The organism is Sphingomonas sp. 2R-10 (genome assembly GCF_030062225.1).
Classification (GTDB): Bacteria; Pseudomonadota; Alphaproteobacteria; order Sphingomonadales; family Sphingomonadaceae; genus Sphingomonas.
Genome location: NZ_JASCXF010000028.1, coordinates 1 through 55,732, shown reverse-complemented (window position 1 = coordinate 55,732; position 55,732 = coordinate 1). Strand labels below are relative to the sequence as shown.

Annotated in this window: 55 protein-coding genes, 1 tRNA gene and 1 riboswitch (1 of these 57 cut by a window edge); of the genes, 29 read left to right on the top strand and 27 right to left on the bottom strand. The window is 69.6% G+C overall.

Annotated elements, in window-relative coordinates; genetic code table 11:
• The 6 genes from QLH51_RS13795 to mdh all read right to left on the bottom strand — a co-directional run.
• On the bottom strand, positions 1–4 hold the start of the coding sequence (locus QLH51_RS13795) for a DUF1877 family protein (protein WP_164516195.1). Its footprint begins 488 nt before the window's first position; 4 of the gene's 492 nt are visible here — the first part of the coding sequence; it begins with the start codon at positions 2–4; the stop codon falls past the left edge of the window.
• A gap of 23 nt (positions 5–27) precedes the next feature.
• Positions 28–1,281, bottom strand: a complete 1,254-nt coding sequence (gene odhB / locus QLH51_RS13790) for a 2-oxoglutarate dehydrogenase complex dihydrolipoyllysine-residue succinyltransferase (protein WP_125660186.1) — start codon at positions 1,279–1,281, stop codon at positions 28–30.
• Positions 1,282–1,323: 42 nt separating this feature from the next.
• Positions 1,324–4,281 (bottom strand): 2-oxoglutarate dehydrogenase E1 component, encoded by a 2,958-nt coding sequence (locus QLH51_RS13785; RefSeq protein WP_125660189.1) that lies wholly within the window; start codon positions 4,279–4,281, stop codon positions 1,324–1,326.
• A 76-nt stretch (positions 4,282–4,357) separates the two neighbouring features.
• On the bottom strand, positions 4,358–5,242 hold the full coding sequence (gene sucD / locus QLH51_RS13780) for a succinate--CoA ligase subunit alpha (RefSeq protein WP_125660192.1): 885 nt from the start codon (positions 5,240–5,242) through the stop codon (positions 4,358–4,360).
• Positions 5,243–5,280: 38 nt separating this feature from the next.
• Positions 5,281–5,568 carry a GIY-YIG nuclease family protein gene (locus QLH51_RS13775; protein ID WP_125660195.1) on the bottom strand — a complete coding sequence of 96 codons (288 nt, stop codon included), beginning with the start codon at positions 5,566–5,568 and terminating at the stop codon, positions 5,281–5,283.
• A gap of 102 nt (positions 5,569–5,670) precedes the next feature.
• A complete protein-coding gene (gene mdh, locus QLH51_RS13770; RefSeq protein ID WP_125660198.1) occupies positions 5,671–6,633 on the bottom strand; it encodes a malate dehydrogenase in 963 nt (320 codons plus the stop codon).
• Positions 6,634–6,934: 301 nt separating this feature from the next.
• Between mdh and QLH51_RS13765 the strand changes: the two genes are divergently transcribed.
• Together QLH51_RS13765 and QLH51_RS13760 are read left to right on the top strand one after the other, a co-directional pair.
• The gene (locus QLH51_RS13765) at positions 6,935–7,216 is read left to right on the top strand and encodes an ETC complex I subunit (RefSeq protein WP_125660201.1); all 282 of its coding nucleotides are present in this window, start codon (positions 6,935–6,937) and stop codon (positions 7,214–7,216) included.
• Positions 7,213–7,623 (top strand): DUF2147 domain-containing protein, encoded by a 411-nt coding sequence (locus QLH51_RS13760; protein WP_125660204.1) that lies wholly within the window; start codon positions 7,213–7,215, stop codon positions 7,621–7,623. Before QLH51_RS13765 ends, QLH51_RS13760 begins: the two co-directional genes overlap by 4 nt.
• A gap of 5 nt (positions 7,624–7,628) precedes the next feature.
• Here the strand turns inward: QLH51_RS13760 and QLH51_RS13755 are convergent, their stop codons facing one another.
• The 4 genes from QLH51_RS13755 to QLH51_RS13740 all read right to left on the bottom strand — a co-directional run bounded on the left by QLH51_RS13755 (position 7,629) and on the right by QLH51_RS13740 (position 11,642).
• Positions 7,629–7,856 carry a hypothetical protein gene (locus tag QLH51_RS13755; protein ID WP_125660207.1) on the bottom strand — a complete coding sequence of 76 codons (228 nt, stop codon included), beginning with the start codon at positions 7,854–7,856 and terminating at the stop codon, positions 7,629–7,631.
• 249 nt (positions 7,857–8,105) lie between these two features.
• Positions 8,106–9,749, bottom strand: coding sequence for a chaperonin GroEL (groL, locus tag QLH51_RS13750; RefSeq protein ID WP_125660210.1), 1,644 nt, complete (start codon positions 9,747–9,749; stop codon positions 8,106–8,108).
• A gap of 79 nt (positions 9,750–9,828) precedes the next feature.
• On the bottom strand, positions 9,829–10,116 hold the full coding sequence (gene groES, locus QLH51_RS13745) for a co-chaperone GroES (RefSeq protein WP_055761206.1): 288 nt from the start codon (positions 10,114–10,116) through the stop codon (positions 9,829–9,831).
• 134 nt (positions 10,117–10,250) lie between these two features.
• Positions 10,251–11,642, bottom strand: coding sequence for an MATE family efflux transporter (locus tag QLH51_RS13740; RefSeq protein WP_125660213.1), 1,392 nt, complete (start codon positions 11,640–11,642; stop codon positions 10,251–10,253).
• Between the two features lie 278 nt (positions 11,643–11,920).
• On the opposite strand from QLH51_RS13740, the gene QLH51_RS13735 reads away from it, so the two are divergent.
• Complete coding sequence (locus QLH51_RS13735; protein ID WP_125660216.1) at positions 11,921–12,502, top strand: TetR/AcrR family transcriptional regulator; 582 nt, start codon at positions 11,921–11,923, stop codon at positions 12,500–12,502.
• Here the strand turns inward: QLH51_RS13735 and QLH51_RS13730 are convergent.
• The 6 genes from QLH51_RS13730 to QLH51_RS13705 form a co-directional block, all read right to left on the bottom strand.
• Entirely contained in the window at positions 12,444–13,907 is a 1,464-nt protein-coding gene (locus QLH51_RS13730; protein ID WP_125660219.1) for an efflux transporter outer membrane subunit, read from the bottom strand. The genes QLH51_RS13735 and QLH51_RS13730 overlap by 59 nt on opposite strands.
• Positions 13,907–15,460, bottom strand: coding sequence for an MDR family MFS transporter (locus QLH51_RS13725; protein ID WP_125660222.1), 1,554 nt, complete (start codon positions 15,458–15,460; stop codon positions 13,907–13,909). Before QLH51_RS13725 ends, QLH51_RS13730 begins: the two co-directional genes overlap by 1 nt.
• Before the next feature lies 1 nt (position 15,461).
• Positions 15,462–16,586: an HlyD family secretion protein gene (locus tag QLH51_RS13720; RefSeq protein ID WP_125660225.1), complete on the bottom strand. Its 1,125-nt coding sequence runs from the start codon at positions 16,584–16,586 to the stop codon at positions 15,462–15,464.
• A 229-nt stretch (positions 16,587–16,815) separates the two neighbouring features.
• On the bottom strand, positions 16,816–17,568 hold the full coding sequence (locus QLH51_RS13715) for an AcvB/VirJ family lysyl-phosphatidylglycerol hydrolase (RefSeq protein ID WP_125660228.1): 753 nt from the start codon (positions 17,566–17,568) through the stop codon (positions 16,816–16,818).
• Entirely contained in the window at positions 17,565–20,201 is a 2,637-nt protein-coding gene (gene mprF, locus QLH51_RS13710) for a bifunctional lysylphosphatidylglycerol flippase/synthetase MprF (RefSeq protein WP_206429168.1), read from the bottom strand. The genes QLH51_RS13715 and mprF overlap by 4 nt, the downstream gene beginning before the upstream one ends.
• Before the next feature lie 64 nt (positions 20,202–20,265).
• Positions 20,266–20,628 carry a hypothetical protein gene (locus QLH51_RS13705; RefSeq protein WP_125660231.1) on the bottom strand — a complete coding sequence of 121 codons (363 nt, stop codon included), beginning with the start codon at positions 20,626–20,628 and terminating at the stop codon, positions 20,266–20,268.
• 233 nt (positions 20,629–20,861) lie between these two features.
• Between QLH51_RS13705 and QLH51_RS13700 the strand changes: the two genes are divergently transcribed.
• Complete coding sequence (locus QLH51_RS13700) at positions 20,862–22,469, top strand: inorganic phosphate transporter (RefSeq protein WP_125660235.1); 1,608 nt, start codon at positions 20,862–20,864, stop codon at positions 22,467–22,469.
• Positions 22,470–22,480: 11 nt separating this feature from the next.
• Positions 22,481–23,950: a hypothetical protein gene (locus QLH51_RS13695; RefSeq protein ID WP_443018839.1), complete on the top strand. Its 1,470-nt coding sequence runs from the start codon at positions 22,481–22,483 to the stop codon at positions 23,948–23,950.
• Between the two features lie 50 nt (positions 23,951–24,000).
• Here QLH51_RS13695 and QLH51_RS13690 read toward each other — a convergent pair whose 3' ends face one another.
• Positions 24,001–24,768 (bottom strand): hypothetical protein, encoded by a 768-nt coding sequence (locus QLH51_RS13690; protein WP_125660240.1) that lies wholly within the window; start codon positions 24,766–24,768, stop codon positions 24,001–24,003.
• 138 nt (positions 24,769–24,906) lie between these two features.
• Here QLH51_RS13690 and QLH51_RS13685 point away from each other — a divergent pair, with 138 nt between their 5' ends.
• Positions 24,907–26,007, top strand: coding sequence for a glycosyltransferase (locus QLH51_RS13685; RefSeq protein WP_125660243.1), 1,101 nt, complete (start codon positions 24,907–24,909; stop codon positions 26,005–26,007).
• Here the strand turns inward: QLH51_RS13685 and QLH51_RS13680 are convergent.
• The 3 genes from QLH51_RS13680 to QLH51_RS13670 all read right to left on the bottom strand — a co-directional run bounded on the left by QLH51_RS13680 (position 25,968) and on the right by QLH51_RS13670 (position 29,857).
• Positions 25,968–26,525, bottom strand: coding sequence for a hypothetical protein (locus tag QLH51_RS13680; protein ID WP_125660246.1), 558 nt, complete (start codon positions 26,523–26,525; stop codon positions 25,968–25,970). The genes QLH51_RS13685 and QLH51_RS13680 overlap by 40 nt on opposite strands.
• 432 nt (positions 26,526–26,957) lie before the next feature.
• Positions 26,958–27,791, bottom strand: a complete 834-nt coding sequence (locus QLH51_RS13675; RefSeq protein WP_206429169.1) for a glycosyltransferase family 2 protein — start codon at positions 27,789–27,791, stop codon at positions 26,958–26,960.
• Entirely contained in the window at positions 27,788–29,857 is a 2,070-nt protein-coding gene (locus QLH51_RS13670; RefSeq protein ID WP_125660252.1) for an HAD-IIB family hydrolase, read from the bottom strand. Before QLH51_RS13670 ends, QLH51_RS13675 begins: the two co-directional genes overlap by 4 nt.
• 54 nt (positions 29,858–29,911) lie before the next feature.
• Between QLH51_RS13670 and QLH51_RS13665 the strand changes: the two genes are divergently transcribed.
• Entirely contained in the window at positions 29,912–30,988 is a 1,077-nt protein-coding gene (locus QLH51_RS13665) for a glycosyltransferase family 4 protein (RefSeq protein WP_206429170.1), read from the top strand.
• Positions 30,985–32,205 carry a glycosyltransferase family 4 protein gene (locus QLH51_RS13660; RefSeq protein WP_125660255.1) on the top strand — a complete coding sequence of 407 codons (1,221 nt, stop codon included), beginning with the start codon at positions 30,985–30,987 and terminating at the stop codon, positions 32,203–32,205. Before QLH51_RS13665 ends, QLH51_RS13660 begins: the two co-directional genes overlap by 4 nt.
• Here QLH51_RS13660 and QLH51_RS13655 read toward each other — a convergent pair.
• Positions 32,127–32,999 carry a hypothetical protein gene (locus QLH51_RS13655; RefSeq protein WP_125660258.1) on the bottom strand — a complete coding sequence of 291 codons (873 nt, stop codon included), beginning with the start codon at positions 32,997–32,999 and terminating at the stop codon, positions 32,127–32,129. The genes QLH51_RS13660 and QLH51_RS13655 overlap by 79 nt on opposite strands.
• A gap of 83 nt (positions 33,000–33,082) precedes the next feature.
• Between QLH51_RS13655 and QLH51_RS13650 the strand changes: the two genes are divergently transcribed.
• Positions 33,083–33,964 (top strand): NmrA family NAD(P)-binding protein, encoded by an 882-nt coding sequence (locus tag QLH51_RS13650; RefSeq protein WP_125660261.1) that lies wholly within the window; start codon positions 33,083–33,085, stop codon positions 33,962–33,964.
• An 86-nt stretch (positions 33,965–34,050) separates the two neighbouring features.
• Here QLH51_RS13650 and cobU read toward each other — a convergent pair whose 3' ends face one another.
• Positions 34,051–34,566 (bottom strand): bifunctional adenosylcobinamide kinase/adenosylcobinamide-phosphate guanylyltransferase, encoded by a 516-nt coding sequence (gene cobU / locus QLH51_RS13645; protein ID WP_125660264.1) that lies wholly within the window; start codon positions 34,564–34,566, stop codon positions 34,051–34,053.
• Positions 34,567–34,591: 25 nt separating this feature from the next.
• Positions 34,592–34,793, top strand: a riboswitch (cobalamin riboswitch).
• A 138-nt stretch (positions 34,794–34,931) separates the two neighbouring features.
• Between cobU and QLH51_RS13640 the strand changes: the two genes are divergently transcribed.
• From QLH51_RS13640 to QLH51_RS13590, 11 genes are read left to right on the top strand one after another with little or no spacing between them, the layout of a single operon-like run.
• Positions 34,932–36,860, top strand: coding sequence for a TonB-dependent receptor plug domain-containing protein (locus tag QLH51_RS13640; RefSeq protein WP_125660267.1), 1,929 nt, complete (start codon positions 34,932–34,934; stop codon positions 36,858–36,860).
• A complete protein-coding gene (locus tag QLH51_RS13635; RefSeq protein WP_125660270.1) occupies positions 36,860–37,819 on the top strand; it encodes an aminotransferase class I/II-fold pyridoxal phosphate-dependent enzyme in 960 nt (319 codons plus the stop codon). Before QLH51_RS13640 ends, QLH51_RS13635 begins: the two co-directional genes overlap by 1 nt.
• Positions 37,816–38,427 (top strand): cob(I)yrinic acid a,c-diamide adenosyltransferase, encoded by a 612-nt coding sequence (gene cobO, locus QLH51_RS13630; protein ID WP_125660272.1) that lies wholly within the window; start codon positions 37,816–37,818, stop codon positions 38,425–38,427. Before QLH51_RS13635 ends, cobO begins: the two co-directional genes overlap by 4 nt.
• On the top strand, positions 38,424–39,230 hold the full coding sequence (locus QLH51_RS13625; RefSeq protein ID WP_125660275.1) for an ABC transporter substrate-binding protein: 807 nt from the start codon (positions 38,424–38,426) through the stop codon (positions 39,228–39,230). The genes cobO and QLH51_RS13625 overlap by 4 nt, the downstream gene beginning before the upstream one ends.
• The gene (locus QLH51_RS13620) at positions 39,227–40,189 is read left to right on the top strand and encodes a FecCD family ABC transporter permease (protein WP_125660279.1); all 963 of its coding nucleotides are present in this window, start codon (positions 39,227–39,229) and stop codon (positions 40,187–40,189) included. The genes QLH51_RS13625 and QLH51_RS13620 overlap by 4 nt, the downstream gene beginning before the upstream one ends.
• Positions 40,186–40,956 (top strand): ABC transporter ATP-binding protein, encoded by a 771-nt coding sequence (locus tag QLH51_RS13615; protein ID WP_125660282.1) that lies wholly within the window; start codon positions 40,186–40,188, stop codon positions 40,954–40,956. The genes QLH51_RS13620 and QLH51_RS13615 overlap by 4 nt, the downstream gene beginning before the upstream one ends.
• On the top strand, positions 40,956–41,825 hold the full coding sequence (gene cbiB / locus QLH51_RS13610; protein ID WP_125660338.1) for an adenosylcobinamide-phosphate synthase CbiB: 870 nt from the start codon (positions 40,956–40,958) through the stop codon (positions 41,823–41,825). The genes QLH51_RS13615 and cbiB overlap by 1 nt, the downstream gene beginning before the upstream one ends.
• Entirely contained in the window at positions 41,813–43,270 is a 1,458-nt protein-coding gene (locus QLH51_RS13605; RefSeq protein ID WP_125660284.1) for a cobyric acid synthase, read from the top strand. Before cbiB ends, QLH51_RS13605 begins: the two co-directional genes overlap by 13 nt.
• Positions 43,267–44,271 carry a nicotinate-nucleotide--dimethylbenzimidazole phosphoribosyltransferase gene (locus QLH51_RS13600; RefSeq protein ID WP_125660287.1) on the top strand — a complete coding sequence of 335 codons (1,005 nt, stop codon included), beginning with the start codon at positions 43,267–43,269 and terminating at the stop codon, positions 44,269–44,271. The genes QLH51_RS13605 and QLH51_RS13600 overlap by 4 nt, the downstream gene beginning before the upstream one ends.
• Complete coding sequence (gene cobS / locus QLH51_RS13595; protein ID WP_125660290.1) at positions 44,261–45,028, top strand: adenosylcobinamide-GDP ribazoletransferase; 768 nt, start codon at positions 44,261–44,263, stop codon at positions 45,026–45,028. The genes QLH51_RS13600 and cobS overlap by 11 nt, the downstream gene beginning before the upstream one ends.
• Positions 45,025–45,567, top strand: coding sequence for a histidine phosphatase family protein (locus QLH51_RS13590; protein ID WP_125660293.1), 543 nt, complete (start codon positions 45,025–45,027; stop codon positions 45,565–45,567). Before cobS ends, QLH51_RS13590 begins: the two co-directional genes overlap by 4 nt.
• Here the strand turns inward: QLH51_RS13590 and QLH51_RS13585 are convergent.
• Positions 45,552–46,391: a glycoside hydrolase family 16 protein gene (locus QLH51_RS13585; protein ID WP_283514622.1), complete on the bottom strand. Its 840-nt coding sequence runs from the start codon at positions 46,389–46,391 to the stop codon at positions 45,552–45,554. The two genes, QLH51_RS13590 and QLH51_RS13585, sit on opposite strands and share 16 nt — an antisense overlap.
• Positions 46,392–46,519: 128 nt before the next feature.
• On the opposite strand from QLH51_RS13585, the gene QLH51_RS13580 reads away from it, so the two are divergent.
• Both QLH51_RS13580 and msrB read left to right on the top strand, forming a co-directional pair.
• Positions 46,520–47,230, top strand: coding sequence for a dienelactone hydrolase family protein (locus QLH51_RS13580; protein WP_125660296.1), 711 nt, complete (start codon positions 46,520–46,522; stop codon positions 47,228–47,230).
• Between the two features lie 55 nt (positions 47,231–47,285).
• Positions 47,286–47,729 carry a peptide-methionine (R)-S-oxide reductase MsrB gene (gene msrB / locus QLH51_RS13575; protein WP_125660299.1) on the top strand — a complete coding sequence of 148 codons (444 nt, stop codon included), beginning with the start codon at positions 47,286–47,288 and terminating at the stop codon, positions 47,727–47,729.
• A gap of 31 nt (positions 47,730–47,760) precedes the next feature.
• On the opposite strand, the gene lldD is transcribed toward msrB, so the two are convergent.
• Positions 47,761–48,909 (bottom strand): FMN-dependent L-lactate dehydrogenase LldD, encoded by a 1,149-nt coding sequence (lldD, locus tag QLH51_RS13570; RefSeq protein ID WP_125660302.1) that lies wholly within the window; start codon positions 48,907–48,909, stop codon positions 47,761–47,763.
• 276 nt (positions 48,910–49,185) lie between these two features.
• Positions 49,186–49,260 (bottom strand) — tRNA-Thr (locus QLH51_RS13565).
• Between the two features lie 112 nt (positions 49,261–49,372).
• Between QLH51_RS13565 and QLH51_RS13560 the strand changes: the two genes are divergently transcribed.
• The 7 genes from QLH51_RS13560 (at position 49,373) to QLH51_RS13530 (ending at position 53,671) form a co-directional block, all read left to right on the top strand.
• On the top strand, positions 49,373–49,510 hold the full coding sequence (locus QLH51_RS13560) for a hypothetical protein (RefSeq protein WP_164516196.1): 138 nt from the start codon (positions 49,373–49,375) through the stop codon (positions 49,508–49,510).
• A gap of 73 nt (positions 49,511–49,583) precedes the next feature.
• Complete coding sequence (locus QLH51_RS13555) at positions 49,584–50,552, top strand: glycoside hydrolase family 5 protein (RefSeq protein WP_206429172.1); 969 nt, start codon at positions 49,584–49,586, stop codon at positions 50,550–50,552.
• A gap of 40 nt (positions 50,553–50,592) precedes the next feature.
• Positions 50,593–51,303, top strand: a complete 711-nt coding sequence (locus tag QLH51_RS13550; RefSeq protein ID WP_125660305.1) for an alpha/beta hydrolase — start codon at positions 50,593–50,595, stop codon at positions 51,301–51,303.
• Positions 51,303–52,055 (top strand): tetratricopeptide repeat protein, encoded by a 753-nt coding sequence (locus QLH51_RS13545; protein WP_125660308.1) that lies wholly within the window; start codon positions 51,303–51,305, stop codon positions 52,053–52,055. Before QLH51_RS13550 ends, QLH51_RS13545 begins: the two co-directional genes overlap by 1 nt.
• Positions 52,056–52,116: 61 nt before the next feature.
• Positions 52,117–52,536: a VOC family protein gene (locus QLH51_RS13540; protein ID WP_125660311.1), complete on the top strand. Its 420-nt coding sequence runs from the start codon at positions 52,117–52,119 to the stop codon at positions 52,534–52,536.
• Positions 52,536–53,255 (top strand): hydroxyacylglutathione hydrolase, encoded by a 720-nt coding sequence (gloB, locus tag QLH51_RS13535; RefSeq protein WP_164516197.1) that lies wholly within the window; start codon positions 52,536–52,538, stop codon positions 53,253–53,255. The genes QLH51_RS13540 and gloB overlap by 1 nt, the downstream gene beginning before the upstream one ends.
• A 20-nt stretch (positions 53,256–53,275) precedes the next feature.
• Complete coding sequence (locus tag QLH51_RS13530; RefSeq protein ID WP_125660317.1) at positions 53,276–53,671, top strand: hypothetical protein; 396 nt, start codon at positions 53,276–53,278, stop codon at positions 53,669–53,671.
• A gap of 145 nt (positions 53,672–53,816) precedes the next feature.
• On the opposite strand, the gene hslU is transcribed toward QLH51_RS13530, so the two are convergent.
• On the bottom strand, positions 53,817–55,115 hold the full coding sequence (gene hslU, locus QLH51_RS13525) for an ATP-dependent protease ATPase subunit HslU (RefSeq protein WP_125660320.1): 1,299 nt from the start codon (positions 55,113–55,115) through the stop codon (positions 53,817–53,819).
• 10 nt (positions 55,116–55,125) lie between these two features.
• Positions 55,126–55,677 carry an ATP-dependent protease subunit HslV gene (gene hslV / locus QLH51_RS13520; protein WP_125660323.1) on the bottom strand — a complete coding sequence of 184 codons (552 nt, stop codon included), beginning with the start codon at positions 55,675–55,677 and terminating at the stop codon, positions 55,126–55,128.
• Positions 55,678–55,732 lie beyond the last annotated feature (55 nt).

Below are 55,732 nucleotides of genomic sequence, written 5' to 3'. Positions count from 1 at the left end.
CCATGCCCATCGGTTGTCGTCCGTCCCTTACAGGTCGATCAGCAGGCGCGTCGGATCCTCGATCGCGTTCTTCAATGCGACGAGGAAGGTCACCGCCTCTCGACCGTCGATCAGGCGGTGGTCGTAGCTGAGCGCGAGGTACATCATCGGGCGCACCACGACCTGACCGTCGCGCACCACCGGCCGTTCCTCGATGCGGTGGAGGCCCAGCACCGCCGACTGCGGCGGGTTGATGATCGGGGTCGACATCAGCGATCCGAACACGCCGCCGTTCGAGATGGTGAAGGTGCCGCCCCTCATCTCGTCCATCTTGAGCGTGCCGTCCTTGGCGCGCTTGCCGAAGTCGCCGATCGTCTTTTCGACGCCCGCGACCGACAGCTTGTCGGCGTCGCGGATGACGGGGACGACGAGGCCGCCCGGCGCCGACACGGCGACCGAGATGTCGGCATAGTCGCGATAGACGATCTCGTCGCCCTCGATCGATGCGTTGACCGACGGGATGTCCTTCAGCGCCATCGTCGCGGCCTTCACGAAGAAGCCCATGAAGCCCAGCCGCACGCCGTGCTTCTTCTCGAACAGGTCCTTGTACTTCGCGCGCGCCTCGATCACTGCCGTCATGTCGACGTCGTTGAAGGTGGTGAGCAGCGCGGCGGTGTCCTGCGCTTCCTTCAGGCGGCGGGCGATCGTCTGGCGCAGGCGCGTCATCTTCACGCGCTCTTCGCCGCGCGTCGGGCCAGCAGCGGCGGCAGGTGCCGCGGCGGGGGTGGCGGCTGCGGCAGGCGCGGCGGCGGCCGGCTTGTCACCGGCGGCGGCGACCACGTCTTCCTTGGTGATGCGGCCGTCGCGGCCGGTGCCCTTGACCTTCGCCGGATCGACGCCGTGTTCGAGGATCGCACGGCGCACCGACGGCGACAGCGCGGCGGCGTCGACATTGGCGTCGCCGGCCGGGGCCTGCTGCGCGGCGGCCGGGGCAGGGGCGGCGGCGGGTGCCGGCGCGGCGTCCTGCTTGGGCGCTTCCGCCTTCGGAGCGGCGGCGGCGCCGTCGCCCGATTCGATCGTCGCGATCATCGCGCCGACCGACACGGTGTCGCCGGGCTGCACGGCGTGCTGGCCCATGACGCCCGCGACGGGCGAGGGAACCTCGACCGACACCTTGTCGGTTTCGAGGCTGGCGATCGGTTCGTCGGCGGCGACCGCCTCACCGGGCTTCTTCAACCATTCGCCCAGCGTCGCTTCGGTGATCGATTCGCCCAGCGTGGGGACCAGAACTTCGGTTGCCATCGGATCTTCCTCATCTCCCCCGTGTCGGGGGTAATAACACGGTTAGGATGCGGCCTTGCCGGTGGCGCGTTCGCCCTCGGCCTGACGGGTGCGGCGGATTTCGTCGCGGACATTGTGGCCGAGCGCATCGGCGACCAGCGCGCCCTGTTCGGCCTGGTGACGCTTCATCAGGCCGGTGGCGGGCGACGCCGCCGCCGAACGACCGGCATAGCGGGCACGCGGCACCGCCGCACCGGCCTCGGCCAGCGCCTCCTCGATCAGCGGTTCGACGAGGAACCACGAACCGTTGTTCTTCGGCTCTTCCTGTGCCCAGACCACGTCGGTCAGGTTCGGCAGCTTCTGCAGGCGGGCGACCAGCGCGTCCGACGGGAACGGATAGATCTGTTCCACGCGCACGATCTGCGTCGCGGTGTCGCCCGCCGCGTCGCGTGCCTCGATCAGGTCGAACGCGACCTTGCCCGAACACAGTACCAGCCGGGTGGTCGCCTCGTTCGCCGGGGCCGACGGATCGGACAGCAGCCGCTTGAAATGGGTGCCCGGCAGGAAGTCCTCGGTCTTCGACACCGCCATCTTGTGCCGCAGCAGCGACTTGGGCGTCATGATGATCAGGGGCTTGCGGAAATTGCGGTGCATCTGCCGCCGCAACAGGTGGAACAGGTTGGCCGGCGAGGTGACGTTGGCGACCTGCATATTGTCGCCAGCGCACAGTTGCAGGAACCGCTCCAGCCGTGCCGAGCTATGTTCCGGACCCTGACCTTCGTAACCGTGCGGCAGCATCAGCACGAGGCCGTTGGCGCGCAGCCACTTGGCCTCGCCCGCGGCGATGAACTGATCGATCATGATCTGCGCGCCGTTGGCGAAATCGCCGAACTGCGCTTCCCAGATGACCAGTGCCTTCGGATCGGCCAGCGCATAGCCGTACTCGAAGCCCAGCACGCCATATTCGGACAGCGGGCTGTCGAGCACCTCGAAGCTGCCATGTTCGATCGTCTGGAGCGGCACGAACTTGTGCTCGTCGCTCTGGTCGACCCATACCGCGTGCCGCTGCGAGAAGGTGCCGCGACCCGAATCCTGCCCCGACAGGCGGACGCCGAACCCTTCGGACAGCAGCGATCCGAACGCCAGCGCCTCGGCCGTCGCCCAGTCGAAGCCCTCGCCGCCGGTGAACATGCCGCGCTTGGCATCCAGCACGCGGGTCAGCGTCTTGTGGACCTGCAGGTCTTCGGGAACGGTCGTGAGCGTGCGGCCGAGCGAGTCGAACAGCTTCTGTTCGATGCCGGTATCGACCGAACGGCGCGAGCCTTCCGGGTCCATCGGCGCGTGCAGCCCCGACCAGCGACCGGCGAACCAGTCGGCACGGTTGGGCTTGTAGCTCTTGGCGTTCTCGAACTCGCCTTCCAGCAACTGGGTGAACTCGGCGGTCTTGGCGGCGACGAATTCGCCGTCGATCACGCCTTCTTCCGCCAGCCGCTTGCCATAGATTTCGCTGACGCCGGGATGGCCCTTGATCTTTGCGTACATCAGCGGCTGTGTGAAGGACGGCTCGTCGCCTTCGTTATGGCCGAAGCGGCGATAGCACCACATGTCGATCACGATGTCGCGCTTGAACTGCTGGCGGAACTCGATCGCCATCTTGGTGGCGAAGGTCACCGCCTCGGGATCGTCGCCGTTGACGTGGAAGATCGGCGCCTGCACGCCCTTCGCCACGTCCGACGGATAGGGCGACGAGCGCGCGAACTGCGGGCTGGTGGTGAAGCCGACCTGGTTGTTGATGATGAAGTGGACGCAGCCGCCGGTATTGTAGCCGCGGATGCCGGAGAAGCCGAGGCATTCCCACACGATCCCCTGGCCCGCGAACGCTGCGTCGCCGTGGATGAGCACCGGCAGCACCTGCTCGTGCTTCTCGATGTCGCCGCGGAAGGTCTGCTGCGCGCGCACCTTGCCCAGCACGACCGGGTTCACCGCTTCGAGATGGCTGGGGTTGGCGACCAGCGACATGTGCACCGACACGTCGTCGAAGCTGCGATCGGTCGACGTGCCGAGGTGATATTTCACGTCGCCCGAGCCGCCGATATCGTCGGGGTTGGCGCTGCCGCCGGCGAATTCATGGAACAGCACGCGGAACGGCTTGGCCATCACGTTGGTCAGCACGTTCAGGCGTCCCCGGTGCGCCATGCCGTACACGATCTCGCGCACGCCCAGCTGGCCGCCGTACTTGATGACCGCTTCCAGTGCGGGGATCATTGATTCACCGCCGTCGAGGCCGAAGCGCTTCGTGCCGACATACTTGCGGCCGAGGAACTTCTCCCACTGTTCCGCCTCGATGACCTTGGCGAGGATCGCCTTCTTGCCTTCGGGGGTGAACTGGATCGCCTTGTCGCGGCCTTCCATCCGGTCCTGCAGGAACTTGCGCTCCTCCACGTCCGCGATGTGCATGTATTCGAGGCCGACATTGCCGCAGTAATTGGCGCGCAGGATGTCGACGATCTCGCGCACGCTCGCCCATTCGAGGCCGAGCGAACCGCCCAGATACACCGGCGTGTCGATCTCGGCATCGGAAAAGCCGTAATATTCGGTGCGCAGGTCCTCGGGCAGCTCGCGGCGCGCCAGACCCAGCGGATCGAGATTGGCGGCAAGGTGCCCGCGCACGCGATAGGTGCGGATCAGCAGCTGGGCGCGGATCGCGTCACCGGCGGCCTTCGCCACATCGACCTTGGGTGCGGCGGGGGCGGCCGCCGCGGGCTTGCCGCCCTTGGCGGGCTTGGGCGCGGGCTCCATCTGCGTCGGGTCGAGCGCAGCGGTCAGCGCGTCGGTTTCGGTCAGCGGCCAGCGCTTGCTCTGCCAGCTGGGGTGCTGCGTCGCGCCCTCCAGCCCGTCGAACCACTGGCGCCAGCCGGCATCGACCGACGAGGGATCCTCGCGGTAGCGACCATAGAGCGTTTCCACGAATGCCGGGCTGACGCCGGCGGCGATGTCGAAATCCTGGCCTTCGTAGCCCATGGTCGTTTCCTGTCCGCTTGGTGCCCGGTCGAACCGGGCGATGCCCCGTGCGCGGTCACGCACGGGGCCTGTCACTTCAACCGTTCAGCACCTGCAGCAGCGTCGAACCCAGTTCGCTGGGGCTGGCCGCAACCTTGATCCCGGCCGCTTCCATCGCCGCGATCTTGCTTTCCGCATCGCCCTTGCCGCCCGACACGATCGCGCCGGCATGGCCCATGCGACGGCCCGGAGGCGCGGTGCGGCCGGCGATGAAGCCCGCCATCGGCTTCTTGCGGCCACGCTTTGCCTCGTCGATCAGGAACTGCGCGGCCTGTTCCTCCGCATCGCCGCCGATCTCGCCGATCATGATGATCGACTGGGTGGCGTCGTCGGCGAGGAACAGTTCGAGCACGTCGATGAAGTTCGTGCCGTTGACCGGATCGCCACCGATGCCGACGGCGGTCGTTTGGCCGAGGCCGGCGTTCGACGTCTGGAACACCGCTTCATAGGTCAGCGTGCCCGAGCGCGAGACGACGCCGACGCTGCCCTGCTTGAAGATCGAACCCGGCATGATGCCGATCTTGCACTCGCCCGGCGTCAGCACGCCCGGGCAGTTCGGGCCGATCAGCCGCGACTTCGAACCCGACAGCGCGCGCTTGACCTTGACCATGTCCAGCACCGGAATGCCTTCGGTGATCGCGACGATCAGCGGGATTTCGGCGTCGATCGCCTCGAGGATCGAATCGGCGGCGAAGGGCGGCGGCACGTAGATCACCGACGCATCGGCGCCGGTCTTCGACTTGGCTTCGGCGACGGTGTTGTAGACCGGGAGGCCGAGATGCTCGGTCCCGCCCTTGCCCGGCGTCACGCCGCCGACCATCTGCGTGCCGTACTCCAGCGCCGCCTTGGTATGGAAGCTGCCGGTTTCGCCGGTCATCCCCTGGGTGATGACCTTGGTGTTCTTGTTGACGAGGATGCTCATCTTCGTTTCCCTTGCGTGCTCCGTTGCCGGAGCGAAAATCAGATCAGCTGTCCGAACAGGTCGTGCCAGCCGGGATTATATTCTTCGATCAGCCGCAGCTTCCAGTCACGGTTCCATTTCTTGATCCGGCGTTCGCGTAATCGCGCTTCCTGCAGATCGTCGTGACATTCATACCAGACCAGAAGCGTGCAACTGTGTTCGCTGGTAAATCCCTCAACCGTCCCGTGGCGATGCTGATGAAGGCGCTGGATCAGGTTGCTGGTCGAACCGGTGTAGATCGTTCCGTTACGGCGGCTGGCAACGATGTAGACGAAACCTGCCTTCATCCTGCCGCCCCTTGGTATCCCCGCGCAGGCGGGGATCCAGAGCCAGGAACGTCACGCTCCATTACCCTGGACCCCCGCCTGCGCGGGGGTACGTCACTTGAGTTATGCGAGGCTCTCGTCGATCCCCTTGCAGGCGACGAGCAGTTCCTTCACCGCATCGACCGAGACAGTGAGGTTCGCCTTGGCTTCGTCGCCCAGCTTCACTTCGACGATCTTCTCGACGCCGCCGGCGCCGATCACCACGGGCACGCCGACATACAGGTCGTCGATGCCATACTCGCCCGACAGATAGGCGGCGCAGGGCAGAACCCGCTTCTGGTCGTAGAGATAGGCTTCGGCCATCGCGATGCCGCTGGTGGCGGGCGCGTAGAAGGCCGAGCCGGTCTTGAGCAGGCCGACGATTTCGCCGCCGCCGCCGCGGGTGCGCTTGACGATCGCGTCGACGCGCTCCCTGGTCGACATGCCCATCTCGATCAGATCGGTGACCGGGATGCCGCTGACGGTCGAATATTCGAGGACCGGGACCATCGTGTCGCCATGCCCGCCCAGCACGAAGCTGTTGACGTCCTTGACCGACACCTTGAATTCGTCCGCGAGGAAGTGGCTGAAGCGCGCGCTGTCGAGCACGCCGGCCATGCCGACGACCATGTTGTGCGGCAGGCCGCTGAATTCGCGCAGCGCCCACACCATCGCGTCGAGCGGGTTGGTGATGCAGATGACGAACGCGTCGGGGGCGTTGTTCCTGATGCCCTCGCCGACGGCCTTCATCACCTTCAGGTTGATGCCGAGCAGGTCGTCGCGGCTCATGCCGGGCTTGCGCGCGACACCGGCGGTGACGATGATGACGTCCGCGCCCGCGATGTCGGCATAGTCGTTGGTGCCGGTGATCGTCGCGTCGAACCCTTCGACCGGGCCGCACTGCGACAGGTCCAGCGCCTTGCCCTGCGGTACGCCGTCGACGACGTCGAACAGGACGATGTCGCCCAACCCCTTGAGGGCGGCGAGGTGGGCGAGGGTCCCGCCGATGTTACCAGCGCCGATCAGCGCGATCTTCTTGCGAGCCAAGACGTCTCTCTCCGTAGCAAGTCGGACGCGGTCCTGCCGCGACGGGCCGGCCTTTACGGCGTTTTCGCATGGGAGACAACCCTCAAACATCCATTAATGATACTGGATCGCAAAAGCAATAGCGGTCGCGATTGGCGGAAATGGTCGCGGGATGATGCCATTCGCGCGGAACCTTCGCCAACTTCTGCGCCGATCCGCGTCCCGATCACGATTCTCGTGCGGCGGCGGTGCGACTCTGCTGGCACGCCGCGCAGGCTTTGCTATGCAGGAAGGAACAACGACCGCTCACAAGGTTTCGTCCATGCCCAATGCCCGTATCTACCAGATTCCCAAGAACGCGATGCAGTCGGGTCGTGCCAAGACGCACACCTGGATGCTCGAGTTCGAACCGGCCGAGCCCAAACAGGCCGATCCGCTGACCGGGTGGGCCGGATCGGGCGACACGCGGGAACAGGTGAAACTGAAATTCCCGTCTCTCGACGCCGCGACCGACTATGCCGCGCGCGAAGGGATCGCGTTTCACGTCGTGCCCGCGCCGGAACGCAAGTTGAAGCTGCAGGCCTATGCGGACAATTTCAAATGATCCGCCCGCTGCTCACCATCGCGGCGTTGCTGGGCGCGGTGCCGGCGTCGGCCGCAACACCGATCGCCGGGCGCTACCTGACCGAGGACGGCGCGGGCGTCATCGAGGTCGGGCGCTGCGGCAACAGCGTGTGCGGCAAGCTGGTCCGCATCGTTAAGGCCAAGCCGGGCGCACCGACGACCGACGTCAACAACACCGACCCCGCGCTGCGCAATCGCCCGGTGCTGGGCATGCCGATCCTGTCGAACTTCGCCGACGCCGGCAGCGACTGGCGCGGGCGCATCTACGACCCGCGCAACGGCAAGAGCTACAAGTCGATCGTCAGCAAGAACGCCGACGGGTCGCTGAAGGTGCAGGGGTGTATCGCGGTCTTCTGCCAGACGCAGGTGTGGAAGCCGGCAGGGTAGGCCGTTCAGATCCCGCCCATCGCAATACCCGTGATCGAAATGACGATACAGGCGGTCAGCGGGAGAATGCCGGTCATGGCGAGTCGTGCGTAAGAACGATTGAGCGACAGGCCGATCACGATCGGAGGGCCGAACATCCATCCGGCGTTCCAGCTGCCTGGTCGCAGGCCCGATGACACCACGACGTATGTGGTCATGGCCATCAACGGCGCGACGACCATGATCTGCGTCATGTAACGACGGGGCATGGACGAGGTCGGGCCGCTCCGCATGGGCCGACCATATCGGCACCCGATCCAGTAGTCATCCGGTTTCCCGAATCCGTGATGCGCACAAAAAAGGCCGGGAAGGGGTGTCCCTTCCCGGCCTTCTTGTCGTCTGGAACCGGCGACGGCAAAGCCGCCGCCCGTCGGTCGCCCCGCACGGGGCGCCGGCCGTTCCGATTTTCTGTCCGGGGCAGGTTTCCCTGCCCCGGTCGAAAATCAGAAGTCCATGCCGCCCATGCCGCCCATGCCGCCGCCGGCCGGCATTGCCGGGCCCTTGTCGTCGGGCAGTTCCGAAACGGTCGCTTCGGTGGTGATGAGCAGGCCGGCGACCGAGGCCGCGTTCTGCAGCGCGGTGCGGACGACCTTGGTCGGGTCGATCACGCCGGCGGCGACCAGGTTCTCGTACACGTCGGTCGCGGCGTTGAAGCCGAACGAGGTGTCGTTCTGGTCGAGCAGCTTGCCCGAGACGACCGCACCGTCATGGCCGGCGTTCTGTGCGATCTGACGCACCAGCGCGGTCAGCGACTTGCGGACGATGTCGACGCCGCGCGTCTGGTCGTCGTTCGCGCCGGTGACGCCGTCGAGCGCCTTGGTCGCGTACAGCAGCGCCGTGCCGCCGCCGGGAACGATGCCTTCCTCGACGGCTGCGCGGGTCGCGTGCAGCGCGTCGTCGACGCGGTCCTTGCGCTCCTTGACCTCGACCTCGGTCGCACCGCCGACCTTGATGACCGCGACGCCACCGGCGAGCTTCGCCAGACGCTCCTGCAGCTTTTCACGGTCATAGTCCGACGAGGTGACTTCGATCTGCTGACGGATCGCGTCGGTGCGGCCCTTGATCGCATCGGCTTCGCCGGCACCATCGACGAGGATCGTGTTGTCCTTGTCGATCGTCACGCGCTTGGCGGTGCCGAGCATGCCCAGCGTCACGGTCTCGAGCTTGATGCCGAGGTCTTCCGAGATCACCTCGCCCTTGGTCAGGATCGCGATGTCTTCCAGCATCGCCTTGCGACGATCGCCGAAGCCCGGTGCCTTGACCGCTGCGACCTTCAGGCCGCCGCGCAGCTTGTTGACCACCAGCGTGGCGAGCGCCTCGCCTTCGATGTCCTCGGCGATGATGAGCAGCGGACGGCCCGACTGCACCACCGCTTCGAGGATCGGCAGCATCGCCTGCAGCGACGACAGCTTCTTCTCGTGGATCAGGATGTACGGGTCGCTGAGTTCGACCTGCATCTTTTCCGGGTTGGTGATGAAGTAGGGCGACAGGTAGCCGCGGTCGAACTGCATGCCTTCGACGACGTCCAGCTCGAATTCGAGACCCTTGGCCTCTTCGACCGTGATGACGCCTTCCTTGCCGACCTTTTCCATGGCTTCGGCGATCTTCTCACCGACTTCCACGTCGCCATTGGCCGAGATGATGCCGACCTGCGCGACTTCGGCCGAACCCGAAACGGGCTTCGAGCGCGACTTCACGTCCTCGACGACCTTGATGACGGCGATGTCGATGCCGCGCTTCAGGTCCATCGGGTTCATGCCGGCGGCGACCGACTTCATGCCTTCGCGCACGATCGCCTGTGCCAGCACAGTGGCGGTGGTGGTGCCGTCGCCCGCGATGTCGTTGGTCTTCGAGGCCACTTCGCGCACCATCTGCGCGCCCATGTTCTCGAACTTGTCCTTCAGTTCGATTTCCTTGGCGACCGACACACCGTCCTTGGTGATGCGGGGCGCGCCGAACGACTTGTCGATGACGACGTTGCGGCCCTTCGGCCCGAGCGTCACCTTCACCGCGTCGGCGAGGATGTCGACGCCGCGCAGGATGCGTTCGCGGGCGTCACGACCGAATTTTACGTCCTTGGCTGCCATGGTGGCTACCCTTTCCAAATGTCAAAAGTCACAAAAGTCACACTCGTCACGCAAGTGTGACCGGATCAGAACCGGTCGCTCAGCCAACGATGCCGAGGATGTCCGATTCCTTCATGATGAGCAGGTCTTCGCCGTTCACCTTCACCTCGGTGCCCGACCATTTGCCGAACAGGATGCGGTCGCCGGCCTTGACGTCGAGCGGCGTGATCGTACCGGCTTCGGTGCGGGCGCCGGTGCCGGCGGCGACGACTTCGCCTTCCTGCGGCTTTTCCTTGGCGGTGTCGGGGATGATGATCCCGCCGAGCGTCTTTTCCTCGGCCTCGACGCGGCGGACGAGCACGCGGTCGTGCAGCGGACGGAAGTTCATGCGCGGTTCCCTTTAGTATGTTGAACAGGTCTTGGCACTCACCGATCGGGAGTGCCAGCGCCCCGGATATGTGGAGCCGTGCACGGACCGTCAAGCGGGACCGGAACAATTTTGCGGGTGATACGTGGCCGTCGTCAGACAGGCCGAACCAGCCCGAGTTTCTCGCGCCGCCGCCAGCGGTCGACCAGCAGCAGCGCCACGACCAGCAACCCGAGCGCGAGCCCGATCCAGACCCCGATTCCGGCCAGCGGCGTCCAGAAGCCCAGCGCCACCGAGATGGTGAAGCCGACCGCCCAATAGCCGACCAGCGCGATCACCATCGGCACGCGGGTATCCTGCACGCCGCGCAGCACGCCCGCCGCCACCGCCTGCGCACCGTCGGCCAGCTGGAAGATCGCGGCGATGGCGAGATATTGCAGCGCCAGCGCGATCATCGCGGCGTTGGCCGGCGCGTCGACATCGACATAGACCGACAGGAACGCGCGCGGGAACAGCCACAGCAGCAGCGCGGTGAACCCCATGAAGCCGGTGCCGACCGCCAGCGCCGACCAGCCCGCCCGCGCGATCCACAGCCGGTCACGCGCGCCATAGGCGAGGCCGACGCGGATCGTCGCCGCCTGTGCGATGCCGAACGGCACCTGGAACAGGAAGGCGGCGATCTGAAGCGCGATGGCGTGCGCCGCAACCTCGGTCACGCCGATCCGCCCCATCAGGAAACCGGCGGCGGAGAACAGCGCGCCTTCGAACGTCATCGTCGCCGCGATCGGCAGGCCCAGCACGACGATCTGGCGCAGGCGCGACCATTCGCCGCGCCACCAGTTGCCGAACAGGCGGAAGCGCCGCAGCCGCCGGTCGACCACCAGCACCGCGGCATAGGCGAGCATCATCGCGGTGGCGGTGGTGAGGCTGGTGATCGCCGACCCCTCCAGTCCCAGGGCCGGCGCGCCCAGATTGCCGAACACCAGCAGCCAGTTGACGAAGACCGAGACACCGAGGCCCATGGCGGTGATCGCCATCGCCCAGCCGGGCCGGCCGAGCGCCGAGGCGGTGATCCGCATCACCGTGCCGGTCACCGCAGGGATCAGCGCCCACAGCAGGATGTCGAGGAACGCATCGGTGCGCGCGGCGACGCGGGCATCCTGTCCGGCGAGCAGCAACAGGCCTTGCCCATGCGCCATCAGCGCCATGAACGGGACGCTGCCCAGCACCGCGATCCACGCCGCCATGCGGAACGAGCGCCGCACTTCACGCACGGCATGGCGGCGCTGGCCGAGTTCGGCGGCGATGATCGGCGCGGCGGCCCCCACCAGCCCCGACAGGGCGAACAGGATGACGCCATAGACATAGACGCCCAGCGTCGCGGCGGCGAGTTCGACCTCCCCCAGCCGCGCGACGAACACCACGTCGACCGCATAGACCGCCATCTGCAACAGGTTCGCGCCGACCAGCGGCGCGGCGAGCCGCAGCGTCGCGGCCAGTTCGGCACGGGCGGTCGCGGGCGCGGCAGGGGCGGCGGCGTTGGTCATGGGCAGGGCGTGTAGTCGGTTGGCGGCGGGGGCGCCAGTTTCGGGGCGTGGGACATAGCGGGCAGGATTGGGCCTTCAACTATCACCGTTCGTCCTGAGTAGCCGCTGAGCTTGTCGAAGCGGCGTATCGAAGGACCGTCGAAGGTGCTTCGATACGGGCTTTCGACTTCGCTCAATCCCTACTCAGCACGAACGGTTCTGCTTTGTTTACGGCGGCTTTTTGCCGCGCCTGCTTCCCTACCCATGACGCCGCACATATTTGCCGGTAGGACACGGCGATGACCGAACCCGCCGCGCCCCGGCCGACCCGCGCGCCGCGCCGCGATGCCGCCCGGCGGCGCGAGGCGCTGATTACCGCTGCCGCCGCCCGTTTCGCCGAACAGGGCTATGGCGTGCCGCTGGAGGCGATCGCCGCCGCCGCCGGGGTGGGGCGGGCGACGCTGTACCGCAATTTCGAGGATCGCGAGGCGCTGGCGCTGGCGATCTTTTCCAGCGCGGTCGACCGGCTGGAAGCGATGCTCGACCCCGCGGCACCGATCGGGACGACGCTGGCGACGACGGTGCGCGCCGGGACCGGGGCGCTGTCGCTGTTCGCGCGGATCGCGGCCGACCTGCATCTCGACGATGCGAACCGGGCGGCGTTCCAGCAACTGGCGATGCGGTTGGAGACGGTCTTCGCGCCGGTCCTGCACGCGGCGCAACTGCGCGGCGAGGTGAGCGACGAGGTGACGTCGCGCGATCTGGTGTTGTCGGTGCGCATGGCCGGCAGTCTGGTGCTGCCGTTCATGGACGAGGACGAGGTCAGCGCGAAGATCGAGGCGGCGTTGCGGCTACTGCTGAAGGGCCTGCGTCCGCGCTGACCGGGGCGGTCCAGCCCAGCCCCAGCGCCTTGTTCACCGCGATATAGCTCTGCGTCAGCTGCGCGCGCGCCTGTACCACCGCGCTGGTCGCCGAAAGCTGCTGCCGTTCGACGTCGAGCTGGTCGATCAGCGTGGTGGTGCCTGCCGCCACCCGCTGGCGGTTGAGCGCCGCGGCACGGGCGGCGGTCGCCTCCGCCTGCACCAGTTGGCCCAGCTGGGTGCGGGTGTTGGCGAAGCGCGACAGCGCGGTCTCGGCATCCTGCAACGCGTCGAGCACCGCCTTGCGATAGGCGGCGTCGGCCTGATCGCGCTGCGCCTCACTGACGCGGGTGGCGGCGCGGTTCTTGCCGAAGTCGAGGAACGACCAGCTGAGCGAGGGCGCGGCGAGCGCGGTCAGGTTGCCGAGGTCGAAGACCGCGCCGGGCGAGGTGCCGCCGAGGCCGAGCAGCCCGAGGAAGCGGATGCCGGGCAGCTCGCGCGCCTTCGCCACGCCGATCGCGGCGGTGCCGGCGGCGAGCTGGCGCTCGGCGGCGCGGATGTCGGGGCGGCGGGCGATCAGCGATGCGGGATCGCCGACCGCGACCTGTGCAGGCGGCAGCGGCACGGGGGCGACGGCGCTGAGCGTCGCGTCGAGCGCGCCGGGGGTGCGGCCGGTCAGCACCGCCAGCTGGCCCAGATATTCGTCGCGCTGCGCGGCGAGCGGGATCGCCTGTGCTCGGGTGTTTTCCAGCTGGGTCTGGAGCCGTTCGATCGACAGTTGCGATGCGGTGCCGGCGGCGAGGCGCTGGCGGGTGAGCGCCAGCTGCTGCTGCTGCAGGCGGGTGGTCGCGGTGCTCAGGGCGATGCGCGCCTGAACGTCACGCAAGCCGACATAGGCCTGCGCGACGCCGGCCGACAGCGACACCTGTACGTCCGCCAGGTCGGCGATGCGGGCGTCGCCGGTGGCGCGCGCCTGTTCGGTCGCGCGCCGGCCGCCGCCGAACAGGTCGGGTTCCCAGCTGGCGTTGAGGCCGAGATTGTAGAACTGCACGCTGGTGGCGTCGCTGCCCGGCTGGATCGGGGGCAGTTCGGCGGCGAGCACCGTGCCGTTGGCGCTGGCGCCAGGTTTCAGCGAGGCGCGCTGCTGCGACAGCCGGGCCTGCGCCTCGCGGACGCGGGCGACGGCCTGATCGATGGTCCGGCTATGCGCCAGCGCATCGTCGACGAGGCGGGTGAGCAGCGGGTCGTTCAGCCCTCCCCACCAGCGGGCGAGACCGGGGGCGGGGGTGAAGGCGGCGTCGGTCGCGCGCACGAAATTGCCGCGCGTCACCGCGTCGGTCGCGGTGGCGGGCGGGCCGGCATAGTCCGGGCCGACGGTGCAGGCGCCGAGCAGCAGCACGGCGGACAGGGAAAGCGTTCGGGTCATCAATGCACCGTGGCCGGTTCGACCCCCTTGGGCAGGGGCCGGAGGAAGAAGACGAGTGGGAGGACGGCGAAGGCGCCCAGCCCCATGATCCAGAAGATGTCGTTGTAGGTCATCGTCAGCGCTTCCGCCGCGATCTGCTGCGACAGCAGGCGCAGCCCCGCCGACGGGTCGCCGGCCGCGCGGCCGAGCTGTGCGACGTAGCTCTGCACCGCCTCGCTGTTCGCGTTCAGGCTTTCCTCCATCCGGCGCGAATGGAAGTACATCCGCTGGTCCTGCAGGATCGAGATGCCCGCCAGCGCGAAGCTGCCGCCCAGATTGCGGAAGGCGTTGAACAGCCCCGACGCGTCGCCGGCATCCTCGGGCGGGACCGAGCGGACGCAGGCCTGGCTGAGGAACAGCATCGCGAGGATCTGCCCCACGCCGCGCAGCAGCTGCGACACGGTGAAGTCGGGACCGGACGACTGCGCGGTCAGGTTCGCGTCGAGCAGCGCCGACACGCCCATGATGAGGAGCCCCGACGCCACCGCGATGCGGATGTCGATGCGCTTCAACAGGATCGGGACCAGCGTCATCATGAGGAGGCTGGGGATGCCCGACAGCAGCACGACCTTGCCCGCCTGCAACGCGTTATAATCGGCCAGCGCCGCGAGGAACTGCGGGATCGCGTAGCTGGTGCCGTAGAGCACGACGCCCAGCACGATGCCCATCAGCGCGACCGATCCGAATTGCCGGTCGAGCAGCAGCTTCAGCTTGATGATCGGCCGCGGCGCGGTCGCCTGTCCCCAGAACAGCAGGACGAAGCCGATCACGCTGGTGAACGCCATCCAGCGGATCAGTCCGGAATCGAACCATTGTTCGCGCTGCCCGTCCTCGAGGAACACGGTGAGGCCGCCCAGTCCGAGCGCGAGGCCGGCGATGCCCAGCCAGTCGGCCTGTCTGAACAGGTGCAGCTTCGCCTTTTCATGTGGCAGCCCGACCAGCAGCAGCGTGATGAGGATCGCGCAGATCGGAATGTTGAGGAAGAAGGCATAGTGCCAGCTGATATTCTCGGTCAGCCAGCCGCCGACCAGCGGCCCCAGCACCGGCCCCAGGATCGCGGTCACGCCGAACACGGCGATGCCGATCGGCTGCTGCGCGCGCGGCAGGCGCTGGGCGATGATCGTCTGCGCGGTCGGGATCATCGCGCCGCCGGTGAACCCTTGGCCCACGCGGCCGACAATCATCATCGGCAGCGTGGTGGCGATGCCGCACAGCACCGAAAAGACGGTGAACAGCCCGGCGGCGACCAGCAGGAAGGTGCGCATCCCCAGCATCCGCTGCAACCAGCCGGCCATCGGGATGATGACGATCTCCGCGACCAGATAGGCGGTGGCGATCCACGTCCCTTCGGTCCCGCTGGCGCCGATCTCGCCCTGGATCGTCGGCAGCGCCGAATTGACGATCGAGATGTCGAGCGTCGCCATCAGCGCGCCGAGATTGCCGGCGATCACCGCCAGCCATGCGGCGAGGTCGGCGCGTTCGGGCGGGGCGGCGGTTACGCCCGCGCTGGCCATCTCAACGCTCCGCCTGCTCGCGCAAGGCTTTCAGTTCGCCGCGCGCGCTGCGGGTGTCGACGGTCACCGTCACCGACAGGCCGGGGACCAGCAGGCGGCGGGCGGCGGGCGTTGCCTCGATCGACACGCGCACCGGCACGCGCTGCGTGATCTTGGTGAAGTTGCCGGTCGCGTTCTGCGGCGGCAGCAGCGAGAATTGCGCGCCGGTGCCCGGTGCCAGGCTTTCGACCCGGCCCTTCACCGCGACGCCGTCCAGCGCGTCCACCTCGATCTCGACCGGCTGGCCCGGCCGCATCAGCGCGAGCTGCGTTTCCTTGAAATTGGCGGTGATGTAGAGCCGGTCGAGCGGCACGATCGACATCAGCCGGGTGCCGGCCTGTACGAACTGGCCGATCGTTACGGTCCTGTCGCCGATGCGGCCGCCGATCGGTGCGGTCAGCCCGGTCGCGCCGACATCGACGCTGGCGGCGGCGAGTTGCGCGCGTGCGGCCTGTCCCTGCGCGCGGCCCTGCGCGACCTGGGCGTCGAGCGAACCGACGCGGCGCTGCTGCGCGGCGACGGCGGCCTGCGCGGCGCGGACATTGTCGGCCGACTGGCGCGCGGCGACTTCGAGTTGCGCCAGTTGCTGGCGGGTCTCGGCCCCCGAGGCGGCGAGCGGGCGGTAGCGCGCGACCTCGGCCGCGTCATAGGCGGCCTTGCTGCGCGCGGCGGCGAGCTGTGCCTGCGCCTGATCGATCGCGGCATATTGTTCGCGGATCTGCGCGCGGGCGGCATCGGCCTGCGCCCCGGCGACGGCGATCTGCGCCTCGGCCTGCGCCGCCTGTGCGCGGGCGTCGCGCGGGTCGATGCGGACCAGCGGCTGGCCGGCCTTCACGTCCTGATTCTCGGCGACCAGCACCTCAGCGACATAGCCCGACACGCGCGGGGCGATCGTCACCATGTCGGCCTGCACCGTGGCGTCGTCGGTTTCCTGCAGGAACCTGCCGTTGTTCCGATAGTCGACATACCACCAGATGCCGCCGGCCAGCGCGATCAGGGCGAGCGCGAGCAGGATCAGCTTCGCCCGCGGGCCGATGCGCTTCCGGGCCGGTTCGGCTGCATCTTCCTGCACCGTTTCGTCGCTCATCGCCTGTCCGCCACCCATGCGGGGCCACCGGGTCCCGCCTTGGCCGGCAGATAAACGGACGAAATGTCCGGATCAAGGCTTTGGATTGGTGCGGTGCACAATTTATCCGTTGAGGTTCGTCATTCCCGCGCAGGCGGGAATCCATTGACGCTACCGTACCGGTTTTAAGTGTTGAGGCGGCGTGTATGGACTCCCGCCTGCGCGGGAGTGACGACGTGGATCAGGCGCCCTACGCCAATATCGTCGGATCGGCGGTCCGCAGCGTGGCCAGGATGGTGGCGATGACCAGCTGGTCGTCATGGGCGAGGAAATGGCCGCCGGGCAGGGCGAAGACCTGTGCCCTGCCGCCGCGCAGCGTCGGGCAAAGGCTGTCGGACTCGTCCCGGCCGTAGATGCAGACGACCGGCGCCCAGTCCAGCGCGCGCAAGGCTGCTGCCGGGCGGGCGTCGGGGCTGCCGTGGTAGAGGATGCCGGTCGGATCGGAGCGGAAATAGACGGTCTGCGCCGGCACGACCACGCTGATCGCCGCGATCCGGGCACGCAGGTCGGCGGGCAGGTCGGGGGCGGTCGCCGAGACCATGTCGGCGCCGAACGACTGGCCCATCAGGATCACCCGCCTCGCCCCGGTGCGGGCGAGCGCGGTGCGGATCGCGCCCGCGATCACCGCATCGACCTGTGCCCGCGTCTTGCGCGTGCCGAAATTGACCGGCGAGCTGACGCCGACGACCGGGATGCCGTGCGCGGCGAGCGCGGGGACCACGACGCTGCCCAGACCGAAGCGCAGCCCCATGTCGCCCGAGACATAGACCGCGACGACCGGGGGATGCGCCCGGTCACTCTCGACCAGCCGCAGCGACCGGGTGTCGATCAGGCCGAGCGCGGGTGCGGCGAGGCCGAGCAGCACCAGCAGCCCGGCGAACAGCGCACCGATGCCGATCCGGCGGCGCAGGCGGCGGCGACGGGCGGGGCGGGACAGGGTCATGGCTGGGGCACTTTCGCTGGCGGCTGGACGGGTTCGGCGGGGGCGGGCCTGAGATAGTGGCGCGGCTGCGGCCGGCCGATCAGGCGGGAGAGGTCGCGCAGTCCCTTGAGCAGGCCGATGCCGCCGGGGCCGGCGACGTAGCGCGGTTCCCAGCCGGGGGCGAACTTCTCCTTGTACGCGCGCAGGCCCCGGAAGCCGTAGAAGCGCTCGCCATGGCGGAAGATGAACGCCGCCGCCTTGGCCCAGGCGGGGGCGAGACGGCGGTCCTCGATCCCCGACAGCGGCGCCATGCCGATCGAGAAGCGGGCATAGCCCCGTTCCTGCGCCCACAGCATCAGGTTGACCATCAGGAAGTCCATCGTTCCCGGCGGCGCATCGGCGCGGTGGCGCATCAGGTCGACCGACGCCTCCTTGCGGTTGGCGGTCAGCCACAGATTGGCGAAGGCGATGATGCGGTCGTCGATCGTCACCACCGCGACGTCGAAATGGTCGAGATAGGCGCGGTCGAAATGGCCGAGGCTGAACCCCTTTTCCCGCTGCGCCTTGGCCGACAGCCATTCGTCGGACACCGATCGCAGTTCGGCGAAGACGGTCGCGACCTGCGCCGCGGCGACGATGTGCAGCCGGGCGCCCTTGCGCGCCACCGCCCGTTCCGACTTGCGCAGCGCGCGCAGGCGGGGGGTGTCGAGGGTGAAGGTGTTCAGGTCGACCACCGCATCCTCGCCGAACTTGACGATGCCGAGCCCCATGCCGATCGCGATGTCGAGCACAGGCGAGGAGACTTCGTAGAGCAGCAGCCGGCCCTGGTCGCGGTCCGCCAGGTCGCGCAGGTTCCACAGCAGTTCGCCCCACGCGTCGCGCGGGCCGACGGGATCGCCCATCGCGATCCAGCTGGCGCCATGGACCTGGTACATCACGAAGGCGTCGCCCGCCTGCGACAGCAGGAAGCGTTTGTCGCCGGTCAGCGCCAGCATCGCATCGGTGCGGTTCGCCCCGGCCAGGATGCGGTGGACGCTGGCCGAATCGACCGGCGACAGCCCGCTGCGCGCCGGGGCCGGGCCGGGCGCCATCAGCCGCCAGACGCAGGCGCCGGCCAGCATGACGATGACGCCCAGCGTCGCGCGCAGGAAGCGCGGGGCATCGCTGTGCAGCGCGAACTTCCACCACAGGTTCTCCGAATAGGGAACGTGGCGATAGGCGAAGAATCCGGCCCAGACGGTCAGCGCCACGACCGCCGCGACCGAGGCGAGCCAGCCGGGGCCGATCGGCTGGCCGGTGAGCGCGGTGCGGCGGTAGAAGGCGGCGCGCGTCCATTGCAGCAGCGCGGCGAGGCAGAGACAGGCGGTCGCCTCCTCGTAATCCAGCCCCTTGAGGATCGAGAACAGCGCGGCGGCGATCAGCAGCGCGCGGGTGGCGAGGAACGCGCCGTCGAGCCGGCGGTAGAGGGCAGGCGCGAGCAGCAGCAGCGCGGTGCCGGTCAGGCTGGCGGCGATCGAACTGCCCTCGATCAGCGGCAGCGGCAGGATCGCGGCAAGGTCGCCCATGCGGGCATGGACCGAGGGTAGCGAGCCCGACAGCAGCAGCATCGCGCCGGTCATGAAGGTCGCGGCGCCGAGCGCCAGCGGGGCGACGCCGGTGGCGACGGCGCGCACGCTCGACAGGAAACGGGTCGAGCGCCGCCGCTGTCGCGCGCCCTCGTGCCACGCGAGGAGCAGGATGCCGAGCGCGAGGGGCAGCAGGTAATAGACGATGCGATAGGCGATGAGCGCGGCGAACAGCGTGGCGCGGTCGACCGGCACGACCGCCAGCACCACCGCCTCGAACACGCCGATGCCGCCGGGGACGTGCGTCACCACCGCCGCGACGATGCCGAGGGTATAGGCGAGGATGAAGGCGGGCAGCAGCGCGGGCGCCGCGCCGGGGATCAGCACGAACAGCGCGGCGCTGGCGCAGGCGATGTCGGCGAGCGCGATGGCGATCTGCGACAGCAGCAGCCCCGGACCGGGCAGCGGCACGGTGAAGCCGAACAGCCGGACCGGCGCGCGCACGACCGCGCAGGCGCCGAGCAGGGCGATGGTCAGCGCGACCACTGCCCAGCCGGCGACGCGGACGTCCGACCCGGACAGCCGCAGCCCGGCGAGGTCGAGCGCGCCCGGGTGGAGCAGCAGCGCGACTCCGGTGACGCTGATCACCCCGGCCCAGAAGGTGCCGCTGGCGATCGCGACCACGCGCGCGACGTCGGGGCCGTCGAGTCCCGCGGCGGTATAGATGCGGTAGCGCGCCGATCCGCCGGTCAGGAGGGCGAGGCCGAGATTGTGGCTGAGCGTGTAGCTGGTGAACGACGCCAGCGCGGCGGTGCGCCACGGCAGCGGCCGCCCGATCGTGCGCAGCGCCAGCAGGTCGTAGACGGTGAGCGCGAGATAGCTGCCCGCCGTCGCCAGCAGCGCCAGCGCGATCTTTCCCGCCGACAGGCCGTGCAGCGCCGCACGGACGTCGGCGAAGCGGATTTCCTGCGTCAGGTGTTCGAGCGCGGCGAAGCCGAGACCGATCAGCGCCAGCACGACCAGCAGGGTCGCCGGCGTGCGATAGCGTTCCAGCAATTGGCCGATGCCGCGCATGGTCCTGTCCGTCATGCCGCCGGCAATAGCGGGCGGCAGCTTGCCGGCGGATCAGCGCGCGCTGAACAATCGGTAATGTTCAGCGATTGAGCGCGTAGGTTATGATGAAGCAGGCGGCGGTCAGCAGCAGCATCGCGGCGATGAAGGTCGCATCGGCGATCCGTTCCAGCCAGTGCAGCCGCGCGATGCCCTGTACCCGCAGCGCGAAATAGGAACTGAGCGTCGCGATCAGGAACAGCAGCGCATCGACCGACAACAGGTCGTCGGCCACCGTCTGGCGCGCGCGCATCGCGATGGTGACGTGGAGCAGGCCGATCCCGGTCAGGCACACCCCGACCATCGCCGATGCGATGGGACAGATCATCCGGCAGGTCCGCTCGTCCAGCGCGGTGCGGCGGCGGCGGGGCCCGGCGGCGGGCGGGGAGTCGTGCGGCGCGGTCATGCGCCCGTTCCAGCACCCGCCACGGGCGCGGCGTCAAGCCCCGCGGATGTGGCGGCGATGCAACGCACCCCCCGGAAAACGGGGATTTCGCGCATCATATCGCCAAAGCCCGATCCATTCGCTATGGGCCGCATCGCCCGTCCGCAGTGCCGATGCGGGGGCGTGCGCCGGCTTGTCTCAAGCTGTCACACTTCGCCGATAAGGCGACCCGATCATTCGGCAGGGGAATTTCGATGACGAGCGCAGTGCTGGAGCGGGACGGACGCCCCGGCCCGAGACTGGACGACGGGTTCGGTCGTGCCGGCAGGTTGGGCTTCGTCACGGCCGTCATCGCGGCGCTCGGCTATGTCGTCTACAACGTCTATCGCGACGCGGCGGCCGCCAGCGTCGATCCGCTGACGCTGATGCCCTTCGCGCTGCTGGTCCTCGCGCTCATCATCGCGCTGGGATTCGAGTTCGTGAACGGGTTCCACGACACCGCCAACGCGGTCGCGACCGTCATCTACACCAACTCAATGCCCGCCCATGTCGCGGTGGTGTGGTCGGGGGTGTTCAACTTCCTCGGCGTGCTGTTTTCGACCGGCGCGGTCGCGTTCGGCATCATCTCGCTGCTGCCGATCGAGCTGATCCTCGGGGTCGGGTCCTCGTCGGGCTTCGCGATGGTGTTCGCGCTGCTGATCGCGGCGATCGTGTGGAACCTCGCCACTTGGGCGCTGGGCATCCCGTCGTCGTCGTCGCACACGCTGATCGGATCGATCATCGGCGTCGGCGTCGCCAATGCGATGCTGCAGGGGCGCAGCGGGTCGGCCGGGGTCGACTGGGACAAGGCCGCCGACACCGCCAAGGCGCTGCTGGTGTCGCCACTGATCGGGTTCGGCGTCGCGGCGCTGCTGTTCCTCGCCATGAAGGCGCTGGTCCGCAACAAGGCGCTGTACGAGGCGCCGGTGGGCGACACCCCGCCGCCGCTGTGGATCCGTTGCCTGCTGATCTTCACCTGCACCGGCGTCAGCTTCGCCCACGGGTCGAACGACGGGCAGAAGGGCATGGGCCTCATCATGCTGATCCTGATCGGGACGGTGCCGACCGCCTATGCGCTCAACCGTGCGGTGCCCGCGCAGTACGAGGCGCAGTTCGCCACCAACAGCGCGGCCGCCGTCCGCGTGCTCGCGCCGCAGGGCGACGGCACCGCCGTCGACGATGCCGCCGCGCGCCAGCAGGCGCAGCGCTATCTCGCCGAGCGCAAGCTGGCACCCGAAACGGTGCCCGCGGTCACCACGCTGGTCGGCACGATCGAGCGGCAGGTGCGCGAATACGGCACGCTGGCCAAGGTGCCCGCGGCGGTCAGCGGCAACATGCGCAACGACATGTATCTGACCTCGGAAGCGGTGAAGCGGCTAGGCAAGGAGCCGACGCTGTCGCTGACCGAAGGCGACAAGAAGGTGCTGACCGAATATCGGGGGTCGCTGGACGCCGGCACGCGCTTCATCCCGTTGTGGGTCAAGGTCGCCGTCGCCTTTGCGCTGGGGCTGGGCACGATGGTCGGGTGGAAGCGGATCGTCGTCACCGTCGGCGAAAAGATCGGCAAGACCCACCTGACCTATGCGCAGGGCGCATCGGCCGAGCTGGTGGCGATGGGCACGATCTTCGGCGCCGACAGCCTCGGCCTGCCGGTGTCGACCACCCATGTCCTGTCGTCGGGCGTCGCGGGCACGATGGCGGCCAACCGATCGGGGTTGCAGATGTCGACGGTGCGCAACCTGCTGATGGCATGGGTGCTGACGCTGCCGGTGTCGGTGCTGCTGTCGGGGTCGCTGTACCTGCTGCTCAACCGGGTCTTCTGAGCCCGGTGACGATGGTGGCGGGCGAGGAGGCGGCCGGCCGCACGCTGCGCCGCGATCCCGTGGCATGGATCATCCTGCTGCTCATATGGTTTTCGTGCGCGTGGTTCGGGTCGTGGGAGTTCAATCCCAACAACGCGGTGCGCATGTTCGCTACGCTGTCGCTGGTCGAGGACCATGACGCGACGATCGATGAGTTCGCGCACCTGACGATCGACAAGGCGCGGTTCGGCGACCATTATTATTCGGACAAGGCGCCGGGCATGACCGTGCTGGGCATCCCCGCGGTCGCCATCGCCGATGCCGTGTCGGGGCAGCGCGCGCGCGATTTCGTGCCCGGATTCGAAAATCCCGCCTTCAACCGCTTCCTGAAGATCCGCATCCGGCTGGTCGCGGTCACCGTCTGCGCGCTGCTGAGCGCGCTGGCGGCGATGCTGCTGTACGATCTGGTGCGCGGAGTGACCGGCGATGCCGGGGCGGGGGCGGTCGCCGCGCTGTCCTATGGGATGGGCACCACGGTGTGGGGGTGGTCGACGACGATCTTCGGTCATGCGCCGGTCGCGGCGCTGATGGTGATCGCGACATGGGCGGTGTGGCGCGGGACCGGTCCGCAGCCGAGGCGGACCCATGCGGTCGTCGCCGGGCTGGCACTCGGCTGGGCGGTGCTGATCGAGCATTCGGCGCTGATCGCCGGGCTGCCGGTCGCGGGATATGCGTTGTGGCGGTTGCGGGGCCTGCCGCGGGCGCAAGCGGGACGGACGATCGGGATCGCGATCGCGGCCGGGGCGACGGCGCTGGTCGTGCTGGTCGGCTACAACCTGATGGCGTTCGGGACGGTGTTCCGGCTGGGCTATTCGGGCGTCACCGACTTTGCGGGCATGCAGGAGGGGCTGTTCGGGCTGACCTATCCCAAGCCGCGCGTGTTGTTCGAGCTGATCTTCGGCGAGCGGCGCGGGATGCTGTGGGTCGCGCCGATCCTGATCGTCGCGCCGTTCGGGCTGGCGATGCTGGTGCGGACGCCCGCGACGAAGGCGATCGGATGGCTGGCGGTGGCGGGCGCGGTGGTGCCGTTCCTGATAAACGCCAGCTATTTCTACTGGGACGGCGGCAATGCCACCGGGCCGCGCCACGCGCTGCCGGCGGCCGGATTCCTGTGCATCGGCATCGGCATGTTCTGGGCACAGGCGACGCGCTGGTCGCGGGTCGCGGTCGGGGTGCTGCTGGCCGGATCGGTGGTGCTCAACATGGCGATCGCCAGTGCCGAGATCACCGCGCCCGCCGACGAGCCGCGCGCGCTGGCGGTGGCGGTGTTCGCGGCACGCTTCGATCCGGGCTATCTGCGGACGGTGGCCGACGAATGGCTGGGGTTCACGCCGTGGCAGGGGCTGGCGATCTGGGCGGTGGTGGCCGGGGGGCTGACGGTCGGGCTGGCGTGGTCAATGCGGCGGGAAAGAATGCGTTGGAGCTTGCTCCAGCCGGGGTGACGGGTCACAGGTCCGTCGCCGGGGTTGCGAACGCCACCCGTGCCGCGAGCCTATTCCGCCGCCTGCGCCTGCGGTGCCGGGATGTCGAAGCCGAACCGCGCCTCTACCTCCGGGTCGAGCCATGCGTGGATGTGGTCGAGATCGGCCCCGGACAGCGGCGGATAGGCGGTGGGCGTGAACGGGCGCCTGCCCTGACCCTTGTAGCTGTCCTGCGCGATGAACGGATCGGCGGCGGCCAATCCGGTGGCAGCGGACAGTGCGGCGATCACCCCGGCAGGGTCGGCGACGAACGCTTCGTGGCGGAGCAGCGCGACATGGTGCGCGCGGTCGTGCAGGCCGCTCCAGTGGCGCAGCTTGGCGGTACGCTTGGCGAGGGGATTGGCGAAGCGTTCGCCGGTATCGGGGCAGCGTTCGTGCAGCATTTCCCGCCCGAGCACCGGATGGTCGTGCCCGACCCCCCAGAATTCGGTGTCCCAATAGCTGTGCCACGGCGCGCGGATGAAGTCGGAGAAGCCCAGCGTCTTGACCTCCGGATGGCAGTGCCATGGCTGGCGGTGCAGGCTGCGGACCCAGTCGACGGGATCGCGCGCGACCGCCAGCACCATCACGTCGCGCGGGAACAGCACCTGTTCGGGGACGAACCAGTGCTTGAAGCCACAGCTGTCCGTAAAGGCGGCGCGGCCGAGATTGGCCTCGATCGAACGGATCAGGACGTTGGTCCCCGAACAGCGTTGGCCGTACACCTGGATCGCACGGATCGGGGCGTCGCCGCGGCGCAATATGGTCAGGCCGGGGCGCGGGGTCGTCCAGTTCGACATGCAGGTCTATTCCCATCCGAATCGTCGGAAATCATTGTGATTCCGAAATAATTTTCGTCATCGCCGGTACGCAGGGAGCCCGCAAGGGTTCCACGACGTTTGTGCACTGCACGAATGACGGGTTCTCCGGGGGGCAGCATGACGACGCGACCGATTACGTTCTTCATCCATCATCAGGGACGGGGCCACGCCAACCGGGCGATGGCGATCGTGCGCGAACTCCCGCCCCGGCGCCGCGTGACGATCCTGTGCGCGCGGCCCGAATTGTTCGACGGGTTCGACCGTCCGGTCGAACTGGTGAGGCTGCCCGACATGATCGGCGCACCGGTGCCGACCAGGGCGCTGTTCGACCAGCCGACGCCCGAGGTGCTGCATTGCGTGCCGCTGGGCGTCGAGGCGACGCGGCGGACGATGCGCACGATCCTCGATCACCTCGACGACGTGTCGCCCGCGCTGTTCGTGGTCGACGTGTCGGCGGAGATCGCGCTGCTGTCGCGCATCGCCAGCGTGCCGGCGATCAAGATCCGGATGCACGGCGACCGCACCGATCCGGGGCATCTGGGCGCGTATCAGGCGTGCGTCGGGCTGCTGGCGCCGTTCGACGAGCGGATCGAGCAGGACGACTTCCCCGAATGGGGCCGGGCCAAGACCTGCTATACCGGCGGGCTGTGCACCACGACCGATGCGGTGCCGACGAAGGCGGAGGCGCGGGCGCGGCTGGGGATCGATCCGGCACGCGAGGTCGTGCTGGTGCTGACCGGCGGTGGCGGGGCGGGGACCCCCTATGCCCCGCTGACCATGGCGGCGCGGGCGGTGCCGGACGCGCTGTGGCTGGTGATCGGTCCGGTCCACCGCGAGGGGCACGAGACCGATTTCGGCAATCTGGTCGAGCGGGGCTGGGTCGACGGCGTGACCGACCATATCGCCGCCGCCGACGTCGTCATCGCATCGGCCGGCGACAATACGGTGCACGAGATCGCCCGGGTCGGCCGTCCGTACATCTGCGCGCCCGAATGGCGGTACTTCGCCGAACAGACGCGCAAGGCCGACCGGCTGGCCGAGGTCGGCGCGGCGGTGGCGCTGCACCAGTGGCCGGGGTCGCTCGGCCCCTGGCGCGGGCTGCTGGATCAGGCCAGGGCGCTCGATCCGGTGGCGCTGGCCGCGCTGTACGATCCGGGCGCGGCGGCCCGGGCGGCGGATTATATCGAGGGGCTGGCGGTTCGGCTCTGGGCCGACTGACGCGCGGCGCGGGCAAACAGCGCCGCCGAGGCGAGCCACAACAGGCAGAAGAAGGCGGTACCGCCCAGCGTCTGGCGGATGCCGGTCATGCCGGGCGCCGCCCAGCCGGCGGCGAGTCCGGCGAGTCCGACCAGCAGCTGCGTGGCGGCGGCGGCGGCCATCGCCCGGGCCACTCCCGCCGCGCGCAGCCGGGCGAGCAGCGTGCCACCGATCGCGACCAGCAGGACGAGGCCGAAGATGGCGTTGACGTCGTTGTCCTCGCTGCCGAAGAACCCGACCGCGAGGTTGATCCATACGAGGAGGAACGCGGCGACGACCGCGATCACCGTGCCGCCGCGAAAGGCAAGGCCGGCGGACGCCCACGCGCCGACCTCGATCGCGCCGCCCGCGACGGCCAGCAGGATCGCGGCGAACGCGTAGTCGGCGGGTGTCCATGGCGCGCCGACGAGGAACGCGAACGCCAGCAGGCCGGCGGCGGTGCCCCAGCCGAGCAGGCGGGGAGAAATCGATCGGGTCATGATGGTCCTTTGCGCTTGGGATGTGCGGCGGACGATGACCGACCGGCAGGTGAGCGGCATGAGCGGGACGTAAGCATTTGGTGAGATCGTGGGTTTCGGCACTCCTTACCGGAAAGGGGCGGCCGTCTTCACGATCCATCCGTATGGAAACGTCACCCCAGCGAAGGCTGGGGTCTCCATCGGCTCTTGCTGCGCGCTACCACCGGGATATCCCGGCCTGCGCCGGGATGACGCCCGTTTCAAACCCTAGGGCCGATCGACATTCAGTTCGCCGGACGCAGGAATACCGTTCCATCCCCTTTCGTCACTCCCGCGCAGGCGGGAGTCCATATCCGCCAGCGTCGCGAATCCAGCCGAAACGTCAGCGTCTATGGATTCCCGCCTGCGCGGGAATGACGAAATCCTGTGGTCATCGCTGAATGTCGATCGGTCCTAGCTGAACAGCGCGTCCTCGCGGCGGCTGGCGGCGATTTCGGCGGTGGTCGGTGTCCGGACCAGCGCGATCGCGTCGGCGTCTGGCGACCAGCGGATCAGGCCGGCATCGGCGAACTGGCCGAGCCAATAGTCCATGCACCATCGGCCCCAGCGCGCATGGAAGCGGGTGGCGTTGCGCAGGATCGCGTCGAACTGGTGGAGCGGGGGGATGTGGACCGCGTGATGCTGGTGCCACGCGAGCGCGCCGCCGACCCACGCCATGGGCACGCCGGCGGCGGCGAGGCGCCATGCGAAGTCGGTTTCCTCCGCGCCATAGCCGGCATAGCCGGTGTCCATGCCGCCCGCCGCATCCCATGCGCTGCGTGGCAGGGCGAAGGACAGGCCCCATAGCTCGCCATGGCCGGGGACGGGGCGGATCTCGTCATCGGCGAGCGCGGGTTTGGCCGGATGGCGCATCGCCCTGTCCGGATCGAATGCGCCGGGCGGGCAATAGCGGACCTCGCCCAGATAGACGGCGGGCGCATGGTCCAGCGCCTGGGCATAACGTGCGACCAGCGTGGGCGAGGGCACGCAGTCGACGTCGAGGAAGATCAGCCGCTCGCCCCCCGCCGCCGCCGCCGCGGCGTTGCGCGCCTGCGCCAGCGGCATCGGATCGCCCGGCACGAATACCGCGCGCACCGGCACGCCCGGATCGGGCAGGCCGGCGGGGGCGGCGTCCTGCATATAGGCGATGACCAGTTCGTCGGGCGCGCTGGTCTGGGCGGCGATGCCGGCCAGCAGGTTCGCCAGCTGCGCGGTTCGCCCGCGCACCAGCGTACAGACCGATATCACGCCGACAGACGCTGCGCCGGTACGTTGCGGAAGTGCGCGACCCCCTCCATGATCCCGAAGGCATAGCCGCGCTGCGCGACATAGCTGTGGGCGAGGTCGGGGCGCTGGGCCAGCCCGTCGGAATAGTTGCCGACGATGATCGCATGGGCGCAGGCGCGCAGCATCTCGACATCGTTGCCGCTGTCGCCCGCGACGATCACCTGATCGCGGCGCATGCCCGCGCGCTTGCGGACATAGTCGACGGCCGTCCCCTTCGACGCGGCCAGCGGCAGGATGTCGAGATAGCGGCCATGGCTGTGGATCACCGACGCGGCGAAGCCGGCGTCGGCGAGCAGGTCGCGCACGCGCTCGGCGATGTTCGCTTCGCCTGCCGTGAAGTAGCTCAGCTTGTGGCTGCGCTGTTCGAGCGGGCTTTGCGGGCGCAGGTCGCGCTGCGTCGCCAGCAGCGCGCCGATCGCGTCGCGGTCCCAGCCGGCATCGATCGTCGCCGTCCATGCGTCGTCGCGGACATAGATGCCGCCGTGCGCGCGATGGTAGATTTCCGACCCGACCGAGGTAATCATGACGGCGGGTGGCGCGACCCGGTTCTGCGCGAGGATCGCGAGCGCGCTGTGCAGGCTGCGCCCGGTCGCGATGCCGAAGCCCATGTCGTGCTGGTCGCCGTGCCACAGGTTGAACGCCTGCGCCGCCTCGCTCTCGCCCAGCAGCGTATTGTCGATGTCGGAGATCAGCAGCAGGCGCGGTGCCTCCACCGTCGGGGCGGCCGGGGCGATGACCGCGGCGGCAAGTTCGGCATAGCGCGCGACATGGCCGTCCCAGTCGTACAGTTCGGCGGCGGTCGCCCCGGCGTTCGAATAGCTGTCCCACAGCATGTCGTCGGACAGGATGCCGAGCAGCGCCTGTCCGATCGCCATCGGGTCGCGCGGATCGACGAGGATGCCGTTGCCGCAGCCTTCGATGATGTCGTTCGGCCCGCCGCTGTCGGTCGCGACCAGCGGCAACCCCGAGGCGGCGGCCTCCAGCAGGGTCAGCCCGAACGGTTCGTTGAGCGCCGGGTTGCAGAACACGCCGCGCCGCGCACGGGCATGGGCGTAGATCGCGGGGACTTCGTGGGGGGCGTGCGTCTTGGGGATCGCGACCGATCCGTACAGGTCGTAGCGGTCGATCAGCGCGAACAGTTCGGCCATGTTGCCGGCCAGTTCGGGTTCGAGGCTGCGCGGATCGTCGCGCGTGCCCGCGACGATGACGAGGTTCGCGGCGGTCTGCAGCGCCGGGCAGCGGCCATAGGCGTGGACCAGCGCCGCGAGGTTCTTCTTGCTGACGGGCCGGGCCAGCGCGAGGATCACCGGCTTGGACGGGTCGGCGAGGAAGCGGTCGATGCGCGCGTCGACCATCGCATCGGTGCAGGTGCCGGCGAACAGCCCCAGGTCGCTGCCCGGCGGGATGATGCGGATGCGGCCGGGATCGTAGCTGGCATAGCCGGCATATTGCACCTCCGCCTCATCGCGCGACGAGGCGATGATCGCGTCGGCATCGGCGATGGCACGGTCCTCGATCGCGATGCGGCGCTCCAGCCCGGCGGTCTCGGCGCAATCGGCGCCGAACGCCGCCTGCTTCACCCGGCCGAGCGAATGGGCGGTGAAGAGATAGGGGATGCCGAGCCGTGCCTTGACCGCCGCCGCCACCGCGCCGGCATCGGCATAATGGGCGTGGATCAGGTCGGGACGCCGGTCCAGCCCCTCGATATGCGCGACCAGCGCGTCGACGAAGCTGTCGGTTTCGCGCCACAAGGCTTCCTTGGGCAGATACGCGTCGCTGGCCGAGCGCAGGCGGACGATGCGCGTGCGGGCGTCGACCACCTCGACCGGGCGCCAGTAATCCTCGCCCCGCGGACCGCCGCGAAAGGCGCGAGTCACGATTTCGGTCCGTTCGATCGCGTCGTGGCGGCCGGTGGCGGCGACCAGATCGAGCAGGTAGCGGATGTGACCGCCTGTATCCGCGGTTACGCCGTATTCCACCTCGCGCGCACGAAGACAGCCCTGTAACGCGAGGTGCAGGATAAACATTACGGAACTTTCCCGTTCGAAAACGCGGGCTTATCGCCGCTTGAGCAGGAACCGATGCGGCTGCGCTTTGTTCCGCTGGCGATGGAATCGCCGCTTCGTATCGCCCAGCTCGCCCCGGTCATCTATCCGACGCCGCCGCGCGGCACGGGAGGCACCGAACGGGTGGTGTCCGACCTGACCGAAGCGCTGGTGGGGATGGGCCACGCCGTCACGCTGATCGGCCCAAGCGACAGCGTGACCACCGCGCGGCACCTGTCGGCGCATCCCAGCCTGTCGGCACTGGAAGCCTATCACGGACCGGTCGCGCCGGGCGTGCCCGCCGCGCTGGAGGCGGCGCAGCTGGGGCTGCTGGCGAAGCATCTGGCCGGGTTCGACATCGTCCATTGCCATGGCGAGTTCGCCCATGCCGCGGTGCTGGGCGACCGGATCGGCCACAGCCTGACGACGGTGCACTGGCGGCTGGACGAGCTGGACCGCAAGCTGTTCTTCCACAGCTTTCCCGAGCTGCCGGTCGCGGCGATCTCGGCGGCGCAGGGGCGCGACCTGCCGCGGGCGAACCGGGCGGGGGTGGTGCATCACGGCATTCCCCCCGACCGGTTCCGGATCGGGCCGGGCGGCGGCGGCGTGGCCTTCATCGGGCGCATGACCGACCAGAAGCGGCCCGACGTCGCGATCCGCGTCGCGCGCGCCGCCGGACGGCCGATCCGGCTGGCCGGCGGGATCGACGTCGGCAACCCGCGCTATTTCGACGAACGGGTCGCGCCGCTTCTGGGCGAGGATGCGGTGCATGTCGGCGAGGTCGACGACCGCGCGAAGCAGGGATTGCTGGGCGAGGCGGCGGTGCTGCTGTTCCCGGTCGACTGGCCCGAACCGTTCGGGCTGGTGATGATCGAGGCGATGGCCTGCGGCACGCCGGTGATCGCATGGGACCGCGGCAGCGTGCGCGAGGTGATCGACCCCGGCGTCACCGGCTTCGTCGTGCGGAACGAGGAAGAGGCGGTGGCGGCGCTGGCACGGATCGACGCGATCGACCGCGACGGCGTGCGCGAACGGTTCGAGGCGCGCTTCACCGCGGCGCGGATGGCGGAGGACTATGTGGCGATCTACCGTAAATTGCTGGGCCGGGCATGAGGATCGGCCTCGTCAGCTGGGCCTATCCGCCCGAGAAGAGCGGCCTGTCGCGCGCCGCGTGCGAAATCGCGCAGGCGCTGGCCGAGGCGGGGCATGACGTCCGCGTCGTGACGATGGATCGCAGCGACCGCAGCATGGATGGCGCGGTCGAGGTGATTGGGGCGAGCGAGGGCGGCTGGCTGGCTTGGGCACGGCGCCTGCCGGGCATCGGCCATCTGTGCGGCCCGGCGATGATCGCGCGCACGGTCCGCCGCCTCCATGCCGAACGGCCGTTCGACGTGGTCGAGGCGACCAACTGGTACGCGCCGGGGCTGTGGGTCGCGCTGACCGGGCCGGCGCCGCTGGTGACGCGCAATTCGACGCCGGTCGCGACCAGTGCCGCAAGGTCGCGCAGCGTGCGCGACCGGATCGATCGCTGGGCGGCGGTGACGCTGGAGGCGCTGTCGGCGCGGGCGTCGGCCGGGCTGATTTCCAATACCGGGGCGCATGGCGCGAAGATCGCCGCGCTGTACGGCACGCGGCCGCCGGGCGCCTGCCATGCGGTGATCGGCCTTAGCCTGCCGCCGGCGATCGTCGATGCCGGGCGCGCCGCATCCTACCCGCCGGGCAACGACGTGCTGCGGCTGCTGTTCGTCGGGCGCAACGAACCGCGCAAGGGAACCGACGCGCTGATCGGCGCGCTGCCCGCGCTGGCGGCGGAGGCCGATGCGGGGACGCTGCCCGATTTCCGGCTGACGATGATCGGGCTGCACCGGCAGGAGCTCGACCGTCTGCCCCCGGCGGCGCTGCGGCGGATCGACAGCTATCACCGGGTCGAGGACGATGCGCTGCACGCCGCGCTGGCGGCGGCCGATATCGTCGTCGCGCCGTCGCGCTACGAGAGTTTCGGGCTGGTGTATCAGGAAGCAATGACCTTCGGACGGCCGATCGCGGCATGCGGCGAGGACCCGAGCGCCCGGCTGTTCGTCGGCGGCAGCGGCGCAGGGCTGCTGGCGGACGATTGCACGCCGCAGGCGCTGGGGGCGATCCTGCGGCGGATGCTGGGCGACGGCGATCTGCGACAGGCGCTGTCGGCGGCGGCGCGGGTGGCGGCGGGCCGGTTCACCCGTGCCGGTCTCGCGGCGGAGACCGCCGCCGCCTATGTCGCGGCGGTGAACGGGCGCAGCAGCGCGGCTTCGTCGCCGGGCCGGCCGGCGCCGGCCGACATGGCTTCGTAGACGCGCGAGCGTTCGAGCACGCGCGCCCGGCCGAGCTGATGGTCGATCGCGCCGGCCAGTGCCAGCGACGTCTGTTCGAACGGCACCACCGGGCGTTCGTGGACGGTGCCGGCATAGCGGATGTCGGCGCGGGTCAGCCGGTACTGGATATCCGGCCACAGCGCCGAGGGCACGCCGTCCACGAGGTTGCGGCGGGGCAGGCCCAGCGCACGCAGCCCGTCGCGCTCTGCCGCCCGGACCAGCCAGCCCAGCGCGGCCAGCAGCGCGGCGTCGGGGCGTTCGTCGCTGTCGAGTTGCAGTACCCAGCCGGTCGCCATCGCCTGCACCCGGTTGCGCTGCGCGGCGAAGTCGCCGGCGAGCGGGTGCGCCGCGACCCGCGCCCAGGGCAGCCGCTCCGCAAGCGGGGAGGCGTCGCCGTCCACCAGCAGGATCGCATCGGCGAAATACGGGTGCAGGTCGTCGAACAGTGCGACGACCCGGTCCGCCTCGGCGGAGCGGGCGATCATGCCGAGCGTGACGGCGTGCGATACCGGCGTCGCGGTCTGCCAGCCGCTATCGCCCGCGACGAAGCCCAGCGCCCATGCCGCATTGCGCCGGGCGTGCGGCGCGAGGGCGAAGCCGCGATCGGGTGCGCCGTCGGCGAGGCTGGCGCGGATCGCGCCGCGCAATCCCGCCGCGTCGAAGCCGAGACCGGCGACCGCCAGCCCGCAATGATTGCATTCGGGAAGCGCGCGGTCGTGCCAGCGATCGTTGCCGCAGATCGGGCAGCGCGGGCCGGCTATCGCGTCGTTCATTGGTCGCACCCCCTTGCATCGCAGCCATGGGGAACGCACGACGGGGTCGGCGGTTCGTCGGGGAAGGGCAACGGGGAACGGACATGGACACGATCATCGTCGCGGGCGCCACCGGCGACCTCGGCACCCGCATCACCAGGGCCGCGGTGGCGCGCGGCGCAAAGGTCCGCGCACTGGTGCGCCCGGGCACCAGCCGCGAACGCATCGCGGCGCTGGAGGCGATCGGCGCCGATCCGTGGGCGGTCGATCTCGGCGATGCGCAGGCGCTGGCCCATGCCTGTCGCGGCGTGGTGTGCGTGGTGTCGGCGCTGAATGGCCTTGGCGAGACGATCCTCGATGCGCAGACCCGGCTGCTCGACGCGGCGCTGGGCGGCGGGGCGGCGCGGTTCATTCCATCGGACTTCTCGATCGACTATCGCGCGCTGCCGACCGGCACCAACCGCAATTTCGACCTGCGCCGCGCGTTCCGCACCCGGATCGATACCGCGCCGATCATGGCGACGTCGATCTTCAACGGTGCCTTCGCCGACATGCTGAACGGCGAGATGCCGCTGATCCAGCGGCGGGTGCGGCGCGTGCTGTACTGGGGCAGCGCCGACACGCAGTTCGCGCTGACGACCAAGGACGATGTCGCATCCTATACCGCCGCCGCCGCGCTCGATCCCGCCGCGCCGCGCAACCTGCACATCGCGGGGGCGCAGGTGAGCGCGCGCGATCTGGCGGCGCTGATGGGCGAGGTGACGGGCAAGCCCCATGGCCTGATCCGTGCCGGGTCGCTGGCCACGCTGGCGCGGATGATCGGGGTGACGCGGCGGCTGTTCCCGGCGAAGGATCAGGTGTTCCCGGCGTGGCAGGGGATGCAGTATCTCCACAACATGTTCGACGGCCGCGCGCCGAGCGCACCGGCGGATAACGCGCGCTATGACGTGGCGTGGACCGATTTGCGGGAAGTCTTGGCCGGCTGACAGACCGTATCCCCGCGCAGGCGGGGATCCAGGGTTGCCAGGCGCGACGTTCGCGGCTCTGGACCCCCGCCTGCGTGGGGGTACGGTCACGCAGCCGGATCGAACCGCTCCAGCGGCAACACCATCCCCGCCACCACGAACCAGCAGCGATCGACCGCCGCCGCCACCGCCTGATTGAGCCGCCCCGCCGCGTCGCGAAATTCGCGGCCCAGCGCATGCTCGGGCACGATGCCGAGGCCGACTTCGTTGCTGACCAGCATCAGCGGATGCCGCGCCGCGCCGATCGCGGCGACCAGGGCGGCGCTGTGCCGTGCCACGTCATGCCCGCCCAGCATCACGTTGGTCAGCCACAGCGTCAGGCAGTCGACCAGCACTGGCCCCTCCGCCGCGCCGATCGCCTGCGCCAGATCGACCGGACATTCGACCGTCCGCCACCCCGCACCGCGATCCGCGCGGTGGCGCGCGATGCGATCGGCCATCTCCGCGTCCCAGCCTTGCGCGGTCGCAAGATAGGTCCATGGTCCGGGCAGCGCCTCCATCGCGGCCTGCGCCAGCCGGCTCTTGCCCGATCGCGCGCCCCCTACGAACAAACTCGTCGCCATCTTGCCCTTCGCCTTGGCACGCTCTAAGGGCGCGATTGCGACAGGTTCCCAGAAATGGGATGAAAAGGGAACCCGGAAGCGCGTTTAGGAACGCGCCATCCGGGGCTGCCCCCGCAACTGTGACCGGCGAGTCCTGCTCCCATGTGTGCCACTGGATGCAAATCCGGGAAGGCCGGGCAGGGCGACGACCCGCGAGCCAGGAGACCTGCCCGTCGCGGTTGTCCTTCGCGCGGACGGGGTGTGCCGGGCGATCGAGGGTTTCCTCGCGTGACGACGTCGTTTGGGGGTCGTGCGCGTGGGGGACAGAACCGTCCGCCGCCGTCATCGTGCGTACCCCCTTGTTGGATGCCAAGGGGGATACCCGAATGAAGACCCGTTTCCTGTTGCTGCCGTGCCTGTTGGCGGCGACCCCGAGCTTTGCGCAGAGCGCGCAATCGGCCGCCGGCCTCGAACGCGTGGCGGACCATGACGACGAGATCGTCGTCACCGCCAATCGCGAGGCGCGCCCGGCCGATACCGTCGGTCAGGCGGTGACCGTGCTCGACACCGCGACCATCGAACAGCGTCAGGCGGTGGTCGTGTCCGACCTGCTGCGCCAGACGCCGGGCGTGACCGTCACCCGCAATGGCGGCCCCGGCACGTCGACCGGCGTCAACATCCGCGGCGCCGACAGCGACCAGACCGTGGCGCTGATCGACGGCGTCAAGCTGAACGACCCGTCGTCGCCGGGCGGCGGGTTCAATTTCGGCAACCTGCTGATCGGCAACATCGCCCGTATCGAGGTGCTGCGCGGTGCGCAGTCGGTGCTGTGGGGCAGCCAGGCGATCGGCGGCGTCGTCAACCTCATCACCCGCCAGCCGACCGAGGATTTGGCGATCAACGCGCGGGCCGAGGGTGGATCGTTCGGCACGGGCCAGGCCTTCGCCAACGTGTCGGGCAAGGCCGGGCCGGTATCGGCGAGCATCGGCGGCGGATATTTCACCACCGACGGCATCTCGGCCTATGCGCCGGGGCGTGAGGCCGACGGGTATCGCAATTACGGTGCGAACGGCAGCGTCGCGGTGGCGCTGGCCGAGGGCGTGTCGGTCGACGTGCGCGGCTTCTATGCGAACGGGCGGACGGAGATCGACGGGTTCCCGGCGCCCAGCTTCACCTTCGGCGATACGCGGGAGTATGGCGATTCCGAACAGTGGACCGGCTATACCGGCCTGAACGCCGCGCTGTTCGACGGGCGGTTCCGCAACCGCATCGGCTATGCCCATACCCAGAGCAACCGGACCAACACCGATCCCGACGGCACGCCGACCGAAACCTTCCGGGGCAAGGGGCGCAACGACCGCATCGACTATCAGGGATCGTTCGACCTGACCGACGCGGTGTTCGCGACGTTCGGCGTCGAGCGCGAGGTGTCGCGCTTCACCACCGCCAGCTATGGCGGGCCGGCGGCCACGGGCCGCGCGCGGCTGCTGGGCGTGTACGGCCAGCTGGCGGTGACGCCGGTCGAGAACCTGACCCTGACCGGCGGCGTGCGGCACGACGACCACAATGTCTTCGGCGGGGCGACGGTGTTTTCGGGCAGCGGCGTGTGGTCGCCCAATCGCGGCAACACCGTGCTGCGCGCGAGCTATTCCGAAGGGTTCAAGGCGCCGACGCTGTACCAGTTGCAGAGCGAATACGGCAATGCGCTGCTGACCCCCGAACGGTCGCGCGGCTGGGACGCCGGCATCACCCAGCGCGGGCTGGACGGCGCGGTGGAGGCGAGCGCGACGTGGTTCGACCGCACGTCTAGGGACCTGATCGTGTTCGTGTCCTGTCCGCGCAACGGCACCGGCATCTGCGCCGGGCGGCCGAACGGCACCTATGACAATATCCAGCGTGCCGAGGCCAGGGGGCTGGAATTCGCGCTCAGGCTGCGTCCGGTGGAGGCGTTCACCGTCGCGGCGGCCTATACGTGGCTGGAGGCGGAGAACCGGTCGGCGGGCACGGCCAATTTCGGGCGCCGCCTGCCGCGGCGGCCGTCGGACAGTCTGACGGTCAATGCCGACTACCGCTTCCCCTTTGGTCTGGCGACCGGCGCGACCGTCACGATGGTCGGCGACAGCTTCGACAATGCGTCGAACGCCCGCCGGCTGGACGGCTATGTCCTGACCGACCTGCGCGCATCGTTCCCGGTGACCGGGCGGGTCGAGGTCTATGGCCGGGTCGAGAACCTGTTCGACGAACGCTACCAGACGATCTTCCAGTACGGGACGCCCGGTCGCGCCGCCTATGGCGGCGTGCGCGTGCGCTACTGATGGACGACCTCGCCGAATTCTTCGCGCATGGGGGGCGGGTCGCCGCCGCCGCGCGCGCGTTCGGCGGGGACGACTGGATCGACCTGTCGACCGGGATCGCGCCATGGGCCTATCCCCATGGCGCGATCGACCTCGGCCTCGATCGCCTGCCCGAGCCGGGCGAACTGGCCGACCTCGAAACGGCGGCGGCGCGGGCGTTCGGGGTGGCCGAACCGGCGCGGGTCGTGGCCGTGCCGGGCACCGACCTTGCGCTCAGGCTGCTGGCGGTGATCCTTGCCGCCGAACGTCCGGCGGTGGTGCGGCCGGGCTATGCCGGCCATGCCGCGGCGTGGGGGGAAGCGCGCGGCATCGCGGCGACGGCCGATCCGGGCGATGCCGACCTGCTGGTGCTGGCCAGCCCGGCCAATCCCGACGGGCACGTGACGCCGGCCGACCGGCTGCGCGCACTGGCGCGGCGGATGACGGTGGTCGTCGACGAAGCCTATGCCGATCCGGCGCCCGGCCTGTGCGGCGAGGCGTCGGACCGGCTGATCGTACTGCGTTCGTTCGGCAAGTTCCATGGCCTGCCGGGGCTGCGGCTGGGGTTCGTGATCGCCGGTGCGCGGGTCGTCGGTGCGTTGCGCCACCTGCTCGGCGACTGGCCGGTGTCGAGCGTTGCAGTGGCGATCGGCACCGCCGCCTGTGCCGATCGACGCTGGGCGGACGAACAGGCCGAACGGATCGAGACGGTCGGGACGCTGCTCGATCTCGCACTGGCCGACCGGCACGTGATCGGCCATGCGCCGCTGTTCCGGCTGGTCCGCACGGCGGACGCGCATCGCCTGTTCCGTCATCTGTGCCGCCATGCCATCCTGACCCGGCCGTTCGCCGACCGGCCCGACGCCTTGCGGATCGGCCTGCCGCGCGACGGCGCGGCGCTGGTCCGCCTCAAGACTGCCCTGACGGAGTATGATCGATGACCGAGACGCCCGACGACCATGCCCGCCACAATGCCCGGATGCAGCGCATGGCGGTGGCGCGCGAAAAGATGCAGGCGCGCCGCACGCTCGAACGCGGGCTGCTGATCGTCCATACCGGCAACGGCAAGGGCAAGTCGTCGAGCGCGTTCGGGATGGCGATCCGCAGCATCGGCTGGGGGATGCGCGTCGCGATCCTCCAGTATGTGAAGGGCAGGTGGGAGACGGGCGAGCGCAACTTCTTCGACGCGCATCCCGACCTCGCGACCTTCGAGGTGATGGGCGAAGGCTTCACGTGGGAAACGCAGGACCGCGCGCAGGACATCGCGGCGGCGCGGGCGGCGTGGGAGCGGTCGAAGGAGATGATCCTCGACCCCGCGATCGACTTCGTGATCCTCGACGAACTGAACATCGTGCTGCGCGACGACACGCTGCCGGTTGCCGAGATCGTCGCGTTCCTTAACGACCGGCCGCTGACCAAGCATATCTGCATCACCGGGCGCAATGCGAAGCCCGAACTGCTGGCGATCGCCGACCTGGTGACCGAGTTCGGCGAGGTGAAACATCCCTATCATGCGGGGTTCAAGGCGCAGAAGGGTGTCGAATATTGATCCGCGCCCTCGCCCTGCTGGTCGCGGCGCCATGGCTGGTGTCGGCTGCGCCGCGTGCGCCGCGGATCGTGTCGATCAATCCGTGCGTCGACGGCGTGCTGCGCCATGTCGCCGACCCGGCGCAGATCGTCGGCATCAGCCATTATTCGCAGGACGTGCGCGCGACCTCGGTGCCGCTCGACTGGTCGCGGCGGTTCAAGGCGACGTCGGGCACCGCCGAGGAAGTGGTGGCGCTGCGTCCCGATCTCGTGCTGGCCGGCCCGCATGTCGAACCGGCAACGATCGCCGCGCTGAAGCGGCTCAGGATCGCGCTGGTGCAATATCCGGTAGCGGAGTCGGTACCGGAAAGCATCGCGCAGGTCCGCGCGATCGCCGCCGCCACCGGTCACGCCGATCGCGGCAGGGTGCTGGCGAACCGGATCGCGGCGGCGGCGGTGCCGGCACGGGTGCGTCCGGTCGGGGCGGTGGTGTGGCAGGGGGGTGGGCTGGTACCCGGCACCGGTACGCTGACCGACGACCTGCTGAAACGCGCCGGCTTTCGCAACATGAGCGCGGCGTACGGCCTGAAGCAGTGGGACGTCCTGCCGCTCGAATATCTCGTCGCCGATCCGCCGCGCGTGCTGCTGTCGACCGCTCCGGACGGGGTGCAGGACGACCGGATGACCGGCCATCCGGCGGTGCGGCGGCTGGCGCGGCATATCACGGTCGCGCCGTACCCGACGCGGTTGATGAACTGCGGCGGACCGACGATCGTCGCGGCGATGGCGCGGCTGCGACAGGTACGCAAAGGACTGGGTACATGAACCGGCTGACCATCGGCCTGATCGTCGCGCTGCTGCTCGCGGCCGGCCTGTCGGTCGCGTCGGGCAAGGTGTGGGTACCACTGGATGCGTGGACCGCTGCCGATCCGCGATCGATCATCATCGTCGAGTTGCGCCTGCCTCGCACGCTGCTGGCGATGCTGGTGGGTAGCGCTCTGGGGCTGTCGGGGGCGGTGATGCAGGGCTATCTGCGCAACCCGCTGGCCGATCCAGGGCTGTTCGGCGTGTCGTCGGGCGCGGCGTTCGGTGCGGTGCTGGCGCTGTATTTCGGCTATGCCGCGCAGATGTGGCTGCTGCCCGGTTTCGCCCTGACCGGTGCGGGGATCGCGATGACGCTGCTGGCGTTGATCGCCGGGCGGTCGGGCAGCCTGATCCTGTTCACGCTGGGCGGCATGATCCTGACCAGCATCGCCGGATCACTGACCGCACTGGCCATCAGCCTTGCGCCGACGCCGTTCGTGTCGTCACAGATCGTGGTGTGGCTGATGGGCGCGCTGACCGACCGCAGCTGGGACGATGTGACGGTAGCCGCGCCCCTGATCGGCGCTGGCATGGTGCTGCTGGCGATGACCGCGCGGTCGCTCGACGCACTGACGCTGGGTGAGGCGGCGGCGCGGTCGATGGGGGTCGATCCGGTGCGGTTGCAGCGGCTGGTTATTGGCGGCATTGCGCTCAGCGTCGGGGCATCTGTTGCCTCGGCCGGCATCATCGGTTTCGTCGGGCTGATGGTGCCGCATCTGGTGCGGTCGCTGGCCGGCAACCGGCCGTCGGCGATCCTGCTCCCTTCGGCGCTGGGCGGCGCGGTGCTGCTGACGCTGGCCGACAGCCTCGTGCGGCTGGCCCCGACCGTCAGCGAACTGCGCCTCGGCATCGCCATGTCGATGCTGGGCGGGCCGTTCTTCCTCTACCTGCTGATCGCGATGCGGCGGAGGCTGGCATGACCGATCTGGTAGCCGATGCGGTGCGCCTGACGCTGGGCGGGCGGCGCGTGCTGGACGACGTATCGTTCGCGTTCCGGCCCGGACGGGTGACCGCGCTGCTGGGCGCGAATGGTGCGGGCAAGTCGAGCCTGCTCGCCTGCCTCGCCGCGCTGCGCCGGCCCGATAGCGGCGCGGCGCGGCTGGGCGGCACCGATGTGCAGGCGCTCGACCGGTGGGTGCGGGCGCGGGCGATCGGCCTTCTGCCGCAGGCCGCCGACGTGCACTGGGACATCGACGTCCAGACCTTGGTCGGGCTCGGCCGGTTTGCGCATCGGGGGCGTTGGGGCGAGACGCAGGCGGACCGCGATGCGGTGGCGGCGGCGCTGGCGGCGACCGACATGACCGGGTTCGCCACGCGCGGGGTCGAGCGGCTGTCGGGCGGCGAGCGCGGCCGGGCGCTGCTGGCCCGCGTGCTGGCGGGCGAGCCCGACTGGCTGCTGGCCGACGAACCGCTCGCCAGCCTCGATCCCGCGCACCAGCTGGACGTGCTGGCACGGCTGCGCGGGGTGGCGGCGAGCGGGCGCGGGGTGGTGCTGGTGCTGCACGACCTGCACCTGGCGGCGCGGGTCGCCGACGATGCGGTGCTTCTGAAGGACGGGCGGGTCGTCGCATCGGGTGCGGCCGACGACGTGCTGACCGCGCCGGCGATCGCCGAGGCGTATGGCATCGACGTCGAGATCGGGCGCACGCCGCTAGGGCATCGCTACATCCTGCCGGTCGCGCGGTGATCGCGCTGGCGGCGCTGATCGTCGAGGCGGCGATCGGTTATCCGCGACGGTGGTGGCATCCGGTGATGGGGGTGGGCGCGCTGATCGGTTGGTTCGAGGCGCGCTGGAACCGGCGTCGGCGGATCGAGGGCGTGGCGCTGGTCGTGCTGCTGGTCGCGCTGTCGATCGCGCTGGGGCTGGCGATCGAGCGGCTGGGGGCCGTGGTGACGGTGCTGGTCGCGACGACCGGGCTGGCGCAGCGCAGCCTGCACGATCATGTCGCGGCGGTGGCGCGGCCACTGGCGGCGGGCGACCTGCCGGCGGCAAGGGGTGCGGTGGCGATGATCGTCGGGCGCGATACCGACACGCTCGACGAGGCTGGTGTCGCGACGGCGGCGATCGAAAGCCTGGCGGAGAGCTTCTGCGATGGGGTGGTGGCGCCCGCGATCGGGTTCCTGCTGTTCGGCCTGCCCGGCCTGTTCGCGGTGAAGGCGATCAACACCGCCGATTCGATGGTCGGCCACCGCACGCCCGAGCTGCGCGCGTTCGGATGGGCATCGGCAAGGGCGGACGACGTCGTCAATTTCGTACCGGCGCGATTGGCGGGGGCGTTGGTGGTGATCGCCGGGCGCGGCGGGTGGCGCACGATGTGGCGCGATGCACCCGGCCACGCCTCGCCCAATGGCGGCTGGCCCGAGGCGGCGATGGCCGGCGCGCTGGGGCGGCGGCTGGGCGGGCCGGTGACCTATGACGGCGAGGCCGCCGGGCGCGCAGCGCTGGGCGAGGGGCCGTGCCCGGATGCGCGCGACCTGATGGCGGCGCTGCGCATCTATCGCACCGCCTGCCTGTTGCTGTGGCTGGTGATCGGAGGGTTCGCATGGGCGCGGTGATGATCCAGGGGACGGGATCGGACGTCGGCAAGTCGGTGCTGGTCGCCGGGCTGTGCCGGTTGCTGAGCGATCGGGGGATGACGGTGCGCCCGTTCAAGGCGCAGAACATGTCGAACAACGCCGCGGTCTGTGCCGATGGCGGCGAGATCGGCCGGGCGCAGGCGTTGCAGGCGATGGCGTGTCGGGTCGCGCCGACGACCGACATGAACCCGGTGCTGCTGAAACCGCAGAGCGACCGCACGTCGCAGCTGGTCGTCGGCGGGCGGGTGGCGGGTACGATGGCGGCGGGGGATTACCGGCGGCGGCGGTCCGAATTGCTGGGCGCGGTGCTGTCCGCCTATCGCCGCGTCGCGCACGGTGCTGATATCGTGGTGGTCGAAGGGGCGGGATCGCCCGCCGAGATCAACCTGCGCAGCGGCGACATCGCCAATATGGGTTTTGCCCGGGCCGCGCGGGTGCCGGTGGTGCTGGCGGGCGATATCGATCGCGGCGGGGTGATCGCGGCGTTGGTCGGCACGCAGGCGGTGATCGATCCGGCCGACGCGGCGATGATCCGCGGATTCGTGGTCAACAAGTTCCGCGGCGACCCCGCGCTGTTCGACGATGGTCGCGCCGGGATCGTGGCGCGCACCGGATGGCGCGATATCGGGCTGGTGCCGTGGCTGGCCGATGCCGCGCTGCTGCCCGCCGAGGATGCGGTGGCGCTGGGGCGCGGCGTGACGGGGGGCGCGGGACCGTTGATCGCGGTGCCGATGTTGTCGCGCATCGCCAATTTCGACGACTTCGACGCGCTGGCGCATGATCCGGCGGTGCGGCTGCGCATGGTGCCGCCGGGCCAGCCGTTGCCGGGCGATGCCGCGATGGTGATCCTGCCGGGCACCAAGGCGACGATCGCCGACCTCACCTTCTTCCGCGAACAGGGCTGGGACGTCGATCTGGCCGGCCATGTCCGGCGCGGCGGGCAGGTGCTGGGGATATGTGGCGGATACCAGATGCTGGGCACCCGGATCGCCGACCCGGACGGGATCGAGGGGCCGGCCGGCAGCGTCGCCGGGCTGGGGCTGTTGCCGGTCGCGACGGTGATCGCGCGTGCCAAGACCGTGCGGCCGGTGCTGGGCACGCTGGCGGGCGGGACGACCTTCGCCGGGTACGAAATCCATGCCGGAGTGAGCGAGGTCGCGCCCGATACGCCGCCGCTGCTGCATTTCGCCGACGGGACGCCCGATGGTGCCACCGCGCGCGACGGGCAGATCGGCGGCTGTTATGTCCACGGCCTGTTCGACGGTGCCGATGCGCGCGGCGCCCTGCTGGCGCGGATCGGCGGGACGGCCGACCCGCTCGACCGGCGCGAGCGGATCGACGCCGCGCTGGACGGCGTGGCGCGGGCATTGGCGGCGGCGCTCGACATCGACGCGCTGCTGGAGATTGCGGGAGAAGCGATTTGATCGACGACATATGTGCGCACCTCGACGCGCTGGCCAAGCCGCGCGGGGCGATGGGGCGGCTGGAGACGCTGGCGACCGAACTGGCGCTGACGCAAGGACGGGTACGGGCGCGGACGTCGCCCCGGCGCGTCGTGCTGTTCGCCGGCGATCATGGCTGCGTCGCGGAGGGGGTGTCGGCGTGGCCGTCGGAAGTGACGCAGATGATGGTCGCGACGATCCTGTCAGGGCAGGCGACCAGCAACGCGCTGGCCGCCGCCGCCGACTGTCCGCTGCGGCTGGTCGATGTCGGGATGACGGGGCCGCGCGTCGCCGGTGGCGGTTTCTTTCGCGACGCGCGGATCGGCGATGGCAGCGCGCCGCTGGGGCAGGGCGCGGCGTTGACGCCCGCGCAGTTCGATGCGGCGTGGGACGTCGGCGCGAGCGAGGCCGACGCCGCGATCGATGACGGCGCGGTGCTGCTGATCGCGGGGGAGATGGGGATCGGCAACACGACGCCCGCCGCCTGCCTGACCGTGCTGCTCGCCGGGATCGACCCGGACGCGGCGGTCGGGCGCGGTGCGGGGGCGGACGATACCGTGCTGGCCATCAAGCGCGCGGTCGTCGCCGCGGCATGTGCGCGGGCGGCGGCCGAGCCCGACCTGCGCCGCGCGATCGCCGGGGTGGCGGGATATGAGATCGCGGCGATGGCGGGATTCCATGCGGCCGGTGCGGCGCGCGGCGCGACGTTGTTGCTCGACGGCTATGTCGCCACCGCGGCCGCGCTGGTTGCGCAGGCGTTGGCACCCGGCAGCGCGCGGGCGATGATCGCCGCGCATCGATCGGCCGAGCCGGGCCATGGCGCGGCGCTGGCGGCGCTGGGGCTGACCCCGGTGCTCGACTGGGAGATGCGGCTGGGCGAGGGCAGCGGGGCGCTGGTGGCGCTGCCCCTGCTCGACGCGGCGGCGGCGCTGCTGTGCGACGTCGCGCGGCTCGACGCGATCGGGGCGGACCGTGCCGATTGAGGCACCGCGCTGGGCGCCGCCGTTGCTGGCGGTCCAGTTCCTGACCCGCCTGCCGGTGCCGGTCCTTTCGCGGTTGAGCGCGCAGCAGGCGGCGGACGGGCTGGCGCGCGCGCTGGCGTGGCTGCCGCCGGTCGGGTCGCTGATCGGCGCGGCGACCGCGCTGGTGTTCGTCGCCGCGCAAGGCTTCTGGCCGGTATGGGTCGCGGCGGTACTGGCGCTGATGGTCGAGGCGTTGCTGACCGGCGCGTTCCACGAGGATGCCGTCGCCGATTTCTGCGATGCGTTCGGCGGTACTGCCAGTGGCGAGCGCGCGCTGGCGATCATGAAGGACAGCCGGATCGGCAGCTATGGCACATTGGGGCTGGGGCTGGTCGTGCTGTTGCGCGTGGCGACGATGGTGGCGTTGCCGCCGATGCTGGCGGTGGCGGCGATCGTCGGCGCGGCGACGGTCGGGCGGCTGTGCGCGGTGACGCTGGCGGCGATCGTGGCGCCGGTGGGGCAGGGATCGGCGGCGCGCGCCGGGCGGATGCCGCCCGCGCGGCTGGCGCTGGCGCTGCTGCTCGCGCTGCCGGGGATCGCCCCGCTCGCGTGGGTGCGACCGGGCGCGACGCTTGCCGCGCTGATGGCGATGGCGGTGATGCTGTGGTGGCTGCGGCGCTTCGTGTCGCGGCGGATCGGGGGGAGTACCGGCGACTGTCTGGGGTTCGCCGCGGCGATCGGGCAGCTGGCGGTGCTGCTGGCGGTCGCGGCGCGGTGAACGTCCTGCTCCTGCGCCACCCGCCGGTCGCCGCGGCGTGGAAGGGGCGCTGCTATGGCCGGTCGGACATGGGGTGGAGCCGTGCGGGCTGGGCGATGGCGCGCCGGATCGTCGGCGGGATGGCGCCGGTGGACGCGATCGTCCATTCGGGCGCGATCCGCACCCGCCGCCTCGCCGGGTGGATCGGCGCGGCACAAGGCGTGGGCGTCACCGCCGACCCCCGCTGGCTGGAACGTGACTTCGGCGCGTGGGAGGGGCGGTCGTGGGACGCGATCTGGCGTGACAGCGGCGCGGCGATGGACGGCATGATGATCGCGCCGGAAACCTACCGCCCCGGTGGCGGCGAGACCGGTCGCGACGTGGCCGACCGGGTACGCGCGGCGTGGGACGCGCTGCCCGATGTCGCGCGCGTACTGGTCGTCGCGCATGGCGGGCCGATCGCGACGCTGCGCGCGCTGCGGGCCCGCGCGCCGCTGACGCGGGCGGTCGACTTCATTCCCGCCTGCGGCGAGGTCGTGACGCTTCAGCGCTGCCAGTAGCGGACGTAGTCGACCTGCATCGCTTGCGGGAATTTGCTGTCGTCGATGCCCATCTTGCCGCCCCAGTCGCCGCCGACCGCGACGTTCAGGATCAGGTGGAACGGCCGGTCGAACGGCCAGGCGGCCTTGCCGCCCGGCTGGTCGTTGGCGACGCGCATATAGCCGCGGCCGTCGACGCCGATGGTGATCGCCTGCGGGCTCCAGTCGAGCTGGTAATTGTGCCACTGTCCGCACGGGGCGAGCGTGCGTGAACCGCCGCGCTGGGTGCCCCTGGCATGGTTGAACGCGCCGGTATGCAGCGTCGCGTGGACCATATCGGGTTCGTAGCCGACCAGTTCGAGGATATCGATCTCGCCCGCATCGGGCCATTTGCCGTCGGGCGGCAGCATCCACAGCGCCGGCCAGATACCGCGCCCGCACGGCAGCTTCGCGCGGATGTCGTAGAAGCCGTAGCCCATGCCCCGGGTCGAAACGATCCGGGCGGAGGTATAGGCCTGCCCGCCCGAATCCGCCCCCTTGGGCTTTTCGCGCCGCGCCTCGATCACCAGCGCGCCCTTTTCGACACGGGCATTGGCCGGGGTGTTGGCGGGCGAATAATATTGCCGTTCGTTGTTGTACCACCCCTCGCGGTTGCGGCTGGTGTCGAAGCGCCAGTGCGCCGGATCGATCGTCTTGCCCGAAAATTCGTCGGCAAAGGTCGGTGCGGTGGCGGGCGGGGCGATCGCCACGTCGACCGCATGGTTGCTGGCGCCCAGCGTCGGCGTGTCCTGCGCCGGTGCCGCCGCGCCCAGGCCGAGGGTCATTGCCGCCAATAGGATGCGCATCGATCAAGCTCCCGTGATCGCGCCCGTACCGCGACGCTTCGCGCGCATCGTACGGAGGGGACCCGGCTTCGCGCAACCCCTTGGGTAATCGACCGTTCTGCCCCGTGATTTCCCGACGGAGCAGACGAATGCGCGTGGAACAGTTCGACTATCGCGATGGCGACACGGTATTGCAGGCCGGAGTGGCATTTCCGGCCGACGCGGCGAGGGCGCCTGCGGTGCTGATCGCGCATCAATGGGCCGGGCGCGGCGAAGGCGAGCACAGGACCGCCGGGCGGCTGGCCGAACTCGGCTATGTCGGTGTCGCGATCGACCTGTTCGGCAAGGACGTGCGGGGCGATCCGTCGGGCGACAACGGCCACCTCATCAACCCGCTGCTGTCGGATCGCGCCGCGTTGTTGCGACGGATGCGGGCAGGCGTGGCCTTCGCCGCCACGCTCGACCGGGTCGATGCGTCGCGGATCGCGGCGATCGGCTATTGCTTCGGCGGGCTGTGCGTCCTCGACCTCGCGCGTGGTGGCGCGGACGGGGTGCTGGGCGTGGTCAGCCTGCACGGGATGCTCGACGGCAACGGCCTGGATCAGGACGGGGCGATCGCGGCGAAGGTGCTGGTCGAACATGGCTGGCGCGATCCGATGGCGGCGCCGGACAAGGTGCTGGCCTTTGCCGACGAGATGGGCGGGCGCGATGCCGACTGGCAGCTCCACGCCCATGGCCGGGCGATGCACGCCTTCACGAACCCCCATGCCGCCGCGCCCGAAAAGGGCATGGCGTACGACGCCGATGCCGATCGTCGCTCGTGGGAATCGACCACCGCGTTCCTCGCCGAACTGTTCTGATCCGGTTGCCGGGCGGGCGTGCGCACACCATCTACCGGGCAACGAAGGAAGCAGCATGACCGAGTATCGCAAGACCGAAGCGGCGATCGCCCGCCTGACTCCCGAGCAGTTCCATGTCACGCAGGAAAGCGGCACCGAACGCCCCGGCACCGGCGAATATCTGAACGAAAGGCGCGCCGGCATCTATGTCGACATCGTGTCGGGCGAGCCGCTGTTCGCATCAGCCGACAAGTTCGATCCGCACTGCGGCTGGCCGAGCTTCACCAGGCCGATCGCGTCGGCCAACGTCGCCGAACTGCGCGACACGACGCACGGAATGGTCCGCACCGAAGTCCGTTCGGCGGGCGGCGACAGCCATCTGGGGCACGTCTTTACCGACGGTCCGCGCGACCGCGGCGGCCTGCGCTACTGCATCAACTCCGCCGCGCTGCGCTTCGTACCGCGCGAGGCGATGGAGGCGGAAGGTTACGGCGCGTATCTCGATCAGGTCGAAGGATAGGCGCGGCGAAAACCACGTTTGTGGTGGGATGTCACAGCGCCACGTTCGCCCGTACCAGCGCCGACCGGTCGATCTCGGCAATACTGCGCACGCCCGTCAGCGCCATCGCGACGCGCATCTCCGCCTCGATCAGCGACAACAGCTTCGTCACCCCGGCCTCGCCCCCGGCGGCGAGCGCATAAATGAACGCGCGCCCGATCAGCGTCGCATCCGCCCCCAGCGCCAGCATCCGCACCACGTCGAGCCCGGAGCGGATGCCCGAGTCCGCCAGGATCCTAATCTGACCCTTCACCCTGTCGGCGATCGGCGGCAGCGCGCGGGCGGTCGACAGCACCCCGTCCAGCTGTCGCCCGCCATGGTTCGATACGACGATCCCGTCGGCGCCGAAGCGCACCGCATCCTGCGCGTCGTCGGGGTCGAGGATGCCCTTGATGACGATCGACCCCTGCCACAGGTCGCGGATCCATTCGAGGTCGCGCCATGCGATCGACGGATCGAAGTTCGCGCCGAGCCAGCCGATATAGTCCTCCAGCTTAGTCGGCGTGCCGCGATAGGTGGAGATATTGCCCAGATCGTGCGGCCGCCCGTGCAGCCCGACATCCCATGCCCAGCGCGGATGCGTCGCCGCCTGCACCATCCGCCGGAACGCGGCGTTCGGCCCCGACATGCCCGAATGCGCGTCGCGATAGCGGGCACCGGGCACCGGCATGTCGACGGTGAACACCAGCGTCGTCACCCTCGCCGCCTGCGCGCGTTCCAGCGCGTCGCGCATGAAACCGCGATCCTTCAGGACATAGAGCTGGAACCAGATCGGCGCGCTCGACGCGTCCTGCACTTCGCGGATCGCGCAGACCGACACGGTCGACAGGGTGAAGGGCACGCCCTTCGCCGCCGCTGCCCGTGCCGCCTGCACCTCGCCGCGCCGGGCATACATGCCGGTCAACCCGACCGGGGCGAGCACCACCGGCATTGCCAGCGTCGTGCCGAACAATTCGGTATCGAGGCGGAGGTCGGCGACGTCGCGCAATACACGCTGGCGCAGTTCGACCTGTGACAGGTCGGACACGTTGTGGCGCAGCGTATGTTCGGCATAGGCGCCGCCGTCGATGTAATGGAACAGGAACGGCGGCAGCCGGCGCCGGGCGGCTTCGCGATAGTCGGTGGGCGCGGCGATGATCATGGGCGGAAGACTCGGACAGGCGGGACGGAGGGCGACAGGGTGCGAGCGATCCGGTATCGGCGGCGATGCGGTATCCGCAATGGCATATGGCCCTCTGGCCCTCCGTTCGATCACGATCGGCGGGTATCCGTCTCGTCGCTAACGCGTCCTATATGTCGGAATGTCGTCCCAATTTCCAGCGATATGGCGTGCCGAATCGGTGCGCGCGATCGTACGGCGTGCGACACCGTAGCCAGGGTCGATCGCCCCTGTGGGCACCGGTATCGTTCGGGAAAATGGTGCTGCCGGTGAGGATTGAACTCACGACCTCAGCCTTACCAAGGATGCGCTCTACCACTGAGCTACGGCAGCACTCCGAGCCGGGGGGAAGCCCCTCGGCGGCGGGAGGGGCCTATGTGCAGGCATTCGGGGGGAAGTCAAGCGGACGTTGCCAGATTGCGTGCTAAAAGCGTAGAAAGCGGCGATGAGCGATGCGGAACGTAAGGAACGGCTGGCACAGGCGCTGCGGCAGAATCTGCGCCGCCGCAAGGGGCAGGCACGCGGCGACGCCGTGGTGGCATCGTTGTCGGACCGGCAAGACGTCGAACCCCCTCGCGACTGACCGCCGCGGCTACGGTTGACACCGTTGACACGGACGCTCACCCTTTCCGGCAGACAGGCAAGGGAGAGGTGGAATGCGTCGCTGGTGGCTGCTGCTGGTCGCGTTGGTGCTGGGACCGGTCGCATGGGCCGCTCCGGCGGCGCCTGCGGGATCGCCGGTGGCGGAACATGGCCGGCTGGCGGTGAAGGGCAATCGCGTCGTCGATGCGCAGGGCCGCCCATATGCCGTGCGCGGCATGTCGCTGTTCTGGAGCCAGTGGCAGCCGCGCTACTACGACCCGGCGACGGTCGTGTGGCTGGTTCGCGACTGGCGGGTGACCGCGGTCCGCGCGGCGATCGGGGCGCAGCAAGGCGGCTATGATACCCGGCCGGAGGCGGAAACAAAGCACGCCGAGGCGGTGATCGACGCAGCGATCGCGCAGGGCATCTATGTCGTGGTCGACTGGCACGCGCACCAGCCGCGCGCCGACGATGCGGTGCGGTTCTTCGGCCATATCGCCCGCAAGTATCGCGGCGTGCCGAACCTGATCTACGAAACCTATAACGAACCGCTGCCCGAACATGGCTGGGCGAGCGTGCTGAAACCCTATCATGCCAAGGTGATCGGCGCGATCCGCGCGATCGATCCGGACGCATTCGTGGTCGCAGGCACGCGCAGCTGGTCGCAGGACGTCGACGAGGCGGCGGCCGATCCGCTGCCCTTTGCCAACGTCGCCTATACGCTGCATTTCTATGCCGCGACGCATAAGGCCGCGTTGCGGGCGAAGGCGGAGACGGCGATGCGGCGCGGGATCGCGCTGTTCGTCACCGAATATGGCACCACCGCCGCCAATGGCGATGCGCCGATCGACGCGGAAGAGACGCGGACCTGGTGGGACTGGTGCGCGAAGAACGGCATCAGCTATCTGAACTGGTCGGTCGCGAACAAGGACGAGGCGTCGGCGATCCTGAAGCCCGCGACGCAGGCGGTGTCGGGCTGGGCGGAGGGCGAGCTGACCGAATCGGGGCGGCTGGTGCGGGCGCATCTGCGGGCGGCGCGCTGAACCCCTGTCGCGTCGATTGCGGGCATGGCATGAGGTCGCCATGACCGATTCCCGCCCGCTCGCCTACCACCATACCCCCGGTACCGGCCCGACCATCCTGTTCCTGCCGGGCTATGCGTCGGACATGAGCGGGACCAAGGCCCTGGCGATCGAGGGCTGGGCGCGGGAGCAGGGGCGGGCGTTCCTGCGCTTCGACTATGCCGGGTGCGGCGAGAGCCCCGGCGCGTTCGAGGAGCAGACGCTGGCCGGCTGGGTCGACGACGCGCTGGCGATGATCGATCATGCTGTCGAGGGGCCGGTGGTGCCGGTCGGATCGTCGATGGGCGGATGGATCGCATTGCTGGCGGCACGCGCGCGGCCCGATCGTATGGCGGGGCTGGTCGGCATCGCCCCCGCGCCCGACTTCACCGACTGGGGCTTCTCACAGGCCGAGAAGATGGCGCTGCTGACGGAAGGGAAGATCGAGCGGCCGTCACCCTATGCCGATACCCCGACGGTGTTCACCCGCGCCTTCTGGTCGTCGGGCGAGGCGAACCGGATGCTGCATGCCGAACTGCCGATCGACGTGGCCGTCCGGCTGGTGCAGGGACAGCGCGACGCCGACGTGCCGTGGGAGCGGACCGTCCACCTCGCCGCGCGGCTTCGTTCAGCCGATGTGCAGACTTGGCTGGTCAAGGATGGCGACCATCGTCTGTCGCGCGAGCGTGACATCGCGCTGATCCTGCGCGCCATCGAGGATGTCCTGAACTGATGCTGTCTCCGCTGCTGTTCCTCGCGCTTCAGGCCGCCACCGGGCCGCAGCTGCCCGCCGGCGCCACGCCTGAAGCGCGCTACGACGCCTGCGTCGATGCGGCGACGACCGCGCCGGAGCAGGCGGAGAAGATCGCGGGACAATGGCGGCTGGCGGGCGGCGGGTTCCTCGCGCGGCAGTGCCTCGGCATGAGTTATGCTACCCGCCAGCGCTGGACCGCGGCGGCCGAGGCGTTCGAGCAGGCGGCACGCGAGGCGGAAGTGGCGAAGGACGCCCGCGCCGCGAATTACTGGGCGCAGGCGGGCAATGCCCGGCTGGCCGATGGCGATACGATCGCGGCGGGCACCGCGCTGGACGCGGCGCTGGCGAGCGGGACGCTGACCGGGCTGGCGCGCGGCGAGGCGCAGCTCGACCGGGCGCGGGTCCGGGTGGCGGGTGGCGACCTGGCCGGCGCGCGTGGCGACCTCGACCGGGCGCTCAGGGACGCGCCCGCCGATCCGCTGGCGTGGCTGTTGTCGGCGACGCTGGCCCGGCGGACCAGCGACCTGACGCGCGCCAAGGCAGACATTGCCGAGGCGGTGCGGCGATCGCCCGACGATCCGTCGGTGCAGCTGGAGGCGGGCAACATCGCGGGACTGTCGGGCGATACCAGGGCGGCGCGTACGGCGTTCGAGGCGGTGCAGCGCCTGTCCCCCGACAGCGCGCAGGCCAAGGCCGCGGCGGCGGCGCTCGACACGCTGCCGCCCGCCTGATGGCGGTTGCGGCCTGCCCCGGTCGACCCGATATGCCGGGTCAAGCCACAGGGAGCCGCCGATGACCCGCTATCTCCACACCATGATCCGCGTGTCCGATCCGGACGCGACCATCGCCTTTTTCGACCTGCTGGGCCTGAAACAGGTGCGGCGGATGGATAACCCGCAGAGGCGGTTCAGCCTGATCTTCCTCGCCGCGCCGGGGCAGGAGGGTGTCGCCGAGGTCGAGCTGACGCATAACTGGGATCCCGAGGCGTATGCGGGCGGGCGCAATTTCGGCCATCTGGCGTTCCGGGTCGACGATATCTACGCCACCTGCCAAGCGCTGATGGATGCCGGCGTCACCATCAACCGCCCGCCGCGCGACGGGCACATGGCGTTCGTCAAGACGCCCGACGGCATCTCGATCGAGCTGCTGCAGGACGGATCGCTGCCCGCCGCCGAACCTTGGGCATCGATGCCGAACACGGGGACGTGGTGATGGAGATCGTCCAGATACCGGTGCTGTCCGACAATTATGCGTGGCTGGTGCATGACGGCACGAGCGGCGATACGGTGGCGATCGATCCGGGGGCGGCGCAGCCGGTGCTGGACGCCGCCGCCGCGCGCGGCTGGACGATCACCGCGATCTGGAACACCCACTGGCACCCCGACCATGTCGGTGGCAACGCCGCGATCAAGGCGGCGACCGGCGCGCGGGTGACCGGGCCGGAGGCGGAGCGCGGCAAGATCGCCGATATGGACAATGGTGTGGGTGAGGGGGCGATGCTTTGGGTTGGCGACCATCAGGCCACCGTCTGGGCGGTGCCGGGCCATACCGCCGGCCATGTCGCGTTCCACTTCGCCGACGACGCGGTGCTGTTCAGCGGCGACACGCTGTTCGCGATGGGATGCGGCCGGCTGTTCGAGGGGACCGCGGCCGAGATGTACGGCAACATGCGTCGCTATGCCGGACTGCCGCCCGAGACGCGGGTCTATTGCGGCCACGAATACACGCTGTCGAACGGGCGCTATGCGCTGAGCGCCGAACCGGACAATGTCGCGATCGTCGAGCGGATGGCGGCGGTCGAGGCGCTGCGCGCGGCGGGCGAGCCGACCGTGCCGACGACGATCGGCGCCGAACTGCCGACCAACCCGTTCCTGCGCGCGGAGTCGGTCGAGGCACTGGCACGGCACCGCGCGGCCAAGGACGCGTTCTGAACGGCAAGAGGAGAGGCGGCATGAAGCGATTGGCATGGACGGCGGCGCTGGTGCTCGGCGCGTGCGCGACCCCGCAGCAGGTGGCGGAGACGCAGGCGCGCGGGGATCGGCTGCTCGCGAAGACGCTGGCCGGACGGACGCCGGGCAAACCCGAGAACTGCATCCCGACCGGCTTCATCGACGGGCCGCAGATCGTGGGGGATTCGCTGGTCTATCGCCAGACCGGCAAGCGGCTGTGGCGCACCCAGGTCCGTGACCGCTGCCCGTTCCTGCGCGACGACCAGATCGTGGTGTCGATCCTGTACGGCGCGCAGGTGTGCCGCAACGACCGATTCCGCCTGATCGATCGCGGATCGCAGATTCCGTCAGGCGACTGCACGTTCGGGGAATTCGTGCCGTACGACAAGGTGGGGTGAGGGTCGTTGTCCGCACATCCTCCGTTCGTGCTGAGTAGGGACTGAGCCTGTCGAAGCGGTGTATCGAAGGATCGCCACGGGTGCTTCGATACGGGCCTTCGACAAGCTCAGTCCCTACTCAGCACGAGCGGCTGGTTGTTATGGTTTACAACACGTAGCGGCTCAGATCGGTATTCCGCGCGATGCTGGCCAACTGCTGTTCGACATAGGCGGCGTCGATCGTCACTGCTTGCCCCGAGCGGTCCTCGGCGTCGAAGCTGACCTCTTCCAGCAGCTTTTCCATCACCGTCTGCAGGCGGCGGGCGCCGATATTCTCGATCTCGGCATTCACCTCCGCCGCGATGCGGGCGATGGCGGCGATGCCGTCGTCGGTGAAGGTCACCTCCACCGATTCGGTGCCGAGCAGCGCACGATACTGCGCCGGCAGCGACGCCTTGGTATCCGACAGGATCGCGATGAAGTCGGCCTCGGTCAGCCCCTTCAACTCGACGCGGATCGGCAGGCGACCTTGCAGTTCGGGCAGCAGGTCGCTGGGCTTCGCCACGTGGAACGCGCCGCTGGCGATGAAGAGGACGTGGTCGGTCTTCATCGGGCCGTACTTGGTGGCGACGGTCGTCCCCTCGATCAGCGGCAGCAGGTCGCGCTGCACGCCTTCGCGGCTGATCGATCCGCCGCCGCGGCCGTCGCTGACCGCGATCTTGTCGATCTCGTCGAGGAAGACGATGCCGTTCGCCTCGGCATCGGCGAGGGCGACGCGGCTGACCTCGTCCTGATCAAGGCGCTTGTCGGCCTCTTCCTCGACCAGCTTGTCCCAGGCGGCGCGGACGGTCAGCTTGCGGCGCTTCTGCTGGCCTTGCCCAAACGCCTTGCCCATCATCGCCGACAGGTCGAGCATCTGCGGGGCGGCACCGGGGATTTCGAACGGCATCTGCGGCGCGGCATCGAGTTCGATCTCGATCTCCTTGTCGTCCATATGCCCGTCGCGGAAGCGCTGGCGGAACGCCTCGCGCGTCGCCTCGCTGGCGCCCTTGCCGGTCAGCGCGTCGAGCAGGCGGGCCATGGCGGCTTCCTCGGCCTTGTCCTTCACCGCCACGCGGCGGCGTTCGCGTTCCAGCCGGATCGCTTCCTCGACTAGGTCGCGGGCGATCTGTTCGACGTCGCGGCCGACATAGCCGACCTCGGTGAACTTGGTCGCCTCCACCTTCACGAACGGCGCGTCGGCGAGCCTGGCCAGACGGCGGCTGATCTCGGTCTTGCCGCAGCCGGTGGGGCCGATCATCAGGATGTTCTTCGAGCTCACCTCGTCGCGCAGGTCGGGGCTGAGCTGCTGGCGGCGCCAGCGGTTGCGCAAGGCGACGGCGACGGCGCGCTTGGCGTCCCGCTGGCCGATGATGTGCGCGTCGAGGGCGGCGACGATCGCCTTGGGAGTCAGGCTGTCTTGCATGGGATGTCCGTCAGTTCGCGCTGTCGAGCGCTTCGAGGGTGACGCGATCGTTGGTGTAGACGCAGAGTTCGGCGGCGATCGCCAGCGCCTTCCGCGCGATCTTTTCCGCATCGCCTTCGTAATCGGACAGGGCGCGGGCCGCGGCGAGGGCGAAATTGCCGCCCGAACCGATCGCGGCGATGCCGGCCTCGGGCTCCAGCACGTCGCCATTGCCTGTGACGACCAGCGTCACGTCCCTGTCGGCGACGATCAGCATCGCTTCGAGGTTGCGCAGGAACTTGTCGGTGCGCCAGTCCTTGGCGAGTTCGACCGCGGCGCGCAGCAGCTGGCCCTGATGGCGCTCCAGCTTGGCCTCAAGCCGTTCGAACAGGGTGAAGGCGTCGGCGGTGGCGCCGGCGAACCCGGCGATCACCTTGCCGTCGCCCAGCGGGCGGACCTTGCGCGCATTGGGTTTCATGACCGTCTGTCCGGCCGAAACCTGCCCATCCCCCGCGATCACCACGCGACCGCCGCGACGCACGGATACAATCGTGGTGCCGTGCCACACCGTCTCTTTGCTCATGGGGCGCGATATGGGGAGGGGCGTTGTCGGTACAAGTTCCTGCCCGGCACGGGGA

Coding starts and splice junctions, on each gene's coding strand:
- QLH51_RS13560 (WP_164516196.1), top strand. CDS start 49,373: ATGAGCGATGCGGAACGTAAGGAACGGCTGGCACAGGCGCTGCGGCAG.
- QLH51_RS13765 (WP_125660201.1), top strand. CDS start 6,935: ATGCCCAATGCCCGTATCTACCAGATTCCCAAGAACGCGATGCAGTCG.
- QLH51_RS13695 (WP_443018839.1), top strand. CDS start 22,481: ATGGTGGCGGGCGAGGAGGCGGCCGGCCGCACGCTGCGCCGCGATCCC.
- groL (WP_125660210.1), bottom strand. CDS start 9,749: ATGGCAGCCAAGGACGTAAAATTCGGTCGTGACGCCCGCGAACGCATC.
- QLH51_RS13650 (WP_125660261.1), top strand. CDS start 33,083: ATGGACACGATCATCGTCGCGGGCGCCACCGGCGACCTCGGCACCCGC.
- QLH51_RS13545 (WP_125660308.1), top strand. CDS start 51,303: ATGCTGTCTCCGCTGCTGTTCCTCGCGCTTCAGGCCGCCACCGGGCCG.
- QLH51_RS13680 (WP_125660246.1), bottom strand. CDS start 26,525: ATGACCCGATCGATTTCTCCCCGCCTGCTCGGCTGGGGCACCGCCGCC.
- QLH51_RS13720 (WP_125660225.1), bottom strand. CDS start 16,586: ATGAGCGACGAAACGGTGCAGGAAGATGCAGCCGAACCGGCCCGGAAG.
- QLH51_RS13580 (WP_125660296.1), top strand. CDS start 46,520: ATGCGCGTGGAACAGTTCGACTATCGCGATGGCGACACGGTATTGCAG.
- mprF (WP_206429168.1), bottom strand. CDS start 20,201: ATGACGGACAGGACCATGCGCGGCATCGGCCAATTGCTGGAACGCTAT.
- QLH51_RS13785 (WP_125660189.1), bottom strand. CDS start 4,281: ATGGGCTACGAAGGCCAGGATTTCGACATCGCCGCCGGCGTCAGCCCG.
- QLH51_RS13670 (WP_125660252.1), bottom strand. CDS start 29,857: ATGTTTATCCTGCACCTCGCGTTACAGGGCTGTCTTCGTGCGCGCGAG.
- lldD (WP_125660302.1), bottom strand. CDS start 48,909: ATGATCATCGCCGCGCCCACCGACTATCGCGAAGCCGCCCGGCGCCGG.
- QLH51_RS13660 (WP_125660255.1), top strand. CDS start 30,985: ATGAGGATCGGCCTCGTCAGCTGGGCCTATCCGCCCGAGAAGAGCGGC.
- hslV (WP_125660323.1), bottom strand. CDS start 55,677: ATGAGCAAAGAGACGGTGTGGCACGGCACCACGATTGTATCCGTGCGT.
- groES (WP_055761206.1), bottom strand. CDS start 10,116: ATGAACTTCCGTCCGCTGCACGACCGCGTGCTCGTCCGCCGCGTCGAG.
- QLH51_RS13620 (WP_125660279.1), top strand. CDS start 39,227: ATGAACCGGCTGACCATCGGCCTGATCGTCGCGCTGCTGCTCGCGGCC.
- QLH51_RS13530 (WP_125660317.1), top strand. CDS start 53,276: ATGAAGCGATTGGCATGGACGGCGGCGCTGGTGCTCGGCGCGTGCGCG.
- QLH51_RS13730 (WP_125660219.1), bottom strand. CDS start 13,907: ATGACCCGAACGCTTTCCCTGTCCGCCGTGCTGCTGCTCGGCGCCTGC.
- QLH51_RS13685 (WP_125660243.1), top strand. CDS start 24,907: ATGACGACGCGACCGATTACGTTCTTCATCCATCATCAGGGACGGGGC.
- QLH51_RS13635 (WP_125660270.1), top strand. CDS start 36,860: ATGGACGACCTCGCCGAATTCTTCGCGCATGGGGGGCGGGTCGCCGCC.
- QLH51_RS13585 (WP_283514622.1), bottom strand. CDS start 46,391: ATGCGCATCCTATTGGCGGCAATGACCCTCGGCCTGGGCGCGGCGGCA.
- cobU (WP_125660264.1), bottom strand. CDS start 34,566: ATGGCGACGAGTTTGTTCGTAGGGGGCGCGCGATCGGGCAAGAGCCGG.
- QLH51_RS13775 (WP_125660195.1), bottom strand. CDS start 5,568: ATGAAGGCAGGTTTCGTCTACATCGTTGCCAGCCGCCGTAACGGAACG.
- QLH51_RS13705 (WP_125660231.1), bottom strand. CDS start 20,628: ATGACCGCGCCGCACGACTCCCCGCCCGCCGCCGGGCCCCGCCGCCGC.
- QLH51_RS13715 (WP_125660228.1), bottom strand. CDS start 17,568: ATGACCCTGTCCCGCCCCGCCCGTCGCCGCCGCCTGCGCCGCCGGATC.
- msrB (WP_125660299.1), top strand. CDS start 47,286: ATGACCGAGTATCGCAAGACCGAAGCGGCGATCGCCCGCCTGACTCCC.
- QLH51_RS13615 (WP_125660282.1), top strand. CDS start 40,186: ATGACCGATCTGGTAGCCGATGCGGTGCGCCTGACGCTGGGCGGGCGG.
- QLH51_RS13665 (WP_206429170.1), top strand. CDS start 29,912: ATGCGGCTGCGCTTTGTTCCGCTGGCGATGGAATCGCCGCTTCGTATC.
- QLH51_RS13540 (WP_125660311.1), top strand. CDS start 52,117: ATGACCCGCTATCTCCACACCATGATCCGCGTGTCCGATCCGGACGCG.
- QLH51_RS13760 (WP_125660204.1), top strand. CDS start 7,213: ATGATCCGCCCGCTGCTCACCATCGCGGCGTTGCTGGGCGCGGTGCCG.
- QLH51_RS13605 (WP_125660284.1), top strand. CDS start 41,813: ATGGGCGCGGTGATGATCCAGGGGACGGGATCGGACGTCGGCAAGTCG.
- hslU (WP_125660320.1), bottom strand. CDS start 55,115: ATGCAAGACAGCCTGACTCCCAAGGCGATCGTCGCCGCCCTCGACGCG.
- QLH51_RS13640 (WP_125660267.1), top strand. CDS start 34,932: ATGAAGACCCGTTTCCTGTTGCTGCCGTGCCTGTTGGCGGCGACCCCG.
- cobO (WP_125660272.1), top strand. CDS start 37,816: ATGACCGAGACGCCCGACGACCATGCCCGCCACAATGCCCGGATGCAG.
- QLH51_RS13735 (WP_125660216.1), top strand. CDS start 11,921: ATGACCGAACCCGCCGCGCCCCGGCCGACCCGCGCGCCGCGCCGCGAT.
- QLH51_RS13740 (WP_125660213.1), bottom strand. CDS start 11,642: ATGACCAACGCCGCCGCCCCTGCCGCGCCCGCGACCGCCCGTGCCGAA.
- QLH51_RS13655 (WP_125660258.1), bottom strand. CDS start 32,999: ATGAACGACGCGATAGCCGGCCCGCGCTGCCCGATCTGCGGCAACGAT.
- gloB (WP_164516197.1), top strand. CDS start 52,536: ATGGAGATCGTCCAGATACCGGTGCTGTCCGACAATTATGCGTGGCTG.
- sucD (WP_125660192.1), bottom strand. CDS start 5,242: ATGAGCATCCTCGTCAACAAGAACACCAAGGTCATCACCCAGGGGATG.
- QLH51_RS13690 (WP_125660240.1), bottom strand. CDS start 24,768: ATGTCGAACTGGACGACCCCGCGCCCCGGCCTGACCATATTGCGCCGC.
- QLH51_RS13700 (WP_125660235.1), top strand. CDS start 20,862: ATGACGAGCGCAGTGCTGGAGCGGGACGGACGCCCCGGCCCGAGACTG.
- QLH51_RS13755 (WP_125660207.1), bottom strand. CDS start 7,856: ATGACGCAGATCATGGTCGTCGCGCCGTTGATGGCCATGACCACATAC.
- odhB (WP_125660186.1), bottom strand. CDS start 1,281: ATGGCAACCGAAGTTCTGGTCCCCACGCTGGGCGAATCGATCACCGAA.
- QLH51_RS13555 (WP_206429172.1), top strand. CDS start 49,584: ATGCGTCGCTGGTGGCTGCTGCTGGTCGCGTTGGTGCTGGGACCGGTC.
- QLH51_RS13725 (WP_125660222.1), bottom strand. CDS start 15,460: ATGGCCAGCGCGGGCGTAACCGCCGCCCCGCCCGAACGCGCCGACCTC.
- QLH51_RS13550 (WP_125660305.1), top strand. CDS start 50,593: ATGACCGATTCCCGCCCGCTCGCCTACCACCATACCCCCGGTACCGGC.